The 52827-nt window shown below is 17.5% G+C and carries 47 protein-coding genes and 1 pseudogene; 30 read left to right on the forward strand and 18 right to left on the reverse strand.

Translation table 11 applies throughout. The features are described from left to right. A pseudogene (locus GJT91_RS02000) lies at positions 1 to 248 on the forward strand (ribonucleotide-diphosphate reductase subunit alpha); the annotation flags it as partial. Between the two features lie 33 nt (positions 249 to 281). Next, positions 282 to 1412: a class Ia ribonucleoside-diphosphate reductase subunit beta gene (nrdB, locus tag GJT91_RS02005; protein ID WP_168868570.1), complete on the forward strand. Its 1131-nt coding sequence runs from the start codon at positions 282 to 284 to the stop codon at positions 1410 to 1412. Between the two features lie 76 nt (positions 1413 to 1488). Here nrdB and GJT91_RS02010 read toward each other — a convergent pair whose 3' ends face one another. Continuing rightward, on the reverse strand, positions 1489 to 2880 hold the full coding sequence (locus GJT91_RS02010; protein ID WP_168868571.1) for a basic amino acid/polyamine antiporter: 1392 nt from the start codon (positions 2878 to 2880) through the stop codon (positions 1489 to 1491). Positions 2881 to 3009: 129 nt separating this feature from the next. Then, the gene (locus GJT91_RS02015; RefSeq protein WP_168868625.1) at positions 3010 to 3756 is read right to left on the reverse strand and encodes a Nif3-like dinuclear metal center hexameric protein; all 747 of its coding nucleotides are present in this window, start codon (positions 3754 to 3756) and stop codon (positions 3010 to 3012) included. Positions 3757 to 3968: 212 nt separating this feature from the next. On the opposite strand from GJT91_RS02015, the gene GJT91_RS02020 reads away from it, so the two are divergent. From GJT91_RS02020 to rplS, 5 genes are read left to right on the forward strand one after another with little or no spacing between them, the layout of a single operon-like run. Then, positions 3969 to 5345, forward strand: coding sequence for a signal recognition particle protein (locus GJT91_RS02020; protein WP_168868572.1), 1377 nt, complete (start codon positions 3969 to 3971; stop codon positions 5343 to 5345). A 25-nt stretch (positions 5346 to 5370) separates the two neighbouring features. Beyond that, positions 5371 to 5604 carry a 30S ribosomal protein S16 gene (rpsP, locus tag GJT91_RS02025; RefSeq protein ID WP_168868573.1) on the forward strand — a complete coding sequence of 78 codons (234 nt, stop codon included), beginning with the start codon at positions 5371 to 5373 and terminating at the stop codon, positions 5602 to 5604. A 26-nt stretch (positions 5605 to 5630) separates the two neighbouring features. After that, positions 5631 to 6152: a ribosome maturation factor RimM gene (gene rimM / locus GJT91_RS02030; protein WP_168868574.1), complete on the forward strand. Its 522-nt coding sequence runs from the start codon at positions 5631 to 5633 to the stop codon at positions 6150 to 6152. 23 nt (positions 6153 to 6175) lie between these two features. Next, the gene (trmD, locus tag GJT91_RS02035) at positions 6176 to 6946 is read left to right on the forward strand and encodes a tRNA (guanosine(37)-N1)-methyltransferase TrmD (RefSeq protein ID WP_168868575.1); all 771 of its coding nucleotides are present in this window, start codon (positions 6176 to 6178) and stop codon (positions 6944 to 6946) included. A 4-nt stretch (positions 6947 to 6950) separates the two neighbouring features. Continuing rightward, a complete protein-coding gene (gene rplS, locus GJT91_RS02040; RefSeq protein ID WP_168868576.1) occupies positions 6951 to 7310 on the forward strand; it encodes a 50S ribosomal protein L19 in 360 nt (119 codons plus the stop codon). A gap of 19 nt (positions 7311 to 7329) precedes the next feature. Here rplS and recD read toward each other — a convergent pair whose 3' ends face one another. The 4 genes from recD to GJT91_RS02060 are packed head-to-tail and all read right to left on the reverse strand — an operon-like array spanning position 7330 to position 15953. Further along, a complete protein-coding gene (gene recD / locus GJT91_RS02045) occupies positions 7330 to 9180 on the reverse strand; it encodes an exodeoxyribonuclease V subunit alpha (protein WP_168868577.1) in 1851 nt (616 codons plus the stop codon). Positions 9181 to 9212: 32 nt separating this feature from the next. After that, positions 9213 to 11696, reverse strand: coding sequence for an exodeoxyribonuclease V subunit beta (recB, locus tag GJT91_RS02050; RefSeq protein WP_168868626.1), 2484 nt, complete (start codon positions 11694 to 11696; stop codon positions 9213 to 9215). After that, complete coding sequence (locus tag GJT91_RS02305) at positions 11693 to 12748, reverse strand: UvrD-helicase domain-containing protein (protein ID WP_168868578.1); 1056 nt, start codon at positions 12746 to 12748, stop codon at positions 11693 to 11695. The genes recB and GJT91_RS02305 overlap by 4 nt, the downstream gene beginning before the upstream one ends. Positions 12749 to 12761: 13 nt before the next feature. Then, positions 12762 to 15953 carry an exodeoxyribonuclease V subunit gamma gene (locus GJT91_RS02060; protein WP_168868579.1) on the reverse strand — a complete coding sequence of 1064 codons (3192 nt, stop codon included), beginning with the start codon at positions 15951 to 15953 and terminating at the stop codon, positions 12762 to 12764. Between the two features lie 446 nt (positions 15954 to 16399). On the opposite strand from GJT91_RS02060, the gene GJT91_RS02065 reads away from it, so the two are divergent. Further along, positions 16400 to 17086: a MutH/Sau3AI family endonuclease gene (locus tag GJT91_RS02065; RefSeq protein ID WP_168868580.1), complete on the forward strand. Its 687-nt coding sequence runs from the start codon at positions 16400 to 16402 to the stop codon at positions 17084 to 17086. Here the strand turns inward: GJT91_RS02065 and lysA are convergent. Then, positions 17083 to 18354 (reverse strand): diaminopimelate decarboxylase, encoded by a 1272-nt coding sequence (lysA, locus tag GJT91_RS02070; RefSeq protein WP_168868581.1) that lies wholly within the window; start codon positions 18352 to 18354, stop codon positions 17083 to 17085. The two genes, GJT91_RS02065 and lysA, sit on opposite strands and share 4 nt — an antisense overlap. 346 nt (positions 18355 to 18700) lie before the next feature. Here lysA and GJT91_RS02075 point away from each other — a divergent pair, with 346 nt between their 5' ends. The 3 genes from GJT91_RS02075 to crr all read left to right on the forward strand — a co-directional run bounded on the left by GJT91_RS02075 (position 18701) and on the right by crr (position 21354). Next, positions 18701 to 18955, forward strand: a complete 255-nt coding sequence (locus GJT91_RS02075; protein WP_168868582.1) for an HPr family phosphocarrier protein — start codon at positions 18701 to 18703, stop codon at positions 18953 to 18955. A 151-nt stretch (positions 18956 to 19106) separates the two neighbouring features. Beyond that, complete coding sequence (gene ptsI / locus GJT91_RS02080) at positions 19107 to 20834, forward strand: phosphoenolpyruvate-protein phosphotransferase PtsI (RefSeq protein ID WP_168868583.1); 1728 nt, start codon at positions 19107 to 19109, stop codon at positions 20832 to 20834. Positions 20835 to 20847: 13 nt separating this feature from the next. Then, entirely contained in the window at positions 20848 to 21354 is a 507-nt protein-coding gene (crr, locus tag GJT91_RS02085; protein ID WP_168868584.1) for a PTS glucose transporter subunit IIA, read from the forward strand. Positions 21355 to 21467: 113 nt separating this feature from the next. Here crr and ruvC read toward each other — a convergent pair whose 3' ends face one another. Genes ruvC through aspS form a run of 3 tightly spaced genes read right to left on the reverse strand, consistent with a single transcriptional unit; the run spans position 21468 to position 24476 of the window. Then, the gene (gene ruvC, locus GJT91_RS02090) at positions 21468 to 21935 is read right to left on the reverse strand and encodes a crossover junction endodeoxyribonuclease RuvC (protein WP_168868585.1); all 468 of its coding nucleotides are present in this window, start codon (positions 21933 to 21935) and stop codon (positions 21468 to 21470) included. Between the two features lie 47 nt (positions 21936 to 21982). Then, positions 21983 to 22702 (reverse strand): YebC/PmpR family DNA-binding transcriptional regulator, encoded by a 720-nt coding sequence (locus GJT91_RS02095; protein WP_168868586.1) that lies wholly within the window; start codon positions 22700 to 22702, stop codon positions 21983 to 21985. A gap of 16 nt (positions 22703 to 22718) precedes the next feature. Continuing rightward, positions 22719 to 24476, reverse strand: coding sequence for an aspartate--tRNA ligase (gene aspS, locus GJT91_RS02100; protein WP_168868587.1), 1758 nt, complete (start codon positions 24474 to 24476; stop codon positions 22719 to 22721). A 493-nt stretch (positions 24477 to 24969) separates the two neighbouring features. Here aspS and argS point away from each other — a divergent pair, with 493 nt between their 5' ends. The 5 genes from argS (at position 24970) to potC (ending at position 30816) form a co-directional block, all read left to right on the forward strand. After that, on the forward strand, positions 24970 to 26700 hold the full coding sequence (gene argS / locus GJT91_RS02105) for an arginine--tRNA ligase (RefSeq protein WP_168868588.1): 1731 nt from the start codon (positions 24970 to 24972) through the stop codon (positions 26698 to 26700). A gap of 93 nt (positions 26701 to 26793) precedes the next feature. Next, positions 26794 to 27894, forward strand: coding sequence for a tRNA 2-thiouridine(34) synthase MnmA (gene mnmA / locus GJT91_RS02110; RefSeq protein WP_168868589.1), 1101 nt, complete (start codon positions 26794 to 26796; stop codon positions 27892 to 27894). Between the two features lie 160 nt (positions 27895 to 28054). Continuing rightward, positions 28055 to 29182 carry a spermidine/putrescine ABC transporter ATP-binding protein PotA gene (gene potA / locus GJT91_RS02115; RefSeq protein WP_168868590.1) on the forward strand — a complete coding sequence of 376 codons (1128 nt, stop codon included), beginning with the start codon at positions 28055 to 28057 and terminating at the stop codon, positions 29180 to 29182. Beyond that, on the forward strand, positions 29157 to 30023 hold the full coding sequence (gene potB / locus GJT91_RS02120; RefSeq protein WP_168868591.1) for a spermidine/putrescine ABC transporter permease PotB: 867 nt from the start codon (positions 29157 to 29159) through the stop codon (positions 30021 to 30023). Before potA ends, potB begins: the two co-directional genes overlap by 26 nt. Beyond that, positions 30016 to 30816, forward strand: coding sequence for a spermidine/putrescine ABC transporter permease PotC (gene potC / locus GJT91_RS02125; protein ID WP_168868592.1), 801 nt, complete (start codon positions 30016 to 30018; stop codon positions 30814 to 30816). Before potB ends, potC begins: the two co-directional genes overlap by 8 nt. 21 nt (positions 30817 to 30837) lie before the next feature. Here the strand turns inward: potC and mutM are convergent, their stop codons facing one another. The 5 genes from mutM to rpmH all read right to left on the reverse strand — a co-directional run bounded on the left by mutM (position 30838) and on the right by rpmH (position 35302). Then, entirely contained in the window at positions 30838 to 31653 is an 816-nt protein-coding gene (gene mutM, locus GJT91_RS02130) for a bifunctional DNA-formamidopyrimidine glycosylase/DNA-(apurinic or apyrimidinic site) lyase (protein ID WP_168868593.1), read from the reverse strand. A gap of 6 nt (positions 31654 to 31659) precedes the next feature. Further along, positions 31660 to 33024 (reverse strand): tRNA uridine-5-carboxymethylaminomethyl(34) synthesis GTPase MnmE, encoded by a 1365-nt coding sequence (gene mnmE / locus GJT91_RS02135; protein WP_168868594.1) that lies wholly within the window; start codon positions 33022 to 33024, stop codon positions 31660 to 31662. Between the two features lie 19 nt (positions 33025 to 33043). Beyond that, complete coding sequence (gene yidC / locus GJT91_RS02140) at positions 33044 to 34678, reverse strand: membrane protein insertase YidC (RefSeq protein WP_168868595.1); 1635 nt, start codon at positions 34676 to 34678, stop codon at positions 33044 to 33046. Between the two features lie 116 nt (positions 34679 to 34794). Further along, positions 34795 to 35142, reverse strand: coding sequence for a ribonuclease P protein component (gene rnpA / locus GJT91_RS02145; RefSeq protein WP_168868596.1), 348 nt, complete (start codon positions 35140 to 35142; stop codon positions 34795 to 34797). A gap of 4 nt (positions 35143 to 35146) precedes the next feature. Then, a complete protein-coding gene (gene rpmH / locus GJT91_RS02150; protein ID WP_168868597.1) occupies positions 35147 to 35302 on the reverse strand; it encodes a 50S ribosomal protein L34 in 156 nt (51 codons plus the stop codon). A 147-nt stretch (positions 35303 to 35449) separates the two neighbouring features. Between rpmH and dnaN the strand changes: the two genes are divergently transcribed. Next, positions 35450 to 36610 carry a DNA polymerase III subunit beta gene (gene dnaN / locus GJT91_RS02155; RefSeq protein WP_168868598.1) on the forward strand — a complete coding sequence of 387 codons (1161 nt, stop codon included), beginning with the start codon at positions 35450 to 35452 and terminating at the stop codon, positions 36608 to 36610. A 36-nt stretch (positions 36611 to 36646) separates the two neighbouring features. Then, positions 36647 to 39058 (forward strand): DNA topoisomerase (ATP-hydrolyzing) subunit B, encoded by a 2412-nt coding sequence (gyrB, locus tag GJT91_RS02160; RefSeq protein WP_168868599.1) that lies wholly within the window; start codon positions 36647 to 36649, stop codon positions 39056 to 39058. 36 nt (positions 39059 to 39094) lie between these two features. On the opposite strand, the gene rpoZ is transcribed toward gyrB, so the two are convergent. Next, positions 39095 to 39346, reverse strand: coding sequence for a DNA-directed RNA polymerase subunit omega (rpoZ, locus tag GJT91_RS02165; RefSeq protein WP_168868600.1), 252 nt, complete (start codon positions 39344 to 39346; stop codon positions 39095 to 39097). 194 nt (positions 39347 to 39540) lie between these two features. Here rpoZ and ppa point away from each other — a divergent pair, with 194 nt between their 5' ends. The 5 genes from ppa to infA all read left to right on the forward strand — a co-directional run bounded on the left by ppa (position 39541) and on the right by infA (position 45492). Beyond that, positions 39541 to 40080: an inorganic diphosphatase gene (gene ppa, locus GJT91_RS02170; protein WP_168868601.1), complete on the forward strand. Its 540-nt coding sequence runs from the start codon at positions 39541 to 39543 to the stop codon at positions 40078 to 40080. 359 nt (positions 40081 to 40439) lie between these two features. Then, positions 40440 to 41687 carry a phosphopyruvate hydratase gene (gene eno / locus GJT91_RS02175; RefSeq protein WP_168868602.1) on the forward strand — a complete coding sequence of 416 codons (1248 nt, stop codon included), beginning with the start codon at positions 40440 to 40442 and terminating at the stop codon, positions 41685 to 41687. A 61-nt stretch (positions 41688 to 41748) separates the two neighbouring features. Next, positions 41749 to 43494: an ATP-binding cassette domain-containing protein gene (locus tag GJT91_RS02180; RefSeq protein WP_168868603.1), complete on the forward strand. Its 1746-nt coding sequence runs from the start codon at positions 41749 to 41751 to the stop codon at positions 43492 to 43494. Position 43495: 1 nt separating this feature from the next. After that, positions 43496 to 45238 (forward strand): ATP-binding cassette domain-containing protein, encoded by a 1743-nt coding sequence (locus GJT91_RS02185; protein ID WP_168868604.1) that lies wholly within the window; start codon positions 43496 to 43498, stop codon positions 45236 to 45238. Between the two features lie 35 nt (positions 45239 to 45273). Then, positions 45274 to 45492 carry a translation initiation factor IF-1 gene (gene infA / locus GJT91_RS02190; RefSeq protein WP_168868605.1) on the forward strand — a complete coding sequence of 73 codons (219 nt, stop codon included), beginning with the start codon at positions 45274 to 45276 and terminating at the stop codon, positions 45490 to 45492. Positions 45493 to 45560: 68 nt separating this feature from the next. Here the strand turns inward: infA and trxB are convergent, their stop codons facing one another. Continuing rightward, positions 45561 to 46511, reverse strand: a complete 951-nt coding sequence (gene trxB, locus GJT91_RS02195; RefSeq protein ID WP_168868606.1) for a thioredoxin-disulfide reductase — start codon at positions 46509 to 46511, stop codon at positions 45561 to 45563. Between the two features lie 143 nt (positions 46512 to 46654). Here trxB and serS point away from each other — a divergent pair, with 143 nt between their 5' ends. Further along, positions 46655 to 47938 (forward strand): serine--tRNA ligase, encoded by a 1284-nt coding sequence (gene serS, locus GJT91_RS02200; RefSeq protein ID WP_168868607.1) that lies wholly within the window; start codon positions 46655 to 46657, stop codon positions 47936 to 47938. A 27-nt stretch (positions 47939 to 47965) separates the two neighbouring features. Here serS and argR read toward each other — a convergent pair whose 3' ends face one another. Beyond that, positions 47966 to 48448 (reverse strand): transcriptional regulator ArgR, encoded by a 483-nt coding sequence (gene argR, locus GJT91_RS02205; protein ID WP_425483093.1) that lies wholly within the window; start codon positions 48446 to 48448, stop codon positions 47966 to 47968. 218 nt (positions 48449 to 48666) lie between these two features. On the opposite strand from argR, the gene rplM reads away from it, so the two are divergent. The 6 genes from rplM (at position 48667) to cgtA (ending at position 52756) form a co-directional block, all read left to right on the forward strand. Then, positions 48667 to 49089, forward strand: coding sequence for a 50S ribosomal protein L13 (rplM, locus tag GJT91_RS02210; RefSeq protein WP_168868608.1), 423 nt, complete (start codon positions 48667 to 48669; stop codon positions 49087 to 49089). A 28-nt stretch (positions 49090 to 49117) separates the two neighbouring features. Beyond that, positions 49118 to 49516 (forward strand): 30S ribosomal protein S9, encoded by a 399-nt coding sequence (gene rpsI, locus GJT91_RS02215; RefSeq protein WP_168868609.1) that lies wholly within the window; start codon positions 49118 to 49120, stop codon positions 49514 to 49516. 151 nt (positions 49517 to 49667) lie between these two features. After that, positions 49668 to 50930, forward strand: a complete 1263-nt coding sequence (gene murA, locus GJT91_RS02220) for a UDP-N-acetylglucosamine 1-carboxyvinyltransferase (protein WP_168868610.1) — start codon at positions 49668 to 49670, stop codon at positions 50928 to 50930. A gap of 121 nt (positions 50931 to 51051) precedes the next feature. Next, positions 51052 to 51369, forward strand: a complete 318-nt coding sequence (gene rplU / locus GJT91_RS02225) for a 50S ribosomal protein L21 (RefSeq protein WP_168868611.1) — start codon at positions 51052 to 51054, stop codon at positions 51367 to 51369. A 10-nt stretch (positions 51370 to 51379) separates the two neighbouring features. After that, complete coding sequence (gene rpmA / locus GJT91_RS02230) at positions 51380 to 51637, forward strand: 50S ribosomal protein L27 (RefSeq protein ID WP_168868612.1); 258 nt, start codon at positions 51380 to 51382, stop codon at positions 51635 to 51637. Positions 51638 to 51742: 105 nt separating this feature from the next. After that, complete coding sequence (cgtA, locus tag GJT91_RS02235; RefSeq protein ID WP_168868613.1) at positions 51743 to 52756, forward strand: Obg family GTPase CgtA; 1014 nt, start codon at positions 51743 to 51745, stop codon at positions 52754 to 52756. Positions 52757 to 52827 lie beyond the last annotated feature (71 nt).

The following is a 52827-nucleotide window of genomic DNA, read 5'->3' on the forward strand; positions in this document are numbered from 1 at the left end:
TAAATTTAATTGGTATAATGCAAAAATTTATTGATCAATCTATTTCTACAAATATAAATTATGATCCTACTCGTTTTTATAATAATAAGATTCCTATGGAACAGTTATTAAAAGATTTATTAATGGCATATAAATTAGGTATTAAAACCTTATACTATCAAAATACAAGAGATGGAGCAAAAGATATTCAAAATGAAAATATTTTAGAAAAAAATAGTATTTGCAACAACGGAGCATGTACACTTTAATTCTAAAATTTTAATAATAATTTGGATAATAACATGAGTTATACTACTTTTTCTAATAAAAAAAATAATCAATTAAAAGAACCTATGTTTTTTGGTCAATCTGTAAATATTTCTCGTTATGATCAACAAAAATATAATTTTTTTGAAAATTTAATTGAAAAACAATTAAGTTTTTTTTGGAGACCGGAAGAGATAGATATATCATATGATCGTATACATTATCAAAATTTACCAAAACATGAAAAACATATATTTATTAGTAATTTAAAATATCAAACTTTATTAGATTCAATTCAAGGACGTAGCCCTAATATAGCATTATTACCATTAATTTCTATACCAGAATTAGAAACATGGGTAGAAACTTGGTCTTTTTTTGAAACAATACATTCTCGATCTTATACCCATATAATTAGAAATATCGTAAATGATCCATCAATAATTTTTGATGATATTATTACTAATAATAATATTATTCTTAGAACAAAAGATATTATTAAATATTACGATGAACTTATTGAATTAACAAATTATTGGCATTTATTTGGAGAAGGAATTTTTAGATTAAATAAAAAAAAAATTGTAATTAGTTTATATAATTTAAAAAAAAAATTATATTTATGTTTAATGAGTGTCAATATTTTAGAAGCTATTAGATTTTATGTAAGTTTTGCATGTTCTTTTGCATTTGCTGAAAGAGAATTAATGGAAGGTAATGCAAAAATTATTAGATTTATAGCTCGTGATGAATATTTACATATGATTGGTACTCAGTATATACTTAATATTATGCAAAAAGGAATAGAAGATAAGGAAATGGCAAAAATTGCTATTGAATGCGAAAAAACATGTTACAAATTATTTCTTGATGCTTCTATACAAGAACAACAATGGGCTGAATATTTATTTTCTAATGGAATTATGATAGGTTTAAACAAGAATATTTTATGTAAATATATTAAATATATTACTAATATTAGAATGAATAAAGTTGGATTAAAAAGTCCATTTTCAATTACTAAAAATCCTATTCCATGGATTAATTCTTGGTTAATATCAGATAATGTTCAAATGGCACCTCAAGAAGTAGAGATAAGTTCTTATTTAATAGGACAAGTTGATTCTACAGTAGATATTAAAAAATTTAAAAATTTTAAATTATAATTTTATTAATTAATGACTGTTATAAATATAATTTATATAACAGTCATGTAATTATACTATATATATTTATTAAAATTTATTTTATTAAAAAATAAATAGCATAAAAAGATATTATCAATAAAATAAAACAATAAAATTTTTCTTTATTATTTAATAATAAAATATTTTTATTAGTTATTTTAGTTAAAATTAAAAATATTAAACCAAGAGTATATAAAATTAATGAAAATAATAAATTTAATAATCCTGCGGCATATAATAACCAAATAGTATAAATACAAGAACCTAGACTAATAAATAAATTATATTTATTAAATTTTTTTATAGATATTTTAAATAAATATGCTCCAACTAAAAAATATGGTATTAATATCATTTCAGATGCAATAGTTAATAGATTATTATAATCTAATTTAGTTAACCAAATTAACATTAAACATAATTGTATACTAATATTAGTAAACCATAAAGCATATGATGGAGATTTATTTTGATTTTTTTTAGACATTATTATTGGAAATATTTTGTTTTTTGCAGCTATACATGGGACTTCTGCAGCCATAATTGTCCAACTAAGATAAGAACCACAGACTGATATAATTAATCCTAATATAGCAAATATATTACCCCATTTACCAATTAATATTGTCATAATTCCTGCCATAGATGGATTTTTCATATTAGCTAAATCTAATCTATTCATAATACCAAAAGATAATAATGTTACTAATAAATATATAGATAATGTAATTATTATGGCTAAAAATGTTGATTTTTCTACATCTTTAATATTTCTAGCTTTAGAAGATAAAATAATAGCACCTTCTACACCAATAAATACCCATAAAGTAATTAACATAGTATTTTTTATTTGTTTTAAAATGGGAATATTTAAATTAATTCCCATTAAATCTATATTAAATTTTTTTAAATTAAAAGCAATAATGGATAAAAATATAAAAATAAATAAAGGAATTAATTTACATAATGTTGTTATTATATTAATAATAAATGCAGTTTTTATTCCTTTAAGTAATAAAAAATGAATTAACCATAATAAAATAGAGGACCCTAATATAGCTTGCCATGTATTTCCATTTCCAAAAAAAATATGACTTGGAGTATCAATAAAAAAACTTATAGCGGAAAATACAATAACTAGATAAGAGACATTAGCAATTACAGCACATAACCAATAACCCCATGCTGAATAAAAACCAATTAATTTACCAAAGCCATCTTTAGCATATGCAAAAATACTTCCTTGAAAATTAGGTTTTAATTGATTTAATAATAACATAGTTTTTGCTAAAAAAATAATTCCGAGACCAGTAATACTCCATCCTATAATTAATGCAATAGGACTTGCAATTGCTGCCATATTTTGAGGTAAGCTAAATACTCCTGCACCTAACATAGAACTAAGTACTAATGATGTAAGTGCTATAAGGTTTAATTTTTTATTCAAAATAATTCCTTTAAACTATATAAATTATTAATTTTTAATAATTTATTTAAATATTAAATTCTAAAATAAAAATTTTTTTAAAATAATGAAAATATTTTATAAAAAAATTTTATATAATATAAATATATTTTACACTGGATTATATACATCTATAAAATTAGTTTTTAAATTAAATTTTTGTTTTAACCACTTACTTAACATAATTATACCTCCTTTTTCAGTTGCATGATGTCCTGCACTAATAAAATGTATGCCATATTCTCTTGCAATATGTACATTCATCTCTGATACTTCTCCCGTAATAAAAACATCTATATTAAAATTTACTATTTCTTCAAAAAATTTTTGTCCAGCTCCACTACACCAAGCTATTTTATTAATTTTTTTAGATTTATTTTTACCAAAATGTAATGGTATACGATTTAGTTTATTTGTAATTTTTAAAATAAAATCTTTTATATTAATTTTATTTTTTAAGTATCCGTAAAAAACAAAAGGATTTATTTTACCATGAATATTTATATCTAATAAATTTGCTAAATAAACATTATTTCCTATTTCAGAATTTAAATCTAAAGGTAAATGCCAACTATATAAATTGATATCATTTTTTAAAATTGTATATATTCTTTTTTTTTTATGACCTCCTATAATAGGAGATTCATTTTTCCAAAAATATCCATGATGTACTATAATAGCATCTGCTTTAAGTTTAACAGCATAATTTAATAATTTTTGACAAGCAGTTACTCCCATTATAATATTTTTTATATATTTTTTACCTTCTATTTGTAATCCATTTGGAACATAATCTTTTATATTTAATTTTAAATTTAATTTATTATTAATAATTATTTCTAATTTTTTATTATTTATCATATGTATTTTTTATAATTTATATATACTAAATTTATATTTTAAAATTATAATAATAAATATTTTATTTTAAAATTTTTTATTTTTTATTTTAATAAAATATTTTTATTTCTATAATTATAAATTTAAAATATTAAATGGAATTTATATTAGTTATTTAAAATTTTAATTTTAAATTTAATGTAAAATTATATTATATATGAGGAATTTAAATGTTTGCTAACTTAAGTAAAAAATTATCTAAAACATTATTAAAAATTAGAAATTATGGACGTTTAACAGAAAAAAACATAAAAGAAACTTTAAATGAAATTTATATAAATTTGTTAGAAGCTGATGTAGCTTTAGAAGTTATTAAAAAAATTATTAGTAAAATAAAAAAAAAAGCAATTGGAATAAAAATTAATAATAGTTTTAGTCCAGGACAAGAATTTATAAAATTAGTAAAAAAAAATTTAATTAAAATAATGGATTCTTCAAATAAAAGTATTAATATAGCTACTCAACCTCCTGCAGTAATATTATTTACTGGATTACAAGGAGTAGGTAAAACAACAAGTGTTATAAAATTATCATATTTTTTGAAAAAAAAATACAAAAAAAAAATTATTGTTGTATCAACTGATATATATAGACCTGCAGCTATACAACAATTAAAAATTTTAGCAAAAAGTGTAAAAATAGATTATTTTGATATAAATGAAAAAATATCTCCCATAGAAATATCTAAAAAAGTATTACATTATGCTAAAATTAATTTTTACGATATAATCATAGTTGATACAGCAGGAAGATTACATATTAATAATATAATGATGGAAGAAATAAAAAATATTCATAAAATACTTAATCCTATAGAAACAATATTTGTTATTGATGCAATGACAGGACAAGATTCAATTAATAGTGCTAAAAAATTTAATGAATTATTACCTATAACAGGAATTTTTTTAACTAAAGCAGATAGTGACACTAGAGGAGGAGCAATTTTATCAGTTAAATATATAATAAAAAAACCAATAAAATTTATTGGTACTGGAGAAAAAATTAATAATATAGACATATTTTCTCCTGAGAAAATTGTATCTAAAATATTAGGGATGTCTTCTGAATTATCTGTTATTGAAAATATACAAAAAAAAATTAATTTAAAAAAAAATAAAAAATTAATTCAAAAATTACAAAATAAAAATCACTTAAATTTGCAAGATTTTGTAGATCAATTAGAACAAATAAAACAAATAGGAAGCCAAAACATTAATTTTTTACTAAAAAAAATGAAATTAAATAATATACAATATTCTACACATCCTATAATGAATATTATTAATATAGATAATGAAACTATTATGAATATAAAAACTATAATGAATTCAATGACTAATTTAGAAAAAAAAAATATTGATATAATTAATTTTTCTAGAAAAAAAAGAATATCTTCTGGATCTGGTATTTCTATTTTAAAAATAAATGTTATAATAAAACATTATAATCAGATGAAATTAATTACTAAAAAAATGAAAAAAAATGGTAATATACATAAAATAATTAAAAATATAAAAAATTTTTTAGGAAAGAAATTTTTTTAAAATTTAAAATATAAGGAAAGTAATTATGGTTATAATTAGATTATCTAGAAAAGGAATAAAAAAAAAACCTTTTTATCAAATAATTGTTACAGATAATAGAAATGCTAGAGACGGACGTTTTATAGAAAAATTAGGTTATTTTAGTCCATTTAATATAAATAAAAGTAAAAAAAAAATTTCTTTTAATAAAGAAAGAGTTAATTTTTGGTTATCTAAAGGTGCTGTTCTTTCAAAAAGGGTATGTAATTTGTTAAAATAATTTTTATTTTTATTAATAGATAAATTATGTTAAAAAAAAAGATAATTTTAGGAAAATTTGGTAAAGTTTACGGTATAAAAGGATGGATTAGATTATTTTCTTATACTCAAAATAAGGTAGATATTTTTTTTTATAAAAATTTATTTATTTTAGATAATAAAAAAAAAATTTTTTTTTTAAAATTTAATAAATATATTTTTAAAAAAAAAAGTTATATTGTTCAAATTAATCATTTTTATAAAAATGAAGATATAATTAGTTTTGTTAATTATAAAATTTATATATTTAAATCTAATTTAATTAAATATAGAAATAAAAATGAATATTATTGGAATGATATAATTGGATGTAGAGTAATTAATATTAAAAAAATTTATCTTGGTATAGTTAGTCATATTATGGAAACAAAAATTCATGATATTATTATCATTAAATCTAATTCTAGAGATATGAATAAAAAAAATATATTAATACCATTTATTGAAAATAAGATAATAAAAAAGATAGATTTAATTAATAATTATATAATAACAGATTGGTATTTATAATTTTGCGGTATAAAAAAATTATTATGTGGATTAATGTTATTAGTTTATTTCCTGAAATGTTTAAAACAATTCTTGATTATGGTTTAATTAATAAAAGTATAAAAAAAAAATTATTAAATATTAATTTTTTTAATCCTAGAGACTTTACTGATCATAAAAATAGAAAAGTCGATGATTATATTTATGGAGGAGGAGACGGTGTTATATTAAAAGCAGAACCCTTAATAAAATCTATTTATCGAGCAAAATTAAAGATGAAAAATAATGTTAAATTAATTTACTTATCTCCACAGGGTAAAAAAATTAATATTTCTTTAATTAAAAAATTAATGTTATATAAAAATATAATATTAATTTGTGGTAGATATAAAGGTATAGACGAACGTATTATTAATAATTTTGTAGATGAAGAAATTTCTATAGGAGATTATATTGTTAGTGGTGGAGAATTACCTGCGATGGTTTTAATAGATATATTAGTAAGACAAATTCCTGGAGTATTAAATAAAATATCGTCAGGAAATACTGATTCATTTTTTAATAATGGTTTATTAGATTCACCTAATTATACTCGTCCTCAAAAATTAAAAAATTTGTTACAAAATAAAGTTCCTTCTGTATTATTATCAGGAGATCATAAAAAAATAAAAACATGGAAATTAAAACAATCATTAGGAATTACTTGGTTAAAAAGACCAGATTTATTTAAAAAAAAAAAATTAACTCAAAAAGAAGAAATTTTATTTAATGAATTTAAAAATTCTTATTTAAAAAAAAATAATTTTTTGGAGTAAAAAAATGAATAATATTATTAAATACATAGAACAAGAACAAATTAAAAATTATAAAAAATTTCCTTCATTTAGATCTGGAGATACATTAAAAATAAAAATATGGGTTGTTGAAGGTTCAAAAAAAAGACTTCAAAATTTTGTAGGAACTGTTATTTCAATAACCAAAAAAAATAGTTTTAATTGTTCTTTTACTATTAGAAAATTATCCAATGGAATTGGAATTGAAAGAGTTTTTCCTTTATATTCTAAAATAATTAATTCTATTAAAATAGAAAAAATAGGTTATGTAAGAAAATCAAAATTATATTATTTACGTCAATTAACAGGTAAAGCAGCTCGTATTAAAGAAAAAATTAATTTTTAATAAAATTTTTTTTAATAAATTATTTCATATAATTTATTATTTTTTTTTTTAGATTAGAATATCTTTGTATTTTTCTTTTTATTGATTTATAGAAAATTAATTTATTACTATAAATTGTTACATTTTTTTTAGATCGTGTAATAGCAGTATAAATTAGTTCTCTTGTTAATAAAGGATAAAGTTTATTTGGTAATACTAAAGAAATATTTTTAAATTCTGATCCTTGAGATTTATGTGCTGTTATAGCATATGCTGTTTCATGTGCTGGTAAATGTTTAATATCAACTATCGTACATTTTTTTTCATTTAATAAAAATTTTACTTTTAATTTTTGATTATTTTTATCTAAATAAGTGATACCAATATCACCATTAAATAAATTTAAAAAATTGTCATTTTGTGTAATAATAATTGGTTTACCAATATACCAATTATTATTTTTTATATTATTACTGATTATTTTTTTATTAAAAAGTTTTTTTTCTATGAGATTATTAATTTCTTTTGTACCAAATAATCCATTTTTTACAGCACATATTATTTGATAATTATTAAATTTATTTATAATTTTATTATTTTCATTATTATTTTTATTTAAATAATTAAAATATTTTTCATATTCATTAATGAAATTTTGTATCATTAATTCATATTCTTTTATATTTAAAATATTAATATAATTTATATTATTAAATTTTTTTAACAAAAATAATTTTTTAATTTTTAAAATATTTCCTTGTTTTATTAATTTTGCTAATTTATTAATTCCTGAATTATTTTTATATCTATAATTATTTTTTAAAACAGTAATAAAATTACGAAAAAAAAATTTATTTTTTTTTAAATTTTTTTTTATTTGATTATTAGTAATTATTTTTAATAAAGAAAAATATTTTTGTGTAAAAAAAAATTTTTTAAAAAAACATAAATCCTTAAAAATATTTCCATATTCTATTGAAGGTAATTGATAATCATCCCCTAATAAGATTAAATGACCTTCTAAAGGTAATTTTTTTAAAATAATATACATTAAATTAGAATCTATCATAGAAGATTCATCTATTATTAATAGATTTACATCTAAAATATTTGTACTATTAAATATAGTTTTTTTTGTATACATATTTAATTTTAATAAACTATGTATGGTAGTTGCTTTACTTGGAATATTTTTTTTTTCTTTTTCATTCATTTTTTCTTTAGAAATATTTTTAAAAAATTTATTTATAGATTCTGTTAATTTAACAGATGCTTTTCCTGTAGCAGCCGCAACTTTTATTTTTAAAGATTTTGAAAAAATTTTAATAAATGTATAAATTATTTTTGGTATTATACTTGTTTTACCAGTTCCTGGAGAACCAGTTATAATACTAATTCTATGTGTTAATGAAGAGAAAACAGCTGTTTTTTGTAAAATTTCATTTTTTTTAAATAAAAAATCTAATATGTTTTTAATTTTACTTTTTTTTATAAAAATATAGTTATTTTTAATAAAATTATTAACTATAAAATTTTCTTCATTCCAATTTTTATATAAATATAAACAATTATTTTCTAAAATAATAGGAGTAATTTTTTCACCATTACTAATAATATCCTTATAAGATAATAAAATTTTTTTCCAATTTATAATTTTATTAATTTCTTGTATTTTTTTTAATAAAAATGAATACTTTTTATCTTTAAAATTTTTTTTTAAATATAACTTAGATATTGGTAAACAAGTATTTCCTTTTCCAATACTATTACTAAGTAAAGCAATAGCAAACATTAAAAATTTATTTTTTTTAGAAACAAATATAAGGGAAAAATATAAATCAACTAAACGAATAATTTTTATTTTACATAATTTTTTTAAAAAATTATACATATTTTTTATTATTAAATTTTATTATAATTAAATTAATAAAATAATTTATTTAATTCATTAATTAATTTGTAAGATGGTTTGATTTCCCAAATACCACCTTTTATTTTTTTATGTATTCCTCTAATATATAAAAATATAATTCCTCCAAAATTATTTTCATAATTATAGTTAACAATACGATAATTTAAGTATTTATGTAAAGCTAAAGTATAAATTTGATATTGTACATCATAACGATTTAAACATATATCTTTTTTAAGATATTTTTTTTGATAATATTTATTACTATAACCTAACCAATTAGTTTTATAATCTATAATATAATATTTTTTATCCCATAAAAAAATTAAATCAATTATTCCTGTTAAAAATCCTTTAATTTTTTGAAAATTTAATTTAGGAAGTTTATTAGAAATAAAATCATATTTATTTATAATATTATTAAATTTTTCAGAAGAAAAAAAATTTTTTATTGACAAAAAAAATTCAAATTCTGTTTTTTTATTTTCATTACTTATTTTACTTAAAATAATCTTATTTTTACCTAACGGAGTTTGTAAAATATTATTTAACCATTTTATTAATAAAATATTCCAAGAAGAATTAATATTTTTTTTCATTAATTCTTTTTTAATTAAATTATTTATAATAGGTTTTGTAAAATTTAGTTTTTCTAAAATACTATGAATTATAATACCTATATTTTTCCCAATAGGAAAATTGAACTGTGATTTTTTTATATTTTTTTTATTAAAATTTAAAAATTTATATTTATAATTATTATTTAAGTTATTAAGATAGGTATCTTGTTGTTTTTTTATTTGTGAATAACTTAATAAAATTTTGTTTTTATAATTAAAATTTTGATTTTTAAATTTAAGTAAATATTTATTTTTTATTTCTTCTTTATAAATTTTATTCATTTTTATAATTTTTTTTTTTTTTAAATTTTTAATTGAAATATCTTTATTTTTTAAATTATTTAAAATTTTTTTTAAATTTATATTAGAAGTATTATTTTTATTTTTAATTAAAAAATTCAAAGAAGTATTATATGATAAATATAAGTTTTGTTCTTTTAAACTATTAAACTTTATATTTGAAATTCCAATACTACAATGAAAAATAGATCTTGTTAAAGCTACATATAATAATCTTAAATTTTCAGAAAGTGATTCTTCTAAAAATGCTTTTACGTTTTCATCTTTTTTTTTAAAATCTATATTTATTTCAAAATTTTTTCTATTATGAAAAATTATACCATTATTATTTATTGAATCTAAAGTATTTGAAGAAATAAATGGTAACCAAACAATAGGAAATTGCAATCCTTTTGCTTTATGTATTGTCATAATTTTTATTTTATTAATATCATTATGTAATTTATTTTGTTTATTTAATAAATCTTTATTAGGATATGTAATTTGTTTTAATAACCATTTTACTATTATTTTATTATTTTTTATATTAAAACATGATTTTTGTATTAATTCACCTAAATATAAAATATTTGATATTTTTTTTTTAATATAATCAGAATTATTTTTTTGTAACAAAAAAAAATCTTTTAAAAAGATTGTTTCTAACATATTGAGAATACCTTTTCTTTTCCAAATATAATTATATTTAGTAAATTTATAAATTATTTTTTTAATAAAATATTTTTTTTTATCATTATCAAAATAAGATAAATTTATATTAAATAATTTACTTGCTAAAAAATTTACTATTCTTTTTTTTTTATTAGGTTCTAAAATAGATTTTAATAATAAAAATAATTCTTTTGCTTCTTGTGTTTCAAAAATATTATCAAATTTTGATAAATAAATAGATGGTAAATTAAATTTTATAAATTCTTTTTGTAAAATATCAGATTCATAACGATTACGAACTAAAATAGTTATATCCGAAATAGTAATTTTCTTATTTTTTCCATTTTTATATAAAAATGCTTTATTTTTTTGACCTAAAACTATTAGTTTGCATATTTTATATGCACATTGATGAGCTATTTTTTTTTTATATAAATTTATACTAATTTCTTTGTCAATATACCAAAAAGTAATACCAGATTTTATTTTATCATTTATAATTAAATGATAATTTATTTTTTTTATTGTATAAAAAATAGGACGAAAAATTATATTTTTAAATAAAAAAGGATTTGTTCTATTTGAAAATAATTTATTTACACTATTAACCATTGTACTAGATGAACGCCAATTATTTTTTAATGTATAACATTTTTTAATTTCAGATGAAGCTTGTAGATAAGTAAAAATATTAGCACCTCTAAAAGAATAAATGGATTGCTTAGGATCCCCTATTAGAAAAATAATATGTTTAGATTGATTCATATATATTTTTTTAAAAATATTGTATTGTTGTTGATCTGTATCTTGAAATTCATCTACTAAAACAACAGGAAATAAATTTCTTATATCTTTAGATATTTGATCTCCTGAAATACCATTTAATTCTTTATTTAAAATATTTAATAAATCATTAAAACTTATCTTTTTTTTTTTTTTTTCTCTTTAATTATATATTGATTTATATATTTTATTGCTTTTAAAATTATTAAAATTTTTAAATTAATAATTTTATTTAAAAATTTTTCTATTATTTTAAATAAGGTATGTTTTGGTATTTTTTCTTTATTAATAGTTTTTTCATTTAAAATTTTTTGAGAAAATCTTAATAATTGTGTAGGATAATAATTATTTATGGTTTTTATAGAACTCCATAAACTAATAATCTTTATCCAATTATTAATTAATTTTTTATTATAAATATGTTTATTAATATTAGAATTACATATAGTATTTACTATAATATTCTCATATTTAATCCAAAATTTTTTTATTATATTAATATATTTTATGTTTTTATTAAATTGTTCTAATATATTAATATTTTTAAAGTGATATTCTATTAGTGTTGATTTTTTTGTTATAAAAGGGATTAATGAATTTAATAAATCATTAGGAGATTTCCAATAAAAAAAAATTATTTTAATTATTTTTTTTGGTAAATTATAAAAATACTTTCTCCAAAAAATTATGCATGCTTTTTGTTGTAAAATTAATTCATCACTAATTATTTTTTTATTGAAAAAAAAATTTTGAAATTCATAATTTTTTAAATTTAAAATTTTTTGACAAAAAGCATGTATTGTATAAATAGATGCATTATGCATATTCAATTCAGCTCTTAATAATAAAGTAATAGCTATTTTTCGATCTTTAATTTTTTTTATAATTTTATTTATAACATGATATTTACTTTTACCTTCTATGCATCCAATATATAGCATATGGATACTTTTTTTTATTCTTTTACATAAATTTTGTATTGCAATATCTGTAAAGGTTACTACTAAAATTTGTTCTACATTTAAAGGAATAACGTTGTTATTTTTTTGATATAATCCTAAAAGCATTCTTAAATATATTATAATAATAGTAAATGTTTTACCGGTACCTGCAGATGCTTCTATAAGATATTCTCCTTCCAAGTTTTCTTTAAATGGATTAAATTCTTTAAATTTTATTTTATTTTTTTTCATTATTATATAAACTCTAATTAGCATAATAAATTAAATTAAACATCCATTTTTGAATTAATTTTTTAATTTTTATCCATTCTTTTTTGTCTAAATTAAAATTTAATCTATTAAAATATAAATCTTTAGATTCTCCTATAAAATAATCGTTTTTATTCCAATAATAAAAAAAAATTTTTTTTGCTTTATTTTGTATATTATAATTATTATCAATAATATTTTTTTTTTTATTATAACAAATATTTATCCATTTCCATGAACTTCTTATTGGTAACATAATAGGAGAATTTATACCAGATATATAACCTTTAATATATTTTTTTAATAAAACATAAGCTTCATCTTTAGATAAAAGTTTAAAAATATATTTTGTATTTTTTGAGCCAAATAATAATAAACTGGAGTTAACATAAATATTATTTACACATAAAATTAAATGTTCTATCCATAAACTAATAATACTTTTAATGTCTATTATTTTAGGTTCAAATTTTATTAAATTATTATTATAATTTAAATACTTAATTTGTCCTTTTAAATTAATGTTTAAAATTTTTAAATCAATTTTATTAATTATTTCTGTATATTGATTTTTTTTAAAATAATTATTAAATATTTTTTTCATTTTATTTACTCTTTCTTCCCACCATATTTTACCATAATATCCATAAGGTAAAATATTTTGATTTAAATAATAATTATATAAATTATTGATATTTTTATTTAAAATTAATGAATATAATATTTTTTTATTTATAATATATTCTTGTAAATAATCAATATTAAATGGTTCTGTATTTAATAATTTAATTTTATTTAAATCTTGTAAATATATTTTAAATCTTTGATTAAAAAAACCTTTGACAGGATGTTTCCAAAAATTAATTAAATTATTAATTTTTATTTTTGTTATTTTTATAGATTTTAAAATATTAATATTTTTATTGTATGTATTATTTTCTTCCTTTTTTTTTAGTAAAAAATTAAATTTATTTTTATAAATATATTTTATAATATGATTATTAATTTTATTATTTTTTATGTAATAATTATTAAAAATATATATTAATAATTCACTAATTATACTAGATGAAATATTTTGAATATTATTTATTTTTTTGTTATTAAAATAACTAATATATAATTTTTTTTCTGCAGACATTATTAATTTTAAAAATATATTTTTATCTTCATCTAGATAATTTTTTTCTTCTTTATAAGGATAATTTTTCATTAAATCAAAAATAATAGGATATGATTTTTTTGGAAAATATTCATTATTCATTCCTATCATAAAAATTTTTTTAAAAGATATATTTTGAAATATATGAAAAGGACAAAAATTTATTTTATTTATATGAAAAAAAAAATTTTTATTTTCTTTTTTAATTTGATATTTAACTTTTTCTATTATTATATCAATAGATATTTTTTCTTCGTATTTGGATACTAAACCATTTTCAAGAAAAAATATTATTTTTTTTATAATATAATATATATTATTATATAAATAAGTACTATAAGGAAAAAAATCAGAATATAATTTTAATATAATTTTTTGCCATTCTTTTAAAAAATATTTTTTATTAAGTTTATTTTTCCATTTTTCTAATTTAAATAAAAAATTAGTAAATTTACCAAGTAAATCTTTAGATAAACCGATTGAACCATTATAAGGAATAATATTATTCCATCTTTCAAAATTAAAAGCATAATTTAAAAACATACGGTGTAAACCTAATTTCCATGTATATTGATCTTTATTAAAAATAATTTTATTAAAATTTTTAAAATTTAGACCATGTTTTATACCTAATTTTTTAACCCAATAATTTAAATATTCTAAATCTTCTTTATTTAAAAAAAATTTTTTAGATATATATTTATCTTCTAATAAAAAAAAAATTTCTTCAGGAGTAAATTTTTTATAAGGTAAATTTAATAAAAATAAAATTTTTTTTAAAACATCTAAATTTTCTAATTTATTAGAATTAGAACCTATATTAATAGGTAAATTACAATTTTTAAATACTGAATCAATAAATGGAATATATAATCCTAAATTAGGAGATATAATAATTATATCATGTAAAAAATAATTTTTATTGTTTCTTAAAGTATATAAAATATCATTATATAATAATTTTACCTCTGTATAAATATCTTCACAAATGTATATTTGAATAGATTTATCTAAATAACTTATTTCTTTTTTTTGATTATTTTTAATATTTATATTGTGTTCAGATGAATATAATATATTATTTTTTATATTATTTAATAAATTTATTGTATTATTTTTTATAAAAGTTTCAATAATTCTAGCTGGTAAATTTATTAATTTATTAACATTATTTAGATGATAATTTCCCCAAGAAAGTAATAATTTATTATAAATATAATTTTCATTATTAATATTGATATTTTCATCATATTTGTAATTTGATAAATTTTCCCAATAATATTTAGATGGACTATATATTAAAATATGTATTTCTATATATTTTTCTATTTCTTTTAATAATTTTAAATATATTAAAGGAATATTTTGTATATCTAGAATAAATATTCTTTCTGGTAAAAAGTTATATTTAAAATTATTATTTTTTTTATTTTTATTATAAAATTTATATAGTTTTCCATAATTCCATAATGTTTTATTTAATTTATTTTTATAATATATTAATAATTCTTTCCATAATTTAGCTTGCCATATTTGATGTTTATCTTTTAATAATAAAAAAAATTTATTATATTCCCATAATAATAACCATTCTGGTTTGTATTTTTGATACTTATCATATAAATTTGCTATTTGTATAGATAAATTAAATAAATAATTAAAATCTTTTATTTTATAATAAAAATTTTTTTTAAAATAATAAAATTCTTGAGTATATATTAATTTAGGAAAAATTAATGCTATTTTCCAAATAATATTTTCTTTACATAAAAAATCATCTTTACCTATATTAGGTATTATTTTTTTAAATAAATTCCAAATAAATTTATCAAAAGAAAAAAAATTAAAATTTCCATATATTCCTAATATATTTGAAAAATTTATTTTTATTAATTTAGTAAAACTTACATTATTACATAAAATTATTTCTGATTCTAATGGATTTATTAATGGTTTTTTAATGATTTGTATTTTTATTAAATTTAATAAAATATCTATATTATTAGAATAATAAATTGTAAACATATTTAATTATTTAATTTTTATAAAAATGATTAATTTTAATATTATCATTAATATAGAAAAATTCTCCTATAATAAATAATTATAAAAAATGAAATTTTTATTATACCGTAAAATAAAAAAAATTAGGAATATAAAAATTTATATTATATATGTTATCTAAATTTATAATTTCTTATTTAAGAAAATTAATTATTTTTATATATTATTTTTTATAAAATTAAAAATATTATAATAATAATTTATTTTTGTATTTTATCTTAATTATATTCATTATAAATATTTAATTAAATACATAATTTTATATTAAAATATATTAATTTTATTTATTTTTAAAAATATTAAATTTATATTAAAAATATATAAAATATTTTTTATTTATCTTTATTAAGATTTATTTTATTTATTATATTATTATATAATTTATTATTTATAAAATTTTTATATAAATGAAAAAAATATTTTCTTCAATTATTTATAATGAAAAAATGTTATTATTAAGAGCACAATTAATAAAAGGGTTTAATATAATTGATATTGCAAGATGGTTGGATTATAAAATACCAAAAAATATAAAAGAAGATAAAGGAATTATAGGAAAATTAATTGAGTTTTATTTAATTGGAAAAAATTCATATAATAGATTAAGTAAAGATTTACCTTATTTAGGTATAGAAATTAAAACACTTACTATAAATAAAAAAAATAAAGTAATTAATGATAATTTTATTTGTTCTTTTTCTTTAATTAATGAAAAAAATTTTATTTTTTATAAAAGTAAATTATATAATAAATTATTAAAAATTTTATGGATACCTATTATTAAAAATATAAATACTCCTTATACAATGAATAAAATTGGAAAAGCATTTTTATGGGAACCTTCTAATAATGATAAAATAAAATTATTTAATGATTGGAATAATTTAATAAAATTACTTATTTTAGGACAAATAAAAAATATTAATTCTTATAATGGTTATATTTTATTAGTTAAAAATAAATCTAATAAAACAAAATTAACAAAAGCTATAAATAAAAATGGTAAAGTTATATTTATAACTCCTAAATCTTTTTATTTTAAAAAAAAATTTCTAAATTATGTTTTAAAACATAAAATTAATTTAAAAAATTAAAATAATTCTAAATTTATTAGTTCTTGTATTTTTTGACGACGTCTAATTATTCTAGGAATATTATTTTCAATTAAAATTTCTGGTATTAAAGGTCTACTATTATAATTAGAAGACATAGATGCTCCATAGGCTCCAGTATCATGAAAAATTAAATAATCACCAACTTTTACTAGGGGTAACATAAAAAAAATTATTTTTCCATTATTTGTTTGTGTAAATATATCTCCTGATTCACATAATGGTCCTGCAATAATAGTTTTTACTTTGGGAAAAACAGACATATCTTTACCTTGATATGATATAGCTGATATATAATGGTAACTTCCATACATTACAGGACGAATTAAATCATTAAAACCTATGTTTACTAAAACAAATCTCTTATTTTTTATCATTTTTATAGCACATACTTGACAAATTAATATACCAGATTCGGCTACTAAAAATCGTCCTGGTTCAATCTCTAATTTTATATTTTTTTTAAAAAAATTTTTAATAATATTTCTTGTATTATTCCATAAATTAAAATAATGATTAGTATCAACTTTTATATCATTTATTTTATAAGGAATAGATAATCCTCCTCCTGCAGATATAATATTAATTTTTGGCATATATGATTTTAAAACATTACATAACATTGAATTGCATACTTTTTTTAAATGATGATAATTTACTCCTGATCCTATATGCATATGTATTCCAATTAAATTTAAATTAAATTTTTTTATAATATAAATAGCTTTTTTTAAGTCTTTATACCAAATACCGTGTTTACTTTTTTCTCCTCCTGTGTTTGTTTTTTCATGATGTCCATATCCAAAACCAGGATTAATTCTTAAAAATATATTATGATTTTGTGATATATAACCTAATTGATATAACATATCAATAGAACCAATATTTACAGTAATATTAAATATTTTAATATATTCTAATGTTTCTTTATCAAAAATGTCAGATGTAAAAACAATATCATTTATTTTTTTAGGATTATATCCAGCAGCTATTGCTCTTTCTATTTCTCCTAAGGAGATAGCATCTACTTTTACTCCTTCATGTTTCATTAATTTTAAAATATTTATATTAGAACAAGCTTTTTGTGCAAACCTTATTGTATCAAACTGTTTTAATTGTAAAATTTTATTTTTTATATTTTCTGCACAATATAACCAAAATGGAGTATTATAATTCTTTATTAAAGATAAAATAGTTTTAATTGAAATATTATTTTTATTATGTTTTTTATCAAATAATTTTATTGTCATTATTATTTATTCCAATAATAAAATTCTATTAGATATGATTTTAATTTAACTTAAAAATATTTTTTCTTAAATATATAAATTTATTTTTTTGTAATATATTATGAAAATAGTAATTTTTTTATAAAAAAGATTATCTTAAATAAAAATTTTAAATATAACTAAAAATTATATCTTTAATTAATTTAGATTTAGTAGCCAATATAATTTATCTATGTTATTTATAAAATAAATAAGAATTATTTATATAAATTATCATTATTTAATTTTTTATAAATTAAGTAAATATTAATTAATTATAATATAATTATATAAATATTTTAAATACATTAAATTTTAGGATAAGGTAATGTTAGAAAAAGAAATTATTATTAATAATAACAATGGTTTTCATACACGTCCAGCAGCACTTTTTGTAAAAGAAGCGAAAAATTTTGTATCAAATATTACAATTACTTCTAATGGAAGAACAGTAAATGCCAAAAGTTTATTTAAAATACAAACATTAGGATTAACTAAAGGTACTTTAATTATTTTAAAAGTTTCAGGAAAAGATGAAAAAAACGCAATAGAACATTTAATAAAAATAATTCAAAAATTATAAATTAATTTTTTATTTTTATGAAAATACCTATAATTTTAAAATTATTATTTTATTTGATAAAATTAAATTATAAGTTTTTTATAAAAATTATTTTAATTTTTTTTAAATTTAAATATAAACATTATTATGTAATAAATTGAGGTAGAAAAATATGATTTCAGGAATTTTAGCTTCTCCTGGTATTTCTTTTGGTAGAGCATTTTTATTAAAGATGGATAATATTATTATTAATCATAATAAAATTACTGATAATCAAATAGATTTAGAAATTAATAAATTTTTAAATGCGCAAACAAAATCTGTACAACAATTAGAGTATATAAAAAATAATTCATTAAAAAAATTTAGTTCTAATAAATTATCAATTTTTGATGGACATATCCTTTTATTACAAGATGAAGAAATGACTAAAGAAGTTATATTTTTAATAAAAAATAATTTTTTATCAGCAGATAATGCAGTAAATATAGTAATAAAATCTCAAATAAAAATTTTAAAAAATTTAAAAGATAAATATTTAAAAGAAAGAATTATTGATATTACAGATATAGGAAATCGTTTAATAAAAAATATTTTAGGTTTAAATACTAAAAATTTAGATGAAATAAATAATAAAGTAATTTTAATTGCAAAAGATCTTACACCATCAGAAACTGCTCAATTAGATTTAAAAAAAATTTTGGGGTTTATTACTGATTTAGGTAGTAAAACTTCTCATACTGCTATAATGGCTCGTTCATTAGAAATACCTGCTATTGTAGGTACTGGTAATATAACTACAAAAGTTAAAACTAATGATTATATTATTTTAGATAGTATTAATAATAATATTTTTATTAATCCTACAAATCAAATAATTAAAAAAAAAAAGATCATATATAATCAATATATAATAGAAAAAAATAAGTTTAAAAAAAAATGTATTTTACCTGCTATAACTAAAGATAATTATAAAATTGAAGTTTGTGCTAATATAGGTTCATTGAATGAATTAAAAAATATCATAAAAAATGGTGCGGATGGTATAGGTTTATATCGTACGGAATTTTTATTTATGAATAGAAATTCTTTTCCTTCCGAAGAAGAACAATTTCATGTTTATAAAACAGTCACAAAAAAAATGAATGATAAACCTGTAATTATTAGAACAATGGATATTGGTGGAGATAAAAAAATATCATATATGAATTTACCTAAAGAAGAAAATCCATTTTTAGGATATAGAGCTATTAGAATTAGTATAGATCGTAAAGATATTTTACATACTCAATTAAGAGCACTTTTAAGAGCATCTATTTTTGGTAAATTACATATTATGTTTCCTATGATAATATCAATAGAAGAAGTTCTTTTTTTGAAAGAAGAATTAAATTTCTTAAAAAAACAATTACAAAATGAAAAATATGATTTTAATAAAAATATTCCTATAGGAATAATGGTAGAAACTCCTGCATCTGCGATAATAGCTCATCATTTAATAAAAGAAATTGATTTTTTTAGTATTGGAACTAATGATTTAATACAGTATACTTTAGCTGTAGATCGTGGTAATGATTTAATTTCACATTTATATAATCCAATGCATCCTGCTGTATTTTATTTAATAAAAAAAGTGATAGATGCTTCACATTCAGAAGGGAAATGGACAGGAATGTGTGGTGAATTAGCAAGTAATGAACATTTTATTCCTGTATTATTAGGTATGGGATTAAATGAATTTAGTATGAGTGCAATTTCTATTCCAAAAATAAAAAATATTATTTGTAAAATACAAATAAAACAAGCTATAGAATTAGCTAATAATATTTTATTACAATCTAATATTAAAAATATAAAAAATTTATTATTAGAATTTAACAAAAAAATTAATCTTTATTAAAAAGGTAATAAATATGAATATTTTTTCTAATTTTTTTAAAAAAAAATATAAAAAAGTTAATATTACTAAAATATTTGCTCCTATTACAGGAAATATAATAAATATAGAAAAAGTTCCTGATATTGTATTTTCAGATAAAATAGTAGGAGATGGTATTGCTATTGATCCTACAGAAAATTTTATAGTTTCTCCAGTTGATGGTATAATTGGTAAAATTTTTGATACTAATCATGCATTTTCTATAAAAACTAAAAATAATATAGAATTATTTGTTCATTTTGGTATTGATACAATAAATTTAAAAGGTAAAGGATTTAAAAGAAAATTTAATTTTGAAAAAAATAATAGAGTTAAAAAAGGTGAAATTATTATTGAATTAGATTTAGATTTTTTAAAAAAAATGGCTAAGTCTATATTAACTCCAGTAGTAATTTCTAATATTGAAGAAATTACTAAATTTAAAAAATATTCAGGTACAGTTATTGCAGGTATTGATCCTATATTAAAAATTTATAATTAATAAAATTTTAATTTTATAAAAAAATATTTTATTAATATTTTATTTTTTAATAAAAAAATAAAATATTAAATGTTTTAAAATAATTAAATTTTTTTATGTAAATTATTATTTTTTTATAATAAAATACGGCTATGTGTAATAGCAATTGCTAATGCATCAGCAGCATCTGTTTTAGGATAAAAAGGTAATTTTAGTAACATAAAAACCATATCTTGTACTTGTTTCTTTTTAGCATTTCCTATTCCAACAACAGTCATTTTTACTTTATTTGTTGAATATTCAAAAACAGAAAGGTTATGATTAACAGCAGAAACTATAGCAGCGCTTCTTGCATGACCTAATTTTAAAGCAGAATCAGCGTTTTTAGCCACAAAAATTTTTTCTATAGCAAAATTATTTGGTTTAAATTTATTTATTATTTTACTTACATTATTATAAATTATTTTTAATCTTGTAGGAAAATCTTTAATTTTTAAAATTATACATCCACTATCAATATAAACTATTTTTTTTCCGTTTTTTTTAATTAAACCGTATCCTGTTATTCTAGAACCAGGATCAATACCTAAAATTATTGTCATAATATTATTAATCTTTTTTTTTGTAAAATTAACAAATATAATATTTATTATATTTCAGCATTGTGATAAATTTTTTTAATATCTTTACATTTTTTAGATAAAAATAATAAGTTTATTAATTCTTTTTTTATAAGAATATTTATTTTTTTTTTAAAAAATGGTTTTATTATTAATTTTGTTTTAATTGGTTTTATTTTTAATTTTTTTATTTTTTTAGTAAAAAATTTATATTTTTTTTGTGTAAAAATTATTTTTATATTTTTTTTGTTAAAAATAATATCATTTGCATTTAATTTTTTAGCAATATTAATAATATGATTTGAATCATTAATAGATGAATATGTTACATATATTTGTTTTTTAAAAATATAATTTATTGTACCAGTTTTATATAAATTTCCTCCTGATTTATTTAAAATATGACGTATAAAAGACACAGTTCTATTGTTATTATCTGTTAAACATTTTATCATTAATGCAACATTATCAGGACCATATCCTTCATAAAAAATTTCTTTTAATTTATCATTTTTTTTATTATTTATATTTTTTTTTAAAATATTATCAATAGTTGAACGATTTATATTATATGATAATGCTTTTTCTATAACCAAACGTAATTTAGAATTATATTGTGGATTTATTCCTTGACCTATTTTTATTGCAGAATTTAATTCTTTGATAATTTTTGAAAAAATTTTATCTTTTTTATTATCTTGTATTTTTTTACGATAACGTGTATTAGACCATTTATTATGTCCTGACATAAAAAAATTATCCTTTTTATTTTATATATGATAATCCTAATTCTTTAAGAAAATTATAATTAATAATATTAGGAGATTTTGTTAAAAGACATGTTGCTGAAGTTGTTTTAGGAAAAGCAATTACATCACGAATATTATTCGTATTAGCTAATAACATAACTATTCTATCTAATCCTAATGCTATTCCCATATGTGGGGGTGTTCCAAATTTTAAAGATTTTAAAAAAAATCCAAAATTTTTTTCTTGATTTAATTTATTAATTTTAAGAATATCAAATATTTTTTTTTGTATTTTATAATTATATATTCTAGAAGAACCACTACCTATTTCATAACCATTAATTATTAAATCATATGAATCTGACAAAATTTTTTTAAGATTTTTGTTTTCTAATATATTTTTTAAAAAATTTTTTTTTGGAGATGTAAAAGGATGATGTACTGAAACTAAATTTCCTATTTTATCTTTTTTAAATAATGGGAAATCTATGATCCACAAAGGAGACCATTTATTATTATCAATTAAATTAAAATCTCTTCCTAATTTTTTTCTTAATAATCCCATAGATGAAATATTATCATTTACTATTTCTGTACCAATAAAAATAATATCATTATTATTAGCATTATTTTTATAAATAATATTTTTTATTTCCTTATTATTAAAATTTAAAAAAATAATATTATTTTTATTATTTAAAATATTAATTAATTTATTATTATAAACTTGATATATACTTAAATCTTTTGTACCATGTTTTTCCATATAGTATTTATATTTTTTAAAATTTTGTAATTTTATATTATTTATATATTTATTTTTAATGGAAATAGAAATTATTCTATTTTTATTTTTTTTTTTATTATTTTTAATAAAAAAATTAGTTAAATTTATAAGTTTTAATTTATTTCTTAAATCAGGTTTATCTGTTCCAAACTTTTCCATTGATTCATTATAAGTTAAAATTTTAAAATTATGTAATGATACATTATTTACTTTTTTCCATAAATTAAATATTATTTTTTCTATAAAAGAAATAAATTTTTTTTGTTTTGTAAAAGATATTTCTATATCAATTTGGGTAAATTCTGGTTGACGATCTGATCTTAAATCTTCATCACGAAAACATTTTGCTATCTGATAATATCTATCTAATCCTGCAATCATTAATAATTGTTTAAATATCTGAGGTGATTGGGGTAATGCATAAAAATTATGTTTATGTATTCTACTAGGTACTAAATAATTTCTAGAACCTTCTGGAGTTATATTTGTTAATATAGGAGTATCAATATTTAAAAATTTATTTTTTTCCAAAAAATTTCTAACATAGTAAATTATATTTGATCTTAATTTTATAATTTTAACCATTTTATTTTGTCTTAAATCTAAATATCTATATTTTAATCTAACTTCTTCTTTATTTAAAACATTTATATCAATAGGTAATGGTTTAGATTTATTAAATATAAATATATCAGATACAATAATTTCTATTTCTCCAGTGAATAAATTCAAATTTTTATTTTTTTCTTTTCTTTCGTTTATTATTCCTTTAATTTTAACACAAAAATTATTACGTAATTTAATTGCTATATTATATGCTAATTTATACTCTGGTTTAAAAACAGCTTGAATTATACCTTCCCTATCTTTTAAATTTATAAAAATTAATTTTCCTAAATTTCTATAATTATCTACCCATCCATAAATAATTATCTCTTTATTTATAAATTTTTTATTAATATTACCACAATAAATTTTATTTTTCATTTTATATAACTTTATTTAATAAGAATTAATATATTTATTTTATAATAAATAATAATTTTTTTATGTAATTAATTCAAATTTTAATGTATATAAGATTATATCTTCTATTTTATTATATATAATTATTTATAATAATTATATAATAAAAATTTAATTTAAATTAATTTATAAATATAATAAACGATAGTAATTTAAAATAAATTAAACTTAATAATAGAATATTATTCTATATATTTTAAATAATAATTTTATTTAATAAATATATTTTTATTTAAATAAAAAATTAATTTTAATAATTGATTATAAAGAATTAGATAATTTTATTTATATTTTAAATATATTTTTAAACTATTTTCAGAAAAAAAATTTTAGTTATAGTAATTTATATATTTTAATTTTTTTTAATTATAATATTAAATATAAAATTTTAAAAATCAGATTTATTATTTATTAATTAATTAAATATTTAAATTAATATAAAGATAGGCCATATATGAATATAAAAAAAATTCTTTCAAAAAAAATTCATAAATCAATGATTAAAGCAGGCATACCATCTCAATATAATGTAATATTACGTCAATGCAAAAAAATAGAATTAGGACATTATCAAATAAATGGTATTATATCAGCTGCTATTTCCTTAAAAAAAAACCCTAATGATTTAGCTAATAAAGTAGTAAAATATTTAAATTTAAAAGATATAATATCTAAAATTAATATATCTAAGTTAGGATTTATTAATCTTTTTATTAAAAAAAAATGGTTATCAAAACAAATAAATTTATTACTTACTTCTAAAAAATTAGGATTAACAAAAAAAATTATATCTGAAAATATTGTTGTAGATTATTCTAGTCCTAATATAGCAAAAGAAATGCATGTAGGTCATTTAAGATCTACAATTATAGGAGATTCTATGGTAAAAATTTTATCTTTTGTTGGACATAATGTTATCAAAGTCAATCATATTGGTGATTGGGGTACTCATTTTGGAATGATTATTGCTTTTTATAATTATGAAAAAAAAAAAAATAGTATTTTAATATCTGATATAGAAAAATTATATACAAAAGCACGAAAAAAATATTCTGAAGATATAAAATTTGCAACAGAATCAAGATCTTATGTAGTTAAACTACAAAAAAAAGATCCTTTTTGTTTACAAATATGGAAAAAAATAGTTAATATTACTATGAATAATCATTATCAATTATATAAAAAACTTAACGTAGAATTAACTTCTAAAAATACTATGGGTGAAAGTATATATAATGATATGTTACCAAATATAATTACAGATTTAAAAAAAAAAGGAATAGCTATTAATGATAATGGAACTATTATTATTCCTTTAGAAGGATTAAAAAATAAAAAAGGTAAATTAATGGCTGTAATTATTCAAAAAAAAGATGGGGCTTATCTTTATGCAACAATAGATATTGCTTGTATTAAGTATCGTTACAAAATTTTTAAAGCACATCGTATTATTTATTACGTAGATTCACGTCAAAGTCAATATTTAAATCAAATTTTTAAAATAGTTAAAAAAGCAAATTATGTACCTTCTAATATAAAATTAGAACATCATATGTTTGGAATGATATTAAATAAATATAATAAACCTTTTAAAACAAGAGAAGGAAAAAATATAAAATTAAATAATTTAATAAATGAATCTATTAAAAAATCTAAAAAAATAATTATTAAAAAAAATCCTTCTATAAAAAAAAATAAATTAGAAAATTTATCTCACATAATTGGAATAGGAGCTATAAAATATGCTGATTTATCTAAAAATAGAATTAATAACTATGTTTTTAAATGGGATGATATGTTATCTTTAAATGGAAATACATCTTTATATATTCAATATGCTTATGTGAGAGCCAAATCTATTTTAAAAAAAGTTAATATTGATTTTAGTAATTTATTAGATTTAGAAATTAAATTTGTAAATTATTCTGAGTTTAAACTTGCTATAACATTTTTAGACTTTGAGGAAATTATATTAAAAATAGTTGATAAAGGTACACCACATTTATTGTGTAATTGGTTGTATAAAATTACAGTATTATTCTCTATTTTTTATGAAAATTGTAAAATTTTGAATTTACAAGATGATTTATTAAAATTAAGTCGATTAAAAATTGTTTTTTTAACTTCTTTATTTTTAAAAAAAGGATTATTATTATTAGGTATAAAAACTATAAAAAAAATGTAAAAATAATAATAAATATATAATTTTTTAAAAAGTAATAATATATTATATAATTAAATAATTTTATATTTATCTAAAATTTTTTAAAATACTTATATGCTTAAAAAAAAAGTAATAATTGCAATGTCAGGAGGTATAGATTCTTCTTTTTCTGCTTGGTTATTAAAAAAACAAAATTATCAAGTAGAGGGTTTATTTATGAAAAATTGGGAAGAAGACGATATAAATAATCATTGTAATATTGAAAAAGATTTATTTTATGTAGAATATATTTGTAAAAAATTAAATATTTTTTTACATAAAATTAATTTTGCAACTGAATATTGGGATTTTGTTTTTCAAAAATTTCTTTCTGAATATAAAAAAGGATATACACCAAATCCTGATATATTATGTAATAAAATAATTAAATTTAAATATTTCATGAATTTTGCTATTAAAAATTTAGGTGCAGATTTCATTAGTACAGGTCATTATGTTCGTTGTAAAAAAATAAAAAATAAATATTTTTTATTAAAAGGAATAGATTTAAATAAAGATCAAAGTTATTTTTTATATACAATAAAAGAAAAACAATTAAGAAAAATTTTATTTCCTATAGGAGGTTTGAAAAAAACAGAAATAAGATATTTTGCTAAAAAATTTAAATTTATTAATGCTAAAAAAAAAGATTCAACAGGAATTTGTTTTATAGGTGAAAAAAATTTTCCTAATTTTTTAAATAAATATTTACCTTCAAAAAAAGGAAATATAATTGATATTAATGGTAATATTCTTGGTAAACATAAAGGATTAATCCATTATACTATAGGTCAAAGAAAAAGAATTGGTTTAGGAGGATCTATATATTATGGTAATAAACCATGGTATGTTTATAAAAAAAACATTAAAAAAAATATTTTAACAATTGTACAAGATAGAAAAAATTTATATTTATATTCTATTGGATTAATTTTAAAAAAAATAACTTGGATTGACAATAATTACAAGCCACATATTTCAAAAATATATACTCTTAAAACAAGATATAGACAAAAGGAAGTTAAATGTCAAATAATTTTTTTAAATAATAATAAAATTAAAGTATATTTTAATTCTCCTATATTTAGTGTTACTCCAGGTCAATCAGCAGTATTTTACTATAAAAATATTTGTTTAGGAGGTGGTATTATAGAAAAAGAAATTCCAGTAATTTAGTTTTATTATATTTTTTCAATTTTTTCTAATAGAAAATGAATTTTTTATTATAAAAAATAAAAATTTTATAAAATTCAATTTTTAAAAATCATTAGTTACAAAATTTAATTTTATTAATAAGTTTATTAAATATAAATTAATATTTAATTAGAGTATTTTTATGAAAAAAAAAAATTTTAAAAATGTATTAATTAATCTTAATAATATAAATAAATCTTTTTTAGGTAAAAAAATTATTTCTAATTTAAATTTAAATATAAATAATGGAGAATTTATTACTTTATTAGGTCCTTCTGGTTGTGGAAAAACAACAATTATTCGTTTAATAGCCGGTTTAGAAAAAGCAGATAGTGGTTCTATTATATTAGATAATAAAGAAATAACAAAAATTCCAGCGGAAAAAAGACAAATAAATACTGTTTTTCAAAATTATGCTTTATTTCCTCATATGTCCGTTTTTGATAATATAGCATTCGGATTAAAGATGCAAAAAAAAAGACATAATGAAATTATAGAAAAAGTTGAAAAAATATTAAATATAGTTCAATTACAAAAATTTATAAATAGAAAACCTCATGAATTATCTGGAGGACAACAACAAAGAGTTGCTATAGCAAGAGCGGTAATTAATCAACCTAAAATATTATTATTAGATGAATCATTATCAGCTTTAGATTATAGACTACGTAAAAAAATGCAAAATGAATTAAAAGCTTTACAAAGAAAATTAGGTATTACCTTTATATTAGTTACTCATAATCAAGAAGAAGCTTTAAGTATATCAGATCGTATTATTTTAATAAAAAATGGAAAAATTGAACAAGAAGGAACCCCTAGAGAAATTTATGAAGAACCAAAAAATTTATTTGTTGCTAAATTTATAGGTGATATTAATATATTTAATGCTGTTATTATTAAAAAATTATATAACAATCAAGTAAAAGTAAATTTAGAAGGTTATATATGTAATCTTAAAGTTACATTTCCTGTTTTTCCTGGAGAAAAAATACATGTTCTATTAAGACCAGAAGATTTAAAAATTAAAGAAATTAATAATAATGTTAATTTAACATCAGGACTTATTGGTTATATAAAGGAAAAAAATTATAAAGGCATGACTTTAGAATCTATATTAGAACTTAAAAATGGGAAAATTATTACTGTAAGTGAATTTTTTAATGAAAATGATCCTTATGTTGATCATTCTCTTAATCAAAAAATGTTAATAAATTGGGTTGAAACATGGGAGGTTATTTTACCTTATGAAAAAAATAATAGAATGTATTAAAAAAATTATAATTTTTTTAATTACTAGTTGGTTATTATTATTTATTTTTTTACCAAATATAATAATGATTATTATTAGTTTTTTAAAAAAAGATAATTATAATTTAATTATATTTAAATTTTCTTTTTATAATTATTTAAAATTATTAAATTTTTTATATATTAAAGTTTTTATGAATTCTTTATTTATTTCATTTCTTACTACCATTATATGTCTTTTAATAGGATATCCATTTGCATGGTGTCTAATAAAAATATCTTCTAAAAAAAGATCTTTAATGTTATTTCTTTTATTTTTACCATTTTGGATTAACTCTTTAATTAGAATATATTGTTTAAAAATATTTTTAGGAATTAATGGATGGTTAAACTATATTTTACTTTATTTAAAAATAATTAATAACCCTATTCGTATAATATATACTCCTACAGCTATAATTTTAGGATTAATATATATTCTATTACCTTTTATGATTGTTCCGATATATTCTAGTATTGAAAAATTAGATAAATTTTATATAGAAGCAGCAAAAGATTTAGGAGCTCCATTATGGAAAATTTTTTTTCATATAATTATACCTTTAACTATTCCGGGAATTATTGCTGGATGTTTATTAGTTTTTTTACCTAGTATGGGTTTATTTTATATTTCTGATTTAATGGGTGGAGCTAAAAATTTGTTAATAGGAAATATTATTAAAAATCAATTTCTTAATATGAGAGATTGGCCATTAGGAGCTGCAACAAGTACAATAATAACATTATTCACCGGTTTTTTTTTAATGCTATATTTTAAAATCATAAAATTTTTAAATAAAAAGGAATTTCAAAATAATGTTTAAATATATTTTAAGAATTATTTTTATGTATTTGATTTATTTTTGGTTTTATATTCCTATTATTCTTTTAGTTATAAATTCTTTTAATTCATCACGTTATGGAATAATATGGCAAGGATTTAGTACTAAATGGTATTACGAAATTCTACATAATACTTCTTTATTAGAAGTTACATATCATTCTTTAATTATTGGAATAATTACTGCTACTTTTACAACTTTAATTGGTTTATTAACAGCATTATCATTATATCATTATAATGATTATATAAAATCATTTATAAGTATTTTATTATATATAGTAATTATATCTCCTGATATTGTTATGGGTATTTCTTTATTATTATTGTTTGTATTATTAAACTTTACTTTAGGATTTTGGTCTTTATTATTTTCACATATTACTTTTTGTTTACCTTATGTAGTAATTACTATCTATTCTAGATTACAAAATTTTAATATTTATATATTAGAAGCTGCAAGAGATTTAGGAGCTAATGAGATAATTATTTTAACAAAAATTATATTTCCTTTAATATTACCAGCAATTATTTCAAGTTGGTTATTAAGTTTTGCTTTATCTATGGATGATATAACAATATCAACATTTGTTACAGGACCTGAATACGAAATACTTCCATTAAAAATTTATTCAATGTCTAAAATTGGAATAACTCCGGAAATTAATGTTTTATCAACAATACTAATAATTATTTCTTTATTTTTAGTTATTTTAAGTAGAATTATTTTAGGAAAATCAAAGATATATAATCAAATTACTTCTTTATTAAATTAAATTTTTTATTTTAAAAAATATTTATTTTTGACATTTATTACAAAAAAAAGTACTTCTGTTTCTTAAGATTATTTTAATAATTTTTTTTTTACAAATTTTACATAATTTATCTTTTTTACCATATACAAAAAAATATTTATAAAAATTACCTATATTTCCATTAGGTTGTCTATAATCACATATAGAAGAACCACCATACTTAATTGATTTATTTAAAATAAATTTAATATTTTTAACTAAAAGAGTAATTTCTTCAAAATTTAAAGTATTTGATATTCTTGTAGGTAATATTTTAGATAAAAATAATATTTCATTAGCATAAATATTACCTATTCCTGTTACTATATTGTTATCCATTAACATTATTTTAATAAAAATATTTTTTTTTTGTGTAAAATTATATAAATATATATTATTAAATGAATATTCTAATGGTTCAGGACCTAATTTTTTTAAAAATATATTTTCTTGATAATTTTTTTCTCCCCATAACCAAAAACCAAACTTTCTAGTATCTGTATAACGTAAAATTAAATTATTATTAATAATTAAATCAATATGATCATGTTTATTATAAGAATAATATTGTTTATTAATTAAAAATAATTTTCCCGTCATACCTAAATGTATAATAATTGTATTATTTACTAAAATAATAATTATATATCTTCCTCTTCTTTTAATATCTAAAATTTTTTGATTATTTATTTTTACTATATTGTCTGAAACAAAATACTTTAATTTTTTATTTCTAACAATAGAATAATTAATTATTTTTCCTTTTAAATATGGTTTTATTATTTTTTTAGTAACTTCTACTTCAGGAAGTTCAGGCATAAAATTTTATTTACCAATGCAAAATTGTGAAAAAATATTTTTTAATAAATCTTTAGAAGTAAATTTTCCAGTAATAGAATCTAATTCTTTTTGTATTAATCTTAAATCTTCAGATAATAATTCTATAGAATTTGTTTTTATAAAGTTTTTTTGACTTTTGATTAAAAATTTATATATATAATTTAAAGAATCAATATATCTTTCTCTAGCTGTAAATTGATCTTCATTATTATTAGTAAATATAATTTTTTGTTTAATAAAATTCATTAATAATGATATTCCTTTCATATTTTTAATTGACAATCGTATTGTTACATAATTATAATTATTAGTTATTTCTGGAATATTATTTGTCATATCTATTTTATTACGTAAAATAATCATAGGAGTATTTTTCAAAAATTTTTTTAATTTAATTTTTATTATTTTTAATAAATTATTTTCAGATATTTTATCTTCTACTACTAAAAATAAATAATGAGATCTTGTTATTTCCTTAAAAGTTTTTTGGATTCCTAAAATTTCAATTTCATTATTAGTATTTCTAATACCTGCAGTATCAACTATTTCTATAGGAACAGAATTTATATAAATATTTTCACGTAAAATATCTCTAGTTGTTCCAGGAATATTAGTAATTATAGAAATATTTTTATTGGTAATTATATTCATTAAACTAGATTTACCAGAATTAGGTGGTCCAATTAAAGTTATTTTAATGCCTTCTTTAATTCTTATTCCATTATTAACATATTCCTGAATATTTATTAAATTATTTAATAATTTTTTTAATATTTTTTTAATATTAGAACAAAAAATATCAAAATTAATTTTTAAATCAAATTCAAGAAACGATTCTATTTGTACTCTTAAATCAATAATAATATTTGAAAATTTTTTTAATAATAACGAAAATTTTCCATTCATTAAATTTACTGCTGAAAATAATGCAGCTTTTGAATTAGCTGAAATAATATCAGAAATTGCTTCTGCTTGAGTTAAATCAATTTTTTTATTTAAAAAAGCTCTTTCTGAAAATTCACCAGGATAAGCAATTCTAATACCAGGTATTGTAATAATATTATTAATTAATAAATCTAAAAGTATAGTACTTCCATGACATTGTAATTCTAAAATATCTTCTCCTGTAAAAGAATCAGGTTTTGGAAATAATAACACAATACCTTTATCTATAATTTTATTTTTATAAAAAAAAGGTAAATAATGTGCATATCTTGGTTTTATATAATTCAGTCTTAATATATTTTTTATTACATTTAAAACTTTATTACCAGATATTCTTATAATTCCTATACTACCTTGACCTAAAGGAGTTGCTCTTGCAATTATTGTATATTTATTTTTTTCCATAATTTTTAAAATGAAATTATTAAATTTTATAATTTTTTTTATCCATTATATAAAATATCCATTTTTGTTGTAATATTGTAATTAAATTATTAATTATGTAATATAAAACTAATCCTGAAGGAAGCCATAAAAAAAATAAACTAAAAAAAATAGGTAGAATATATGAAATTTTTTTTTGTATAGGATTATTATCATAATTATTTTTTGAAGTTTTTTGAATAACTAACATAGTAATACTCATTAATATTGGTAAAATATAATATGGATCTTCAGAAGATAAATCTTGAATCCAAAATATAAATGGAGCATGTCTTAATTCTATAGAATTAGTTAATACATAATATAATGCTAAAAAAATAGGCATTTGTATGATAAAAGGTATAAAACCAGAAAATGGATTTAATTTTTCTTTTTTATATAATAAAAATATTTCTTGACTAAAACGATTTTTATCATCAATAAATTTTTCTTTAATTTTTTTTATTTTTGGTTGTAAAAAATTCATTTTAGCTATGGTAATATATTGTTTTTTTGATAATGGATATGTTATAATCCTTATAATTATAGTAATAGTAATTATTGAAAAACCCCAATTTCCTATTAAATTAAATAATAAATTTAATAACTTAAATAATGGTTTTGATAAAAACCATAAAAAACCATAATCAATAGTTAAATCTAAAAATGGAGCAATTTTGGACATTTGTTCTGGAATTTTAGGACCTATCCATAATTTTGATAAAAAAAATTTTTTTTCTCCTGATAAAATTAAATAATTAGAAGATTTAAATCCAATACTTATAATATCATGAGATATTTTTTTTATATATATATCATTTTTTTTAGAAAGATTAGGAAGAATCCAAGCTGAAATAAAATATTGTTGTAACATAGCTATCCATCCATTTTTAGCATGGACACTAATATTAGTATTTTTTTTTATATTAGAAAATTTATATTTTTTAAATTTATTATACTCAGTAGAGTATGCTATATTATTAAATGTTTTAATAGTAATATTATTATGTTTTTTTTCTAAATATTTTTTAGGTATATTACTAGAATGATTTATTTGTCCGAATATAGATATATTAATAGGATTTTGTGTTTTATTAAAAATTTGATGATTAATAATTATTGAATAACTTCCTTTTATAAAAGTAAATATTTTTATATATAAAATATTTTTTTTATTAAAAATTAAAGGTACTTTTAATATATTTTTATTTTTTTCTAATTGAAAATATTTTTTTTTTGAAAAAAATTTTTCATTTTTATAAACATCTCCAATTTTTTGAAAATTATCTTCTTGTGAGATACCAGATTTAATTTGATATATAAAATCAGATTTATTTTTTAATAAAGTAAAAAAATTTTTAGAATTTAATTTATTTGAATAATCTAGTAAATATACTTTTTCAATATTACCTCCATATGGATTAATATATAAAAGAAATTTATCGGTTTTAATCACAATATTATTTTTTTTAATTATATAAAAAAATTTTTTATAATTTTTATGATTAAGAATATTTTTATTAATAATTATTTTTGTATTATTTCTTGTATAATTATGTATTTTTTTCCAATTATGCAAAATTATATAACTAAATAAACAAAAAATAATTAAAATAATATTGTTTTTAGAAGACATTATTAATCTCACATTAATTTATTAATTTATTAAAAGTTATATTATAAATTAAAATAAAAATAACCTAGTTTAAATTTATAAAAATAAAATATTTAAAATAAGTTTTTTTCAAAAAATTAATTTATTTTATAAATATTCCATATTTTTTCTAAATATATTTTAAAACAAAAATTATTTATTTTTATAATATTTTTATTATTTAAAATAATAATATAATCCATATTATAAAATATATATTGATTTAAACGAAAATATTCACGAATAATTCTCTTAAACTTATTTCTAATATTTGTTTTTTTAATTTTTTTTTTCGGTATAATTATACCAATTCTAGAATATTTTAATTTATTTATACGACTTAAAATAGTAAAATACTTATTTGTTATCTTATTTGGATGATTAAATACAAAATTAAAATTCAGTGAAATTAAACGTTTTTTTTTAGAAAAATTAAAATTATTCACTTTTTTATTTAAATTTAATTTTATCTGATACAGTCAAATAAACACGATTTTTAGCACGACGACGATTTAAAATATTTCTTCCGTTATGGGTTTTCATTCTTGTTCTAAAACCATGAGATCTTTTCCTTTTCAATATAGATGGTTGAAAAGTACGTTTCATTTAAATTTATACCTATATATATTTATATATAATTTATTATTACATAAATAAAATATTTTATATATTTTTTTTTAAAATATTTAAAATATTTTAATAATTTAATTACCAACATTACTTAATATGTTATCATTAGAATGATAATATTTTATGTTATATATTTTAATTAAAAATAAAAAATTTATGGAATACAGTATTATAATTAATCGTGAATTATTAATAAAACCATTACAATATATTACAAATATTATTACTAATCGTTCCGTATTACCAATTATTAATAATATTTTAATAGAATTTTTAGAAAATGGAATAATTATTTTTAAAAGTACTAATTTAGAGATAGAAATAATATCTATTTTAAATAATAAATTTAACCAAAAAAAATATTCTGTTACTATACAAGGAAAAAAATTTTATAATATATGTTATAGTTTACCTAAAAATAAAGATATTAAAATTTTATTCAATAAAAGTCAGGCTATAATATCATCACAAAAATGTTATTTTACAATAACTATTTTTCCTATAAATAATTTTCCTAGTATAAATTTTATAAAATATGATATAAAATTTAATCTTACTCATAAAACAATAAAAAAATTTATAAATTCTACTTATTTTTCAATAGCTAATAATGATGTAAGAAAATATTTAAATGGCTTGTTATTACAAATTAAAAATAATACTTTAAATATTGTATCAACTGATGGACATCGTTTATCCATTTATACTTCCTATATTTTTAACACAAAAATAATTAATAATTATGCAGTGATTATACCACGTAAAAGTATATTTGAATTATCAAGATTAATTAAAAATACTGATGAATTAATAAATATAAAAATTAATAATGATAATATTTGTTTTATTTTTAATAATTTGAAATTTACATCTAAATTAATTAAAGGTGAATTTCCTGATTATCTAAAAATTATACCTAAAATATTTCATAAAAATGTTAAAATTAATCGTCTTATGTTTAAAAATGCCTTACATAGAATTTCTATTATTGTGAATGAAAAAACTAAAGGAGTAACATTATCATTTAGTAATTTTAATTTAAGAATTTTTAGTATTAATATTAATAATGAAATGGCTGAAGAAATATTAGAAATAGAAAAATATGATAATAAAATAAAATATGATATTGATATATCAATAAATATTAATTACTTAATTGATGTAATTAATGTATTAGATGGTAATATTATAAAAATATCTTTTATTAATAATGTTTCTAGTATTAGAATAGAAGATATTTATGATAAAAATAAATTTTATTTAATCATGCCAATGAAAATTTAAAATTTAATTTAATATAAAGATATGTGAGAGTTTAATTTGACCAATAAATATTATGATTCATCAAGTATTCAAATTTTAAAAGGTTTAGATGCCGTAAAAAAAAGACCGGGTATGTATATAGGAAATACAGATGATGGTACAGGTTTACATCATATGGTATTTGAAGTTATTGATAATGCTATAGATGAATCCTTGGAAGGTTTTTGTAAAAAAATAAATATCATTATACATAATGATAATTCTATTTCTATTATTGATGATGGTAGAGGAATACCTACTGGTATACATAGAGAAGCAAAAATATCTGCAGCTGAAGTAATTATGACTGTATTACATGCTGGAGGTAAATTTAATAATAAATCATATAAATTATCTGGAGGATTACATGGTGTAGGTATTTCCGTTGTTAATGCTTTATCTAAAAAATTAGAATTAACTATAAAAAGAAATGGGAAATTATATAAACAATTTTATTATAATGGTGTTCCTAAAGATCGATTAAAAACAATTGGAATTACTAATTCAACCGGAACTCATATTAGATTTTGGCCTAATTATAATATTTTTAATAAAATTCAAATATTTAATTATGAAATTTTATCTGAAAGATTAAGAGAATTATCATTTTTAAATTCAGGATTATTTCTTTCTATAACTAATAAAAAAGATAATAAATATAATGTCTTTCAATATACTGGAGGAATAAAAGAATTTATTAAATATTTAAATAAAAATTATGATCCAATTCATAAAAATATTTTTTATTGCTATACAAAAAATAGTTCTATTAATATAGAAATAGCTATGCAATGGAATAATTCTTTTAAAGAAAAAATATGTTGTTTTACTAATAATATACCTCAAATACACGGAGGAACACATTTATCTGGATTAAAATCTGCTATAACACGTACATTAAATTTATATATAGATAAAGAAGGATACAATAAAAAAAAAAAAATAAATATAACAGGAAATGATACTAGAGAAGGATTAATAGCACTTATATCTATTAAAATTACTAATCCTAAATTTTCTTCTCAAACTAAAGAAAAATTAATATCATCAGAAGTAAAATCATTAGTTGAATGTTATGTAAATCAACAATTGATGTTTTTTCTTTTAGAAAAACCTCGAGATGCTAAAAATATAGTAAATAAAATTATATATGCAGCAAAAATAAGAGATACATTAAGAAAAACTAGAGAAGTAATAAAAAATCAAAATTTTACAGAAATATCCAGATTACCTGGAAAATTATCAGATTGTCAAGAAAGTAATCCTGCTTTATCTGAAATTTATTTAGTAGAAGGTGATTCAGCTGGCGGTTCAGCAAAACAAGGTAGAAATAGAAAAAATCAAGCTATTTTACCATTAAAAGGTAAAATTCTTAATGTCGAAAAAGCTAAATTTAATAAAATTCTTTCTTCTCAAGAAATAATTACTTTAATTACTGCTTTAGGTTGTAATATTAATTCTGGAAAATATAATTTAGAAAAATTAAGATATCATAATATCATTATTATGACAGATGCAGATGTTGATGGAGCTCATATACGTACTTTATTATTAACATTTTTTTATAGACAAATGCCTAAAATTATTGAACAAGGACATATATATATAGCTCAACCTCCTTTATATAAAGTCAAAAAAGGTAATCAAAAATTATATATTAAAAATGATGAAGAAATGACTTTATATAAATTAAAAATAGCTTTAAAAAAAGCTATTTTTTATTTTAAAAAAACAAAAGAAAAATTGTCTGATAAAAAATTATGGATTTTAGCAAAAGAATTTAATTTTGTTAAAAAAATTATAAAATTTTCTAAATATATTTTTTTAAAAAAAATATTTTATGCATTATTATATAATTTAAAATTAAGTAAACTTGATAATTATAATAATGTTAAATTATGGTTAGATAATTTATTATTATATTTAAATAATAATTTTGTAAATATTATATTTACAGGATCAATTAATAAAAATATAGAAAAAAATATTTTTGAACCTATAATATATGAAAATAAATATGGAAATAAAAATAAATATTTATTAAATAATGATTTTTTTATTAGTACAGAATATAAAAAAATTTTTTTATTAGGAAATAAATTAATTTCTTTAAAAAAGAAAAAAATTTATTACGTAAAAAAAAATAAAAAATGTAAGAACATTAACTCTTTTGAAGAAGGAATTACATGGTTATTAAAAGAATCTAAAGGTAGTTTTACTATACAAAGATATAAAGGATTAGGAGAGATGAATCCAGATCAATTATGGGAAACAACTATGAATCCTTTAACTCGTAATATGTTAAAAGTAACTATTAAAGATGCAAAAAAAGCTAATCAATTATTTTCAACTTTAATGGGTAATGAAGTTGAACCAAGAAGATTATTTATAAAAAATAACGCATTACAAGTAATAAATATTGATATTTAATTAGTTTTATTATAATAAAATTTAATTTCAATACAATTAATAATTATGTAAATCTATTATTTGAAATTTTTTTTCTGAATTTTTTTCATACTTATTAAGTATCTTTTTATTAATTAAACCCTGTTCAATTTCTCTTAATGCTAAAATAGTTGTTTTATCATTTTTTTCTATTAATAATGGAATTTTTCCTTTTATTTGTATTTGTCTTGCTCTTTTAGAAGCAATAATAACTAAATCAAATCTATTACCTATTTTTTTAACAGCTTTTTCTACTGTAATTCTAGCCATATTTTTTTCTTTATAAAGAATTATTAATTAAATTATTAACTTTATATTTTATATAAAAATATTTAGTAATTAATATTATATATATATATAATTTTATTATATATAAATTATAATAATATATATTATAATTAAATACATTTAAAATATACAATAATTAATATTAATATTTTAAATTTAGTTTAAGGTAATTAAATATGAACTTTAAAAATATTTCTTCTGGAGAAAATATTCCTAATGATATAAATGTAATAATTGAAATATCTTTAAATTCGAATTCAGTAAAATATGAAATTAATAAAAAAAATGGAATATTATTTGTTGATCGTTTTATTTTTACTCCAATGTTTTACCCATTTAATTATGGATATATAAATAATACTTTATCATTAGATAATGATCCTTTAGATGTAGTTGTAATCACTAAATATTCAATTTTACCAGGTTCCGTAATTAGATGTCGTCCTATAGGATTATTAAGTATGATAGACGAATCTGGGAATGATAATAAAATAATTGCAGTACCACATAAAAAAATTTCTAAAGAATATTGTTTGATAAAAAATATTAAAGATTTATCTATTTTATTACAAGAACAAATTATATATTTTTTTAAACATTATAAAGATTTAGAAAAAGGAAAATGGTGCAAAATTAATGGTTGGAAAGATCTAAAAAAAGCACATGATGAAATTTTATTTTCTATTGATACATTTAAAAAAAATAATATTAAGTAATAATATTTCAATATATAAATATTTTAAAAAAAATTTTAATAAATAATTTTTATACTATATTTTAATCAAATTTTTTATTAAAGAGTATTTTTTAAAATAATTATTAATAAAATTTTATTAATTGAAATAAATTTTAAATTAATATCAAAAAATATTAAATTAAAAAATTAAAATATTTTATAAAATAAAAAATTGTAATTTTTGTATTTTAATAATAAAAATTATTATTTATAAATAAATAAAAAATATTTATATAAAAATAAATTAATTTTTTATAAAAAAATAATTTTAATAATTGAATTAATTATTTATCAATAAATTTTAAATAAGATCTATATCTTATAAATTAAGGAAGTATAATGTCTAAAATAAAAAAAATAATAGGTAGAGAAATTATTGATTCTAGAGGTAATCCTACTATTGAAGCAGAAGTTCATTTAAATAATGGTATAATAGGAATGGCTTCAGTTCCTTCTGGAGCTTCTACTGGCTCTAAAGAAGCTGTAGAATTACGTGATGGAGATAAAAAAAGATTTTTAGGTAAAGGAGTTTTAAAACCTATTAATATAATTAATACTACTATTAATAAATATTTGTTTAATCAAAATTCATTAAATCAATCATATATAGATAATATTATGATTAATATGGATAATACTAATAATAAATCTAATTTTGGAGCAAATACAATTTTAGCTGTTTCCTTAGCTAATGCTAGAGCAGCATCAAAATTTGAAAATATTCCATTATATAAATATATAAGTATTCTTAATAATACTTCAGAAAATTTTTTTATGCCATTACCAATGATTAATATTATTAATGGTGGAAAACATGCAGATAATAATTTAGATATACAAGAATTTATGATTCAACCTATTAGTGCAAAAAATATAAAAGAAGCTATACGTTATGGTTCAGAAATTTTTCATCATTTATTTTATGTTCTTAAAAAAAATAAAATGATTACATCAGTAGGTGATGAAGGAGGATATGCTCCTAATTTAAATAATAATAGTGAAGCATTTGATTTAATATCAGAAGCTGTTAAAAACGCTGGATTTATTTTAGGTAAAGATATTACTTTTGCTATTGATTGTGCTGCTTCTGAATTATTTTATAATAAAAAATATAATTTAAATAGTGAAAAAATAAGTCTTTCTTCAAAAGAATTTACACATTTTTTATTTAATTTAACAAAAAAATATCCTATATCTTCTATAGAAGATGGTTTAAATGAATCTGATTGGAAAGGTTTTATTTATCAAACAAAATTATTAGGTAATAAAATTCAATTAGTTGGAGATGATTTATTTGTTACTAATACTAAATTTTTAAAAAAAGGTATAAAAAATAAAGTTGCTAATGCAATTTTAATAAAATTAAACCAAATTGGTTCTCTTACTGAAACTTTATCTACAATAAAAGTTGCTAAACAAGCAGGATATAAAATAATTATTTCACATAGGTCAGGAGAAACAGAAGATTCATTTATTTCTGATTTAGCAGTTGGAACTAATGCCGAGCAAATTAAAACTGGATCTATGAGTCGTTCTGAGCGAATATCAAAATATAATCAATTAATTAGAATAGAAGAAAAATTATAAAATAATTTTTATAAACTATGTTGTGTTTTTTACTCAACATAGTAAAAAGTAATATTTTATTATGAAAATATATAAAGAGAAATATATAATATTTTGGTTAAAAAAACAGAGTTTTTTTGCTAAAAATTTATTAAAAATATCATATTTATTAAATATTATTAATATTTTTGTAATTATAATCCAAAATTGGATTTTATCAAAACAAGTACAATTTTTTTTTATTGAAGAAAAAAAAAATAAAATTTTTTACTATTGTATAGTATTATTTTTTTGTTTTATTATTAAATCATTACTAATATTTTTAATTGATAAAGTTAATTTTAATTATAGTCAAATAATAAAAAATATTATTCGAAAAAAAATTATAAACAAATTATTGCATCAATATTATGAAAAATTAAAAAATAAGATGTCAGGAGCTGATTTATCTCTAATAATAGATCAAGTAGAAAATTTACAAGATTATTATAAAAAATATATACCTCAATTATTTATTATTAAAATAACATCTTTAATAATTTTAATAACTATATTTTTCATTAGTTGGATAATAAGTTTTTTACTTATCATTATTAGCATACTAATTATTTTTTTTATAATATTAATTGGTAAAAAAACTATAAAAAAAAATAAAAAAAACTTTAAAATATTATCACTTTTAAATGGATTTTTTTTTGATAGATTAAAAGGAATAGAAACCATCAGAGTATTTAATTTTAAAAAAATAGAAATAAAAAAAATTTCTTTATATATTGAAAAATTTAGAAAAAAAAATATTGAAATATTAAAAATTGTTTTTTTAACTTCTGCAGTTTTAGAATTTTTTATCACTATTTCTATGGCATTTATTGCTATTTATTTTAGTTTTATATATTTAAATATAATAAATTTTGGATTTTATAATAAAAATATTAAATTATTTCATAGTTTTTTTACATTAATTTTAATTTCTGAATATTTTCAAAATTTTAATAATTTAGGAATATTATATCATGTTAAGTCTAAAGCAATTGGAGCTGCTAATAATATTATAAAATTATTGAATAATAAAAAATTTAATAATTTAAATACTAAAAAAAAATTTTATTTACAAAAAATAAAAAAATTAAAAATAGAAGCTAAAAATTTAGTAGTTAAAAATAAAATAGGTGATATATTAATAGGACCTATATCTTTTAAAATAAAATCCAGAAAAAATATAATTATTAGTGGACCTAATGGATGTGGTAAAACAACATTATTTAATGTTTTATTAGGCCTTATTCCATATAATGGATCATTAAAAATTAATAATATAGAATTTAAAAATATAAATTTATATAGTTGGTATAAACAAATATCATATGTTAAACAAAATCCTACACTTCCTGCTATAACAATTAAAAAAAATTTATTTTTTAATAAAAAAATAAATAAAAAAAAAATACAAAAAATTATAAAAAAAATTGGTATAATAGATTTTATTAATAAATTACCTAATAAATTAAATACGATTCTTAATAAAGAAAATGTATGTTTATCAATTGGACAAATACAAAGAATGGTTATTGCTAGATCTTTAATTAAAGATAGTATTTTATTATTATTAGATGAACCTATAAATAATATTGATATAAAAAATCAATATAATATTATGAAAATAATACAAAAAAATACTTTATTGTTTAATATTAGTATAACTATTACTCATAAAATATATAATATTGATTATTATGATCAAATTTGGTATATGAAAAAAGGTAAAATTATTAAAAAAATATATCCAAAAGTAAAAAAAATTTTTTCCCTTAAAAAAAGGAATTTTTGAAATGTTTTATTTACTATATTTTTTAAAATATCATAAAAAATATATTAAAAAAATTTTTTTAGGTATTATTTTATCTATATTTTATAATTTATTAAATATTTTATTATCCATAATTTCTGGTTATTTATTAACTTCTACTTTTTTATTAAGTATTAATAAAAATGATTATATATATTATAATTATATTATACCTTCAATTATTATTAGAATTATTTCAATAACAAAAATTATTACTAAATATTATGAAAAAATAACTAAACATAATACTACTTTATATTTATTAAAAAATTTAAGAATTTTAATTTTTAAAAAAATATTTCCTTTGTATCCATCAAATTTAACTATATTTCAAAATATTGAAATATTAAATATGTTAATTTCTGATATTGAAATATTAGATTTTTTATATATACAAATAATTACACCAATTTTTAGTATTTTAATTACAATGTTAATAATTTTCATAAATTTAAGTTTTTTAAATTTATTTTTTTCTTTAATTTTTTTTACTATTTTTGTAATTTTATTATTATTATATTTAATATATTTTTATAAAAAAGGTAAAATAATAGGAGAAAAAAATGTAAAAATAAAAAAAAAATATTATATTACTATAAATAATCTTTTATCACATCATTTAGAATATAAAATATTTGATGGTATTAAATATATATTTACTAAAATAAATTTATTAGAATTAAAATGGCAAAAAATACAATCTATACAAAATAATTATAATATTCAATCTCAAATATTAATAATTTTTATTATAAATATTATTATGATAATATTTATAATTTACAGTCATATATTTTTTTCTGATGTAAATATAAAAAATAAAATTATTTTATTTTTATTATCTTTAATTTCATTATCTAATATATTACTTCCTTTAAGTAATATATTTCAAAATATTAGTGAAATATTTTTATCTGCTAAAAATATATTTAATATTATAGAACAAAAACCTAATATTAATTTTATAAATAAAAATAAATATAATAAAAAAAAAATTTCAATTATAGATATAGTAAATCTATCATTCCGTTATAATAATAAATCTCCTTATGTATTAAAAAATATATCATTAAGTATAAAAAAAAAACAAAAAATAATTATAACTGGACATAATGGTAGTGGTAAATCTACATTATTAATGTTATTAACCAGAGCATGGGATCCTTTAAAAGGTAATATTTATTATAATAAATATAATTTAAAAAATTGGAATTTATCTTTATTAAGAAATAATATTAGTGTTATAAATCAAGAAATATATCTTTTTAGTGATACATTAAAAAATAATATTCTTTTAAATAATCAGCATAATAAGAATATTGATAATAATTATTTAATAAAAGTTTTAAAATTAGTAGGTTTAGAAAAATTAATAAAAAATAAAAAAGGATTAAATATATGGCTAGGAGATGGAGGTAGAATCCTTTCCGGAGGAGAATTAAAAAAATTAGGTATTGCAAGAACTATAATACATAATGGAAATTTAATTTTATTAGATGAACCTACCGAAGGATTAGATTTATTAACATCTAATAAAATAATAAATTTATTATTTTCTATATTCTATAATAAAACAATTATTTTTATTACTCATAATATTAATATTTTAAAAAAAGCAGATTGTATTTATTTTATGGATAATGGTTTTTTAATTAAAAAAGGTAAATATAATAATTTAATAAATAAAAGCTATTATTGGAATTTTGTAAAAAATCATATAACATAATCTTTATTATATATTTATAATTATCAAGGTTTTTTATGTCTAAAGAAAATAATATAGAAATGCAGGGAATAGTATTAAATACATTACCTAATACTATTTTTCATGTAAAATTAGAAAATGGTCATATAATAACTGCACATATATCAGGAAAAATGAGAAAAAATTATATTCGTATATTAACCGGAGATAAAGTTACTGTAGAATTAACTCCATATGATTTAAAAAAAGGTAGAATTATCTTTCGTAGTCGTTAATAAATAATAGGTATTATTAGAATTTAATTAAAAATTAATAATGTATAAATTAAAAATTTAATTAATAATTAATTCTTATTTAAAAATTTTTGTGCATCTAATGCAGCCATACATCCTGTAGCTGCTGATGTTATTGCTTGTCTATATATATTATCCATAACATCTCCAGCAGCAAAAATTCCAGGAATATTTGTTTGTGTAAAAAAATTTTTATTATTTGTTAATATGTAACCTTGTTTATTAAGTTTTAATTTTTGTTTAAATAAAATAGTATTAGGGATACTACCTATTAGTATGAATATACCATATAATTTTATTATTTTAATATTTTTACTATTAACAGAGAAAATTTTTATACCTGTAACTCCTGTATTATCACCTAAAATTTTTTTTACTACATAAGGAGTATGTAAAATTATTTTTTTCTCTTTTATTTTAATTTTAATTTTATCAATTAATATTTTTTCTGCATTAAAATCATTTTTTCTATGAATTAAATGTACTTGAGAAGAAATATTTGATAAATATAATGCTTCTTCTAAAGCAGTATTTCCACCTCCAATAACAGCAACTACTTTATCACGATATAAAAATCCATCGCAAATAGCACAATAAGATATTCCTTTACCTAAAAATTTTTTTTCAGAAGGTAAACCTAAAAATCTTGGATATGATCCTGTTGCTATAATAATACTTTTGCAAGTAAAATTAAACAAATTTCCTTTTAATATAAAAGGTGATTTTTTAAAATTAATAATTTTTATTATTGTATCATTAATAATTTGCGTATTAAAATATACAGCATGATTACGTAATCGTTCCATTAGTTTAGGTCCAGTTACATATGGGAAATTTCCTGGCCAATTTTCTATACTTAATGTTTGTGTTAATTGCCCTCCGATACTTTTACCTGTTATTAAAACAGGATTTAAATTTGCTCTTGCAGCATATATAGCTGATGTAAAACCAGCAGGACCAGAACCTAAAATAAGAAGTTTTGTTTTTTTATTATTTTTCATTTATATTTTTTTAAAATTAAGAATATTTTATATATTAAAATTAATATTTTTTAAATATACTATATTTATAAAATAAATTTATATAATTTTATATATTTATATTATAATATTTTATTATTTGATGTTCAATATGAGAAAATATTATGTTAGATATTAATTTATTACGTAATAATATTGATTATATTTATAAAATTTTAAAAAAAAGAAATTTTAATTTAAATATTAATTTAGTAAAGAAATTAGAAAAAGAACGAAAAAATGTACAAACTAAAATGGAATTTTTACAAATAAAAAGAAATAAAATTTCTAAGATTTTATCACAAAAAAATATTAATAATATTTGTAAATTAAAAAAAAAAGTAATTATTTATAATGATAAAATATCTAAATATAAAATTATGTTAAATAATATAAAAAAAGATATACATAATATTTATAGCGTAATACCTAATTTACCATTAGAAGATGTTCCTATTGGAAAAAATAGTAATGAAAATAAAGAAATTAAAAAATGGGGTAATATAATTCAATATAATTTTCCTATACGTGATCATTTAGAATTAGGTATTTTAAATAAAGGAATTGATATAAAATCTGCTGTAAATTTAAGTGGATCAAAATTTATTATTTTAAAGGGATTAATAGCATATTTACATCGAATTCTTATTCAATTTATGTTAGATATACATATTAATAAACATGGTTATGAAGAAATTTATGTTCCATATATAGTTAAAAAAAAAATTTTATATGGAACTGGACAATTACCAAAATTTAGTAAAGATCTTTTTCAAATAAAAAATTTTAAAAAAAATAATGAATGTGAATATTTTTTAATTCCAACAGCAGAAGTTCCATTAACAAATTTATTAAATAATAAAATTGTTGAAGAAAAAATGTTACCAATAAAATTAGTATCTCATAGTACTTGTTTTAGATCTGAAGTTGGTTCATATGGGCAACATGATAAAGGATTAATACGAACACATCAATTTGATAAGGTAGAATTAGTACAATTAGTAAAACCTAAGAATTCTATAAAAACTTTAGAAGAAATTACTCAACATGCAGAAAAGATATTACAATTATTAAATTTACCTTATAGAAAAATGTTATTATGTACAGGAGATATGAGTTTTTCCTCAAGAAAAACATACGATTTAGAAGTATGGTTTCCTTCAAAAAATAAATATTATGAAATTTCTTCTTGTTCTAATATGTGGGATTTTCAATCTAGAAGAATAAAGGCAAGATATAGAAAAATAAAAAATAATAAAATTCATTTTATACATACTTTAAATGGATCAGGACTTGCAGTAGGCAGAACATTAGCTGCTATAATGGAAAATTATCAACTTAAAAATGGTACAATTATTATTCCAAAAATACTACAACCATACATGAAAGGAATAACATGTATTAAATAAAAAATGAAAAAATAATTTTTTATTATTTTATTTACATTTTTGTCTAAATAAATTTTGTATAGAATTATATAAGTGAATAGTTTTAAATAAACGTGTGGGTACTACAAAAATAGTATCATCACCAGCAATGGTACCTAATATTCCTTCTGATTTTCCTAAAGAATCTAATAATCTTGCTATTAATTGAGCAGCTCCAGGACTTGTATGAATAATAATTAAAATATCATTATAATCAATATCTAAAACTAAATTTTTTAATGGACTAGTTGTATTTGGAACGCTTAATTCTAAAGGAAAACAATATACCATTTCCATTCTAGTATTTCTAATTCTTACTGCTCCAAATTTTGTTAACATTCTAGATACTTTAGATTGATTAATATTATTAAATCCTTCTTTTTGTAAAGCATGTACAATTTCCGTTTGTGTACTAAATTTTTCTTGTTTAATTAAATTTTTAAATATTTTAACTAAATTATCCTCTTTTTTTTTTGTAAAAATTATTCCCATAAAGTTCACCAAATAAAATAAAAGAAAAAATTATTTATTTAAAATAATAAAATCCATATTTACTAAATTTATTAAAAAATAAAAAAGACTAATTGCATTTATAATGCAACTATATTATCATATTTTAATAAAAATTTATATTTTTTTATTAAAAAATTAAAAAAATAAAATGAAATACAATTTTATTAATAATTTATATTTTGGATATCATATATAATATGAATACTATGTTAAAAAATAATTTTAATCGTCAATGGTATCTTATAAATGCAAAAAATAAAATTTTAGGTAGATTATCTTGTATAATTACCCATTATTTAATGGGTAAACATAAAATTCTATATAAACCTCATATTGATATAGGTGATTATGTTATTGTAATTAATGCTAAACAGATTAAAATTACAGGAAAAAAAAGTAAAAATAAATTTTATTTTAGTCATAGCGGTTATTCTGGAGGATTAAAAAAAATATCATTTGAACAATTAATTCAAAAAAACCCTAAAAAAATAATTGAGCATTCAATAAAAGGAATGTTACCTAAAAATAAAATAGGAATGTTAATGTTAAATAGGTTAAAAATATATAAAGGAGAAATTCATAAACATATAGCACAAAAACAATATATTTTAGATATTTAGTTATATTTTATTATTAGGATATAAAATAATGAATAAAAATTTTTTTAATTATTACGGTACAGGAAGAAGGAAAAGTTCTTCTGCTAGAGTATTTATTAAAAAAGGAAATGGGTCTATTAATATTAATAAAAAAAATATAAATATTTTTTTTGTTAGACAAACACATCGTTTAATGATAATAAAACCTTTAGAATTAATAAAAATGCATAATAAATTAGATTTATATATTACTGTAAAAGGAGGTGGTTCTTCAGGACAGGCAGGTGCCATTAGACACGGAATTACTAGAGCTTTAATAAAATATGATAATTTTTTTAGAAAAGATTTAAAAAAAGCAGGTTTTATAACTCGTGATGATCGTAAAGTAGAACGTAAAAAAGTAGGTTTAAAAAAAGCTAGACGTAGTCCACAATTTTCAAAACGTTAAAATTAATTTTTATGATTACTAAATATAACAAATTTTTTTATAAAAATCTTATTAAAAATAATTCTATATAATAATTTTAATCATCTATTAAATAATTAAATTTAAAATTATTAATTTCGGTATTTTTACTAATTTTTTCTAGAGAAAAAATATGGATAAATTTATTATAAAAGGTCCTGTAAAGTTAAAAGGAAAAGTAAATATTTCTGGATCTAAAAATTCTGCTTTACCTATTTTATTTGCATCTATTTTAATAGATGAACCAGTAGAAATTAAAAATATACCTAAATTAAAAGATATAGATAATACAATTAAATTACTTTTACATTTAGGAGTAAAAATAAAAAAAGGAAAATCATTAATAATAAATGCAAATAATTTAAACAATTATTATACTATTCCTAGAAATTTAGTTAAATCTACTAGAGCTTCTATTTGGTTAATAAGTCCAATACTAAGTCGTTTAGGTAAAATAAAAATATCTTTACCTGGAGGTTGTTCTATTGGAAAAAGACCTATTGATTTACATATTAAAAATTTAAAAAAATTAGGTGCTAAAATTTATATAAGAAATGATGATATTTTTGCTTATATAAATAAAACCTTTAAAGGTTCTCATATTATAATGGAAAAAAATAGTGTAGGAGCTACTATTAGTATTATTTTAGCTGCTATTTATGCTTATAAAATAACTATTATTGATAACGCAGCAAAAGAACCTGAAATAAAAGATTTGGCTAATTTTTTGAATACTATGGGAGCAAAAATTAAAGGTGCTGGTACAAATCAAATAGTCATTGAAGGAATTTTAAAATTAAAAGGAGGTGTTTATAAAATAATATCAGATAGAATAGAAACAGGAACTTTTTTAATAGCAGCTGCTATATCTGGAGGAAAAGTATTATGCAAAAAAACTAATCCTAAAAATTTAGATATAGTATTAAAAAAATTAAAATATGTAGGTGCAAAAATAAAAACAGGAAAAAATTGGTGTAGTCTTAATATGAAAAATAGAAAACCCAAAGCTGTTGATATAATAACAGGACCTTATCCTAATTTTCCTACTGATATTCAACCACAATTTACTTTATTAAATTTAATTGCATTAGGTAAAAGTAAAGTAACAGAAACTATTTTTGAAAATCGTTTTTTATATATACCTGAATTAATAAAAATGGGAGCAAATGTTTCTTTAAGAAAAAATCAAGTTATTTGTAAAGGAGTTAAAACACTTTATAGTGCAAAAGTTATAGCAACAGATTTAAGAGCTTCAATAAGTTTAGTTTTGGCTGGTTGTATTGCTTTTGGAAAAACTACTATTAATAATATTAATTATATTGATCGTGGATATGAAACAATAGAAAAAAAATTAACATCTTTAGGTGCAAAAATTAAAAGAATAAAAAATAATTAATATAAATAATAAAATATAGTAAAATTATCGATAACTAAATATTATTTAAATTATAATATTATATTATATAAATTTTAATTTATATAAATGAAAAATCAAATTATATTAGAAGGATAATAAAATGTATGCAATTTTTGAAAGTTGTGGTAAGCAATATAAAGTTATTCAAGGACAGACTATTAAATTAGAAAAAATTAAAGGAAAAATTGGTAATGATATTGAATTTAAAAATGTTTTAATGATATATGATGAAAATAAAATAAGTGTTGGTAATCCTATTATTATAGGAGCAAAAATAATAGCTAAATTGATTTTACACGGTAAAGAAAAAAAAATAAAAATAATTAAATTTCACAGAAGAAAACATTTTAAAAAAATACAAGGTCATCGTCAATTATTTACTAATATTAAAATACTTAAAATTCAAAATTTAAAATAAGGAATTATTTATGGCTCATAAGAAAGCTGGAGGTTCTTCTAGAAATGGAAGGGATTCACATTCAAAACGTTTAGGCATTAAATGCTTTGGTGGAGAAAAAGTAAAAGCCGGATTTATTATAATAAGACAAAGAGGAACAAAATTTCATGCAGGAAATAATGTTGGTTGTGGTAGAGATCATACTTTATTTTCAAAAATAAATGGTATTGTTAAATTTACAAAAAAAGGATTAAAAAAAAAAAAATATATTAATGTTCTAAAAAAATAATTTTAATAAACTACAAATTTTAATATTAATTTAAAATTTATATTTATTTATTTAAGATATATGATTATTTTTATGTATTATTTTTTTGTTTTATATGGGGTTATAATGAAATTTTTTGATAAAGCAATTATATATATAAAATCAGGTAAAGGAGGAGATGGATGTATTAGTTTTCATCGTGCAAAATATATACCTAAAGGAGGACCTGATGGAGGTAACGGTGGCAAAGGAGGAAATATATATTTTATATCTAATAATAATATAAATACACTTGTTAATTTATGTTGTCAAAATACTTATATATCTGAAAATGGATTACATGGGAAAAATTGTCAACGTACAGGAAAAAATGGAAAAAATTTAATTATTCAAATCCCAATAGGAACAAAAATTATTGATATAAAAAAAAATATAACTCTTATATCTTTCAATAAAAATAATCAAACTTTTTTAATTGCAAAAGGAGGAAAAGGTGGATTAGGAAATATTAATTTTAAATCTTCTATTAATAGAACTCCATATAAAAGAACAAAAGGTAGTTTAGGAGAAAAAAAAAAAGTTAGGTTAGAATTAATTTTAAAAGTTAACATAGGTGTATTAGGATTTCCTAATACAGGAAAATCAACATTTATAAAAAAAATATCTTCTGCTAATACTAAAATTGGTGATTATTTTTTTACAACAACAGAACCTATTTTAGGTATTGTCAAAAATAAATTTAATAATACTTTTTTCTCAATATTAGATGTACCTGGTATTATAAAAAAATCTTCAGTTGGTAAAGGACTAGGATTAAATTTTATTAAACATTTTAAACATTGTAATTTAATATTACATTTTATAGATATATCAATAATTAATAATAAACATAAAATAACTAATAATATAAATACTATTAATTTTGAAATTCAAAAATTTAATAAAAAAATTCTTTTAAAAGATCAATGGTTAATTTTCAATAAAATTGATTTATTTGATAATATAAATAATTTAAAATTTTATATTAATAATATATTATTAAATTTTAAATTTATAAAAAGATATTATTTCATATCTTCTAAAGAAGATATTGGAATTAAAAAATTATGTATAGATATTTTTAAATATTTATATAATTAAAATTTAATTTTATTGATCATTTTATTAAAAATAATATAACATATTTGTGTAATTTTATTTGGATCATAAAA

The organism is Enterobacteriaceae endosymbiont of Donacia semicuprea (assembly GCF_012570535.1).
GTDB lineage: Bacteria > Pseudomonadota > Gammaproteobacteria > Enterobacterales > Enterobacteriaceae.

Bases quoted from the DNA above. Each gene is read 5' to 3' on its own strand.
- rpsP (WP_168868573.1), top strand. From the start codon at position 5,371: ATGGTTATAATTAGATTATCTAGAAAAGGAATAAAAAAAAAACCTTTT.
- ptsI (WP_168868583.1), top strand. From the start codon at position 19,107: ATGATTTCAGGAATTTTAGCTTCTCCTGGTATTTCTTTTGGTAGAGCA.
- serS (WP_168868607.1), top strand. From the start codon at position 46,655: ATGTTAGATATTAATTTATTACGTAATAATATTGATTATATTTATAAA.
- mutM (WP_168868593.1), bottom strand. From the start codon at position 31,653: ATGCCTGAACTTCCTGAAGTAGAAGTTACTAAAAAAATAATAAAACCA.
- eno (WP_168868602.1), top strand. From the start codon at position 40,440: ATGTCTAAAATAAAAAAAATAATAGGTAGAGAAATTATTGATTCTAGA.
- argS (WP_168868588.1), top strand. From the start codon at position 24,970: ATGAATATAAAAAAAATTCTTTCAAAAAAAATTCATAAATCAATGATT.
- GJT91_RS02060 (WP_168868579.1), bottom strand. From the start codon at position 15,953: ATGTTTACAATTTATTATTCTAATAATATAGATATTTTATTAAATTTA.
- dnaN (WP_168868598.1), top strand. From the start codon at position 35,450: ATGTTATATATTTTAATTAAAAATAAAAAATTTATGGAATACAGTATT.
- crr (WP_168868584.1), top strand. From the start codon at position 20,848: ATGAATATTTTTTCTAATTTTTTTAAAAAAAAATATAAAAAAGTTAAT.
- GJT91_RS02180 (WP_168868603.1), top strand. From the start codon at position 41,749: ATGAAAATATATAAAGAGAAATATATAATATTTTGGTTAAAAAAACAG.
- GJT91_RS02305 (WP_168868578.1), bottom strand. From the start codon at position 12,748: ATGAAAAAAAATAAAATAAAATTTAAAGAATTTAATCCATTTAAAGAA.
- mnmA (WP_168868589.1), top strand. From the start codon at position 26,794: ATGCTTAAAAAAAAAGTAATAATTGCAATGTCAGGAGGTATAGATTCT.
- rpmA (WP_168868612.1), top strand. From the start codon at position 51,380: ATGGCTCATAAGAAAGCTGGAGGTTCTTCTAGAAATGGAAGGGATTCA.
- GJT91_RS02020 (WP_168868572.1), top strand. From the start codon at position 3,969: ATGTTTGCTAACTTAAGTAAAAAATTATCTAAAACATTATTAAAAATT.
- recD (WP_168868577.1), bottom strand. From the start codon at position 9,180: ATGTATAATTTTTTAAAAAAATTATGTAAAATAAAAATTATTCGTTTA.
- ruvC (WP_168868585.1), bottom strand. From the start codon at position 21,935: ATGACAATAATTTTAGGTATTGATCCTGGTTCTAGAATAACAGGATAC.
- potA (WP_168868590.1), top strand. From the start codon at position 28,055: ATGAAAAAAAAAAATTTTAAAAATGTATTAATTAATCTTAATAATATA.
- rplS (WP_168868576.1), top strand. From the start codon at position 6,951: ATGAATAATATTATTAAATACATAGAACAAGAACAAATTAAAAATTAT.
- yidC (WP_168868595.1), bottom strand. From the start codon at position 34,678: ATGTCTTCTAAAAACAATATTATTTTAATTATTTTTTGTTTATTTAGT.
- GJT91_RS02065 (WP_168868580.1), top strand. From the start codon at position 16,400: ATGAAAAAAATATTTTCTTCAATTATTTATAATGAAAAAATGTTATTA.
- potB (WP_168868591.1), top strand. From the start codon at position 29,157: ATGAAAAAAATAATAGAATGTATTAAAAAAATTATAATTTTTTTAATT.
- GJT91_RS02075 (WP_168868582.1), top strand. From the start codon at position 18,701: ATGTTAGAAAAAGAAATTATTATTAATAATAACAATGGTTTTCATACA.
- infA (WP_168868605.1), top strand. From the start codon at position 45,274: ATGTCTAAAGAAAATAATATAGAAATGCAGGGAATAGTATTAAATACA.
- GJT91_RS02185 (WP_168868604.1), top strand. From the start codon at position 43,496: ATGTTTTATTTACTATATTTTTTAAAATATCATAAAAAATATATTAAA.
- rimM (WP_168868574.1), top strand. From the start codon at position 5,631: ATGTTAAAAAAAAAGATAATTTTAGGAAAATTTGGTAAAGTTTACGGT.
- trxB (WP_168868606.1), bottom strand. From the start codon at position 46,511: ATGAAAAATAATAAAAAAACAAAACTTCTTATTTTAGGTTCTGGTCCT.
- rplU (WP_168868611.1), top strand. From the start codon at position 51,052: ATGTATGCAATTTTTGAAAGTTGTGGTAAGCAATATAAAGTTATTCAA.
- aspS (WP_168868587.1), bottom strand. From the start codon at position 24,476: ATGAAAAATAAAATTTATTGTGGTAATATTAATAAAAAATTTATAAAT.
- rpmH (WP_168868597.1), bottom strand. From the start codon at position 35,302: ATGAAACGTACTTTTCAACCATCTATATTGAAAAGGAAAAGATCTCAT.
- ppa (WP_168868601.1), top strand. From the start codon at position 39,541: ATGAACTTTAAAAATATTTCTTCTGGAGAAAATATTCCTAATGATATA.
- rpsI (WP_168868609.1), top strand. From the start codon at position 49,118: ATGAATAAAAATTTTTTTAATTATTACGGTACAGGAAGAAGGAAAAGT.
- mnmE (WP_168868594.1), bottom strand. From the start codon at position 33,024: ATGGAAAAAAATAAATATACAATAATTGCAAGAGCAACTCCTTTAGGT.
- potC (WP_168868592.1), top strand. From the start codon at position 30,016: ATGTTTAAATATATTTTAAGAATTATTTTTATGTATTTGATTTATTTT.
- murA (WP_168868610.1), top strand. From the start codon at position 49,668: ATGGATAAATTTATTATAAAAGGTCCTGTAAAGTTAAAAGGAAAAGTA.
- cgtA (WP_168868613.1), top strand. From the start codon at position 51,743: ATGAAATTTTTTGATAAAGCAATTATATATATAAAATCAGGTAAAGGA.
- trmD (WP_168868575.1), top strand. From the start codon at position 6,176: ATGTGGATTAATGTTATTAGTTTATTTCCTGAAATGTTTAAAACAATT.
- nrdB (WP_168868570.1), top strand. From the start codon at position 282: ATGAGTTATACTACTTTTTCTAATAAAAAAAATAATCAATTAAAAGAA.
- argR (WP_425483093.1), bottom strand. From the start codon at position 48,448: ATGGGAATAATTTTTACAAAAAAAAAAGAGGATAATTTAGTTAAAATA.
- rpoZ (WP_168868600.1), bottom strand. From the start codon at position 39,346: ATGGCTAGAATTACAGTAGAAAAAGCTGTTAAAAAAATAGGTAATAGA.
- lysA (WP_168868581.1), bottom strand. From the start codon at position 18,354: ATGACAATAAAATTATTTGATAAAAAACATAATAAAAATAATATTTCA.
- rplM (WP_168868608.1), top strand. From the start codon at position 48,667: ATGAATACTATGTTAAAAAATAATTTTAATCGTCAATGGTATCTTATA.
- GJT91_RS02095 (WP_168868586.1), bottom strand. From the start codon at position 22,702: ATGTCAGGACATAATAAATGGTCTAATACACGTTATCGTAAAAAAATA.